Genomic DNA, 57,671 nt, shown 5'->3' with positions numbered 1-57,671 from the left:
GGGAAGGTTTGAGATGTGTAGAGAATTTGGTAGTCATCGGCATTGATCACGTCGCGAGCGAGCATGCGGTTAGATACGGAGTTGGCAATGGCCGCCGCTTCATAGTCTTTATTGATGACGCCTAAGATGGAGTTGTCGTGGGAGCCAGAAAAAGCCGTATCAAAGTCTTTTTCTGGCACCAAGTCAAACTCACTATTGAGCAGGGCAGAGGGCGCTTTAAAACCAGAGTTAGAGGTTGGCGAGGTGAAAGCCATGCTACGACCCGCCAACTCAGCCACCGTCTCAATACCACTGCTTGGGTAAGTTATAATCTCCATCTCGTAGCCAAAACTGCCGTCTGCAGCGGCCATCATGGTGAACGGCACAAAACCGGCGCAGTTTACTGCAATGGGGTTAGAGCCGGTGTTAAAGCCGGCCACATGGAGACGCCCAGCGCGCATTGCCTCTAGTTGGGCGGCATTGGACTGCACTGGGAAAAACTGCACTTTTTTACCGGTGACCGTCTCCATGTGCTTAAGAAAGTCAGACCATACTTCGGCATATACGGCAGGATCTTCTACTGGGGTATAGGAAAAGACCAGAGTGCTAGGGTTGATCCACTGCGACTCATCCGTCGGCAGATCCGCAACTAAATCGCCATTGGCGTCAGTAAAGCGCGAAGATAGATTGGCACTGGCAGTCATGCTAATAGTGGCAAGTGCGCCTGCTATGGTGGCAGCCAGCAAGGTACGAGATAAGGGGGTATTCATCATGGTAACTCCGAAGCTTAATAAAGCTGAATAACGAGTGGGCAACTGCAGTAACCATGACGCTTACTTATGACAATACAGAGTCTGTGCGGTGACAAGCCTGTTAAGGAAAACCCCTTCGGAGTGTTGAGTTGTTAGTGTTGAATGTTGAGTTAAAAACTCGGCTTTGTGACTTTTGTAGGCTATCGCTTTAGCTGCAGGTCCTGCGGAGCAGGATGGTTTTAAATGTCTGCAAAGGACACTGGACCCCCGCCTTCGCGAGGGTGACGATAGCGGGGAAGGCAGCGCTTTAGCTGCAGGGACTGCGGAGCAGGATGGTTTTTAAATGCCTGCAAAGGACACTGGACCCCCGCCTTCGCGAGGGTGACGATAGGGGTAAGCCAGCGCCTTAGCAGCAGGGACTGCGGAGCAGGATGGTTTTTAAATGTCTGCAAAGGACACTGGACCCCCGCCTTCGCGAGGGTGACGATAGCGGGGAAGGCAGCGCTTTAGCTGCAGGGACTGCGGAGCAGGATGGTTTTTAAATGTCTGCAAAGGACACTGGACCCCCGCCTTCGCGAGGGTGACGATAGGGGTAAGCCAGCGCTTTAGCAGCAGGGACTGCGGAGCAGGATGGTTTTTAAATGTCTGCAAAGGACACTGGACCCCCGCCTTCGCGAGGGTGACGATCGGGGTAAGCCAGCGCTTTAGCTGCGTGCTAGGTTGCTCTTACCAATAATACCCTTGGTACTTTTCGACCTTATCTCATGTTAATTTTTCCGCGTCCTTCCGTGGATTCCGTTGCGAAATAGATTTTGACCTTATCTTGTACTCTTCACTCCTCATTAGATTGGCATGCATATTGAATGGTTAGGTTATTACTCTTTTATGTTATGCGTGCTATGCCTGTTGATGTTCAGCCTTCTTTGAGTATGACTGCCTTGGTTAATGCTATGCCCAGTGGCGTGGTGTGGTTGGATGGCCGGGGGCGGGTGGCGTTGGTTAATCCGGTCGCACAAAGTATGTTGGGTGAACCGTTGCAAGGTGTGGCGTGGCCGACGGTGATTGAGCGGGTGTTTGCGCCGCAACCGGATGATGGACTGCAAGTTTCTCTTAAAGATGGTCGGCGTATTCAACTGGCCATTTCTCATATTGAAGGCCAGCCCGGTCAGTTAATTCAGCTCACCGATATGACACCCACTCGTGCTTGGGTAGAGCAGCAAAGCCATGCCCAGCGCTTGGCGGCGTTAGGGCAAATGGCCGCCACATTGGCCCATCAAATTCGTACTCCTTTATCTGCCGCCATGTTGTATGGCGCGAACTTGGCGGCCCCGCACCTTAGTAACCGTCAGCGTGAGTTGTTTCAACAGCGTTTGGTGGCGCGGTTAAACGATATAGAACGTCAAATAAGTGACATCTTACTGTTTGCACGGCCCGATCAAGCGCCGCTGGCGGGTAAACTGGATTTAACGGTGTTGCTGCCTGAGTGTGTTGAGGCCGCGAGCTCTTTGCTGGTGACCAAGGGCGCCAAGTTAACCTTGTCGAACACCATGAGTGGCCCGACTTTAGTGCTGGCCAATGCTCATGCGCTGCAAGGGATCGTGTTGAATTTGCTAGAAAATGCCACCGAAGCGGGGGCGAGCGAGCTTAATGTGCTGCTAGTGGCGGCACCAGATAATGAAGTTGAAATTAGGGTGCAGGATAACGGCAAAGGCATGGATGAATACTTGCTGAATAAGGTATTCACGCCGTTTTTTACCACCCGCAGCCAAGGCACTGGCCTGGGGTTAGCTGCGGTAATGGCAGTTATGCGCGCCCACCAAGGCCGTGTAACAGTGCAGTCGGTATTAGGTGAAGGCAGCTGTTTCAGCCTGTTTTTGCCTCTGGCAAAAGTACCTTAAAGACTAGATATTTTTTGCCACGGAATACACGGAATACACGGAAGAACACGGAAAAATAGTGATCAGATCTGAAAGGTATTTAATTGGTGAGATCTTAACTAAAACAGCGGCGAACACCGTATTTCAGCTGTCATCCTGACGCAAGTCAGGATCTCGTTTGAGGCTTTGGTACTAAATGCGAGGTACCGAGTCCGTTATGCCGATACTGAATCTAGTTCAGCATGACGTAGATTTAGTATCGGTAAGACAGCCTAAAGCGGTAACTTTCTCCAGCTGAGCGTTAAGCTCTAGATTTTGTACTTACCAATAAGATTTTTTCGCTCTTATCTCATCTTAATTTTTCCGTGGGTTCCGTGGATTCCGTGGCAAAGAGATTTTAGGTTTGGTGTTAGACATTAAGGACACTTTCATGAGCAATGATGTAGCGCCTAGTGTGGTTGATATTTTAATTGTTGAAGACGATGCCGGTTTGCAAGAGGCGTTGCAAGATACGCTGTTGTTGGCAGGGTACTCGTGCGCGGCTGCCAGTAGCGCTGAAGATGCTATTGTGTATTTGCAACAACATACAGCCAAGCTAGTGATTACCGATGTACAAATGGCGGGCATGGATGGCTTAGGGTTGTTGGAGTGGATCAACCGCCGAATACCTGGTTTGCCGGTGTTGGTGATTACGGCGTATGCACAGGTGTCGGGGGCAGTGGCGGCGATTCGTGCGGGAGCCGTCGATTATTTGGCGAAGCCGTTTACGCCCGATGCGTTGCTGGCGGTGGTGTCGCGCTATTTAATGCAGCCCGCAAATAATAATGGTGACCCAATAGTGGGCGATGCCAGCAGCGTTCAGCTCTTACAATTGGCCACTCGCGTGGCAGAGTCGGGCGCGAGTGTGATGATCAGTGGCCCCAGTGGCACCGGTAAAGAGGTGTTGGCGCGATTTATTCATAATAAATCGGAACGCGCTAATGCCGCTTTTGTGGCGATTAACTGCGCTGCTATTCCAGAAAACATGTTGGAAGCTACGTTATTTGGTTATGAGAAAGGCGCCTTTACCGGTGCGGTGCAGACGAATCCGGGCAAGTTTGAGCAGGCTAACGGTGGCACCATCTTGTTGGATGAAATTACCGAGATGGACTTAAACCTGCAGGCTAAGTTGCTGCGGGTGTTGCAAGAGCGCGAAGTGGAGCGCTTAGGCGGGCGCAAAACCATTGCGCTTGATGTGCGTGTATTAGCCACTAGTAATCGCGATTTGCGTAAAGCGGTGAGCGAGGGGCGGTTTCGGGAAGACTTATTTTATCGGTTAAATGTGTTTCCGCTGCATTGGCCGGCGTTAGTGGAGCGCCCTGGCGATATTGTGCCATTAGCGGAGTATTTGCTGCAGCGCTATGCCAAAGAATTGGGCCGCGGGCCATTACAATTAAATGAACAAGCCAAGGCCAAATTGCAGGCGTGGCACTGGCCGGGTAACGTGCGCGAGCTGGGTAATGTGATGCAACGGGCGCTTATTTTGGCTCAGGGCCATGATATTGCCGCCGCCGATATTTTGCTGGATGATTTGCATGCGCCGGCAAAAGTGCCGTCAGCTATCATTCACACCCGTGACGATAACGGGAATAGTGAGCGTGGCAGTCATTCTGCTGTGGCCAATGAGCCTCAAGGAACGGATTTAGGCAGTGAGTTGGTGAGCCAAGAACAGCAAATTATTTTGCAAGCCTTGCAGGTTTATGGTGGCAGCCGCCAAGAGGTAGCCGAAAAGTTGGGCATTAGCCCCCGCACCCTGCGCTATAAACTGGCGCGGATGCGCGAGGCCGGGGTGGAGGTTTAAACACAGCGCCAAGCTAAGAGAAAGCCGTACGCTCTACGTCATACGCCTTACGACAAAACCAAACCGTATTTTCTTTAACGTATAGCGTACAGCGTTAAACGTACAGCTTTCACTTAGCTGTGTTTTTGGGGCTGTTGTATATATACTGGCCCGTTGTTTGCATTACCTTGTTATCTTCTTTACCTTCTGTTGTTTTAAATTTAGGGGAGCCTCTGACTATGGATATTAAAGCCTCGGCATTATTATCAGAAATGCAGGCGATGCAAAGCGAGCTGCAACCGTTGGCACCGGCTAATAATATTGCGCCGCAACAAGACTTTTCTGCCGTGCTGTCTCAGGCGGTGAACAGTGTGAACGGGCTACAGAAAAGTACCGACTCGTTGCGAACTCGTTTCGAAATGGGCGACCAAGCGGTTAGCTTAGAAGAAGTGATGATTTCGTCGCAAAAGTCGAGCCTCGCCTTTGATGCCACGGTGCAAGTACGTAACAAGGTCGTAGAAGCGTATAAAACTATTATGAATATGCCGGTATGAGGATGTAATTGGTGGCTGATAATCCGTTGGTTAATGCCGACAAATCTGCACTAGCCACCAGCGAGGGCAATTCACTGGAGGCCGAAGAGCAAAAAAGTACGCCTCTTGCCTTGCTGGGCAATGCCGACATCTTGCGTCAGGTCATTATTGTGCTGGCGCTGGCTATTTGCTTGGCGTTGGCGGTTTTTTTGTTGCTGTGGGGCAAAGAGCCCGAAATGCGCCCGTTGGGCGTGTATAACAATCAAGAATTGATTGAGACTCTCGATTTTTTAGATGCACAAAAAGTTGATTATCAAATAGAAGGCAGCACGGTTCTGGTGCGTGCCGATAAGTTTTCTGACATTCAGTTAAATCTACGCCGCTCGGGGCTGAGTCAAGCGCCGCCTGAAGGCGACTCCATTTTATTATCTGACCCGGGTTTTGGCATTAGCCAACGCTTAGAGCGTGAGCGGCTTAATTTGAGTCGAGAACGCCAGCTGGCACGGGTAATAGAGCAGTATAATAGTGTGGCTCAGGCGCAAGTGCTGCTGGCCATCCCCCGTGAAAACGTCTTTGTGCGCGATAAGCGACAACCCAGTGCTACGGTGTTACTTAACTTGCGCCGGGGCAGTACGCTGCGTCAAGAAGAAGTGGACTCTATTGTAGATACGGTGGCGTCTGCGGTGGCAGAAATGTCGCCAGACAAGGTGACGGTGACCGACCAAAATGGGCGGCTGCTAAATTCTGGCTCACAAGATCCGTTATCGGCCCGTACCCGTCGAGAATTTGAACTGCAGCAAAAGCAAGAACGCGAATACCGACAAAAAATTGACTCTATTTTAAGCCCAGTGTTGGGTTTGGGTAACTACACCGCCGAAGTAGACTTGCGACTCGACTTTACGCGTAAAGAACAAACCGTAAAAACCTATAACCCTGACCAACCTGCAGTGCGATCAGAAATGGTCATGGAAGATAGCACCTCGGGCTTAGGCGCGCTGGGTATTCCGGGGGCATTAACCAACCAGCCTCCGGGGGAGTCGGATATTCCCGAAGATGCCACCGGATTAACGGCTCAAGAACAACGTCGTCATGACCGTTCGCGCAAAGAAGCGACCCGTAACTTTGAACTGGACACCACTATTCGTCACAGCCAAAGCTCGACCGGTGAGATTAGCCGGTTATCGGTGTCGGTGGCGGTGGATCATAAAACCATTATTAATGAAGATGGCACCACAGAGCGAGTAGCGCTTAATCAAGAAGAGTTGGTACGCATCGATCGCTTGCTGCGTGGCGGCTTAGGCTTTGATGTAAGCCGAGGCGATGCTATTGAAGTGGTAGCGGTACCCTTTAATCGCCCGGTAATGGACGATATTTTTGGGGTGCCGTTTTATGAAAAAGCGTGGTTTATGCACCTGTTGCGCATTATTGGCGCGGTGATCGTGCTGGTGGTGCTGCTGCTAACGTTGGTGAGGCCCATGGTACGCCGCTTGTTGGGTAACGAAGAGTTGCCGGATAAAGTTGATTTAGATGGCCAAAACGCCTTGTTGGGTAGTGAAGATCTTACTTTGTTAGCGCAACAAGCCGAACAAGACGAAGGCATGTTTGGTATTCGTGAAGGGCGCTTGCAGTTGCCTGACTTAAATAAAGATGAAGATGTGTTGTTGGCTATTCGAGCGTTAGTGGCCAATGAACCCGACTTGGCAGCACAAGTAATAAGAGACTGGGTGAGAGCTGATGACTGATAAAGAACAGCTAATGGTGACCGATGAGCAGCGAAAGCTACTTGATAATATTACCGGTACCGAAAAAGCCGCTTTGCTGATGCTCAGTTTGCGCGAAGAAGATGCTGCGCAAATATTTCGCCACCTCGACCCCAAACAAGTGCAGCGCCTTGGTATGAAAATGGCGGCTGTAGGTGATTTTGGTCCCGACCGCGTAGGGGCCGTACACCGTTTGTTTATTGAAGATATTCAGCGCTTCACCAAAATTGGAGTGGGCAGCCAAGACTTTGTGCGCAATGCGCTAGTGGCGGCATTGGGTGAAGATAAAGCTGGGCGACTGGTGGATCAAATTTCTGCCGGTGCGGGCTCGCGCGGTCTAGATTCATTAAAGTGGATGGATGCGCGCCAAGTGGCGGGCATTATTTTGAACGAGCACCCACAAATTCAAACCATTGTGTTGTCTTATCTCGATCCTGAACAAGCGGCAGAAATATTACAGCTATTTGCCGAGCCGGTACGACTGGATTTAGTAATGCGTATTGCCGAGCTAGAAGAAGTACAACCGGCAGCACTGCAAGAGCTAAACGATATTATGGAAAAACAGTTTGCCGGCCAAAGTGGTGCCAAGGCCGCCAAAATGGGCGGCCTAAAAGCAGCTGCCAGCATTATGAACTATTTGGATACTTCGGTAGAGGGTGTGCTAATGGAGTCCATTCGTGATGAAGACGAAGAAATGAGCATGAAGATCCAAGACCTAATGTTTGTGTTTGAAAACTTGATCGACGTAGACGATCGTGGTGTACAAATGTTGCTGCGTGAAGTAAATGGTGAGCTGTTGCAACGGGCGCTTAAAGGCGCTGACGATCAGTTAAAAGAGAAGTTTTTACGTAATATGTCTAAGCGCGCTGCTGAGTTGTTGCAAGACGACTTAGAAGCCATGGGGCCGGTGCGGGTGAGTGATGTAGAGCTGGCGCAAAAAGATATTTTGGCGACGGCGCGGCGCTTGGCCGATAACGGTGATCTGATGCTGGCTAAAGGTGGCGGAGACGACTTTATATGAGCCGTCATCCTTACGGCGCTAAGCCTGGGCGCATTCCTGCCGGGCCGGATGCAGGCACTGCGTCTGATTGGCCGTGGCCTGATATGTCATCTGACAAACCACAGGCGACAACACAGCAGGCGCTTAATATTAAGCGCCAGCCTGAGCAGCCGGCCCCCGAGCCTGAACTGTTTGAACCCGAGCCTGCGCCATTAACCGCCGAAGCGCTAGAAGCCATTCGCCAAGCCGCTTATGAAGAAGGCTTCGAGCAAGGCAAGCAAGAGGGAATAACGGCGGGGCAAGAAGAAGGCCGCTTAACCGGTTTGCAGCAAGGCCACGAAGCCGGTCTTGAGCAAGGGATAGAGCAAGGCTTGAATGAGGGCCGAGAAAAGTCTAAACAGCAAAGCCAGCAATGGCAGCAGTTGCTTGAGCAGTTGCAGGCACCTTTGGCACAAATAGATAAAGTGGTAGAACAAAGCCTGGTTACACTTGCACAAGAGCTGGCCCGCAATTTATTGAAAGCCGAAGCGACGACGTCACCTCAGCTATTATTGGCCACAGTACAAGAAGCCATGTCGGCGTTGCCCGACAGCGAGAGCAAAATTACCTTATATTTACATCCCGATGATTTGGCGATTATTGAACAGCACTTTGATGAAAAAAGTCGTGAACAGCGCCATTGGCAGTTAATGAGCGAGCCCAGCCAAGCACGTGGTGATGTGCGGGTAAAAACGGCGCTATCGGAATTAGATGTAAGCTTAGCGCGGCGCATAGACGAGCTAATGAGCAATTTTATGAAAGCCAACTGGGCACGATTCCATGACGCTTCTTAAGCGCCTAAATAATTATAATACCCAAGGTTTAACCCCTGCGATGTCGGCCAGTGGCAAACTCACCCGCGTAGTGGGCTTAACCCTAGAAGCCGTCGGTTGCACCGCAGCCGTGGGCAGCCAGTGCAAAATTCAAACCCAGTTTGGCGATATGGACGCCGAAGTAGTGGGTTTTTCCGATGATAAACTGTTTTTAATGCCCAGCGAATCCCTTAAAGGGGTGATCCCCGGCGCGCGCGTAACGCCCGTTGGCCAGGGCGAGGGTATTCCGGTGGGTATGGAATTGCTGGGGCGCGTTATTGATGGCATTGGTCAGCCGTTAGACGGCCTTGGCCCCATTGTGACCAGCCAAAATGCCGACTTTACGGCGCAGCGCATTAATCCCATGTCTCGCAAACCCATTAGAGAACCCATGGACGTGGGGGTGCGCGCCATTAACGCGCTTATTACCGTTGGCCAAGGGCAACGTATGGGGCTGTTTGCCGGCTCCGGCGTGGGTAAAAGTGTGTTACTAGGCATGATGACTCGTGGCGCAAAAGCCGACGTGGTCATTGTGGGCTTAATTGGTGAGCGGGGCCGAGAAGTAAAAGAGTTTATCGACGAAATATTAGGGGATGAAGGCCGAGCGCGTTCGGTGGTGGTGGCGGCTCCGGCCGACTCGTCGCCATTAATGCGCTTAAAAGGCTGTGAAACTGCGCTAACGCTGGCCGAGTATTTTCGGGATCAAGGCTTGAATGTGTTGCTGCTAATGGACTCATTAACTCGCTATGCCCAGGCGCAGCGCGAAATCGCCTTGGCCGTGGGTGAGCCACCAGCCAGTAAGGGCTATCCGCCTTCGGTGTTCGCCCGTTTACCTGCCTTAGTTGAGCGCGCTGGTAACGGTAATGAAAATGAAGGCCAAGGCGGTATTACGGCGTTTTTTACGGTGTTAACCGAAGGCGACGACTTGCAAGACCCCATTGCCGATGCCTCGCGTGCTATTTTAGATGGCCATATTGTGTTGTCGCGCCAATTGGCCGACAGCGGCCATTATCCGGCCATTGATATTGAAAAGTCGATTAGTCGGGTAATGACTTCGGTCACCACCGAAGCGCATCAACTGCAGGCCCGCGCGGTTAAGCAGTCTTATGCGCTATATCAGCAAAATCATGACTTAATTAATTTAGGTGCTTATCAGTCTGGGGCCGACCCTCGAATCGACATGGCTATTCTTATTCGCCCTCGATTAGATAACTTTTTGACTCAAAGCATGACCGATACGATCTCTATGCCTGCCTGTTTAGCTGAACTTGAAGTGATTAGTAAGCCCCTTCTGCGGGCTAACTAGCAAAAGGGTGAAGGGTAAAGAGTGAAGAGGATAACCACTAATGATCGTGACCACCCTCTAACTTCTTTGCTTTGTTCTTACCAATAAAACCTCTTGGCACTTTCGCTCTTAATCTTATGTTAATTTTTCTGTGGATTTCGTGGATTCCGTTGCAAAAAGGTTTTAGTTTTAGTTTTATTTTTTCTGACAGCGTAAAGCTTACGGCTTACCGCTGTGTTTAAGGGGTAACCAATGAGCAGAGCATTACATTTGTTGCTGGAGCAGCTGGATAATAAAGAGCGTAAGGCGGCGGCAGAGTTAGGTGCGGCCCAGTTGCAGTTGCAGCAGTTAGAGCAACAACAGCAAACATTAAACCAATATCAGCGCAACTACAGCGAAGAGTTTCAAAGCCGTGGGCGCGAAGGGTTAACCTCGCATCAGTTTGGTCATTTTCAAGGTTTTATTAATAAGCTAGAAGCTGCACAAGAACAGCAACAAGGGGTATTGCAGCAAGCGCGCCTGCAGCTTGAACAAACCCGAACCGACTGGATGGCGTTGCGTACTCGCAAGCAAGCCATAGAAACACTGCTAGCGCGCGCCGCCGAACGCAAGCAAGTTGAAAGTAACCGTCAAGAACAAAAAATGATGGATAACATGGCCATTTACCGCTTTTATAACCAGAAGAAGCGTTGAAAGAAAGCTGTCAGCGGTAAGCTTTAAGCGATCAGCTAAAGATAAGATAAAAATCTAAAGATTTTTTGCCACGCTTCTTTGCTACGAGAGTCACAGAATCCACGGAAAAATAGGGATCAGATCTGAAAGGGATCTTGATGGTAAGTTCTGAGATTAGACCCAAGTAAAGGTGACAGGCGATGAATATGCAGGTTGGTTTGGGGGTTGTCCTTTAAGCCGTCATCCTGACGCACGTCAGGATCTGTTTGTGTCTTTTGTAAATACTCTGTTGGGTGTCAAGGTCTCACGTTAGTTTTGTAGGTTGGTCTCTTTTAGGCCGTGCCACCATTATTGTGCGAATGAATTCGCCCCTACAAAAAGTAAGGAGCCATCCTGATCGTAGATACTCTGTTGGGTGTCAAGGTCTCACGTTAGTTTTGTTGGTTGATCTCTTTTAGGCCGTGCCACCATTATTGTGCGAATGAATTCGCCCCTACAAAAAACAAGGAGCCATCCTGATCGTAGGGTCGATTTCAATCGACCAAAAGTTACTGAAAGCGATCAGCCGGAAACTGGAAGTTAAAGAATACACCAAGCCTACAAAAGGCGGTGACTGTTTTTAGCTTATCGCTTACGGATTCCCGTTTTCACTTCTGGTTCAATTCTTGCATTAGCTCTGGTGTAGGTAATATAGGCATTCGGTTGCTACTTTTTTGGGTGACGGCTAGGCCGCGGAATTTATGGGGATCACTTCATCATGACTATGAACATCATGTCGGTACGAACTCAGGCGAGTCAAGAGCCCCGGGGCCAAATACCGGATGCTGCAAACAACACCGGTATGTTTGACGAGGTGTTCACCCAAGAAGCCGTATCGCAACAGGCCGTTGATGAATCTGAACCTCACGAAGCTGAACTAGCTAATGAAGAGTTGTATGCGGCTGTTGCCCCGACTGTAGCGTCTGAGTTTAGGGGAGAGGTGGCAGGGGCGACTTTAGCTGAAACCGGATCTTCAAAGAGTACCAGTAAAACTACAGCCGACACCGACCAGCGGCAAGGCGGCAGCACTTTGCCGTTAGCAAATGCAGCCCATAAGCAGGCTGCTGCTGATCCGTCATTAAATCGCCCCGGTAATGCGCTCGCGATTGAAGGCCAAAGCTCGGCACCTTCTGCGGCTCAAACGGCTCAAACGACTCAAGAGGCTCAGTCCGCTACTGATCTGATTCGTCAAGGAGCTGCGGCAGTCAACCAAGCTGCTAACCAAAACACAACACAAAGTGAGACACCGGCTGATATAAAGGCGACAGTTGCGCGCGATCCTGAATGGTTGGCGCAAATTGAACACAGCCGTCGCTGGGCTCAACCTTTGTCAGCTGCTGAACGCACTCAGCCGGGTAGCGATAGCTCGGCAGACGCAGAACAAGAGCTAAACTTAGCCCCAAATCAGCTGACTTCAGCTATGGCAGCCGACGCCGCCACCAGTAGTCAAACCGCAGCAGTGCCAAGTGATAGCTTGATGATAGCCATGCGCGAAGCGAGCCCGCTGGCAGCGACGCCTGAGCGAGCCACCACGTTAGATAGAGCCCTGACGCTGCAAGGATCGGCCGAGCAAAACGCTAAGCAGCTGGCACAGCAAGCTCAGGTGGTGGTGAGCCAAAATCTGCAAGAGGCCGATATTCTGCTTAATCCTTCTGAGTTAGGGGGGCTGAAAATTCGAGTTAAAATGGAGCAGGGAGAAGTTCAGGTGCAATTTATCGCGGCTCACCCTCAAGCTAAAGAACTTATTGAGCAAGCCATGCCACGGTTAAGAGAAATGTTAAATCAGCAAGGCATGAACTTGAACCAGGGGCAACAACAGGGACAAAACCTGAACCAGTCTGGGCAGCAAGGCCCACCGCAAAGGGAGCAAGAGCGTGGCGTTGCGAACGAAAATGGGCAGAGTAATTTAGACGTAGGGGATGATGGCGACGTTAGATTAAAAGATAATGTACATACGCAGCACTATACATCTGATGCGGGTAGAATAGATTTTTTTGCATAACGTAAGTAAGCAAACTGCTTTTATACTTAAAAGCGCTAAAGGAACAGCATGGCTAATGATTTGACTATGCCGCAGGTGGCATCATGGTACAAGCGTAAAGCGGTAGTAATTTCTGCAATGATAGCCGTCTTAATTATAGTGCTCGGTGGTGTGGCTTGGTTTTTTATGCAGCCTAGCGAGGATGTGGAACCTACGCCTGTAATAGACATTACACCTTTATATATAGGTGCGCGTGAACCATTTATTTTTTCGATAGTTGCAGGTCGACACCCGCGTTTAGTGCAGGTAGAAGTGCAACTATTGGTGCGAGGGGAGAAAAGTAGTATCGAAGCGCAACGCCACTTACCTTTATTAGAAAGTACACTGCTTAGTGTATTTAGTCGCCAAAGCGCGGATAATTATATTACTGCCGACGGTAAACAAGCGTTACGAAAAGAGGCAGTTAATGAGCTAAATGCGGTGCTAACCGAAGAACTGGGCACTCCTTTAATCGAAAAAGTGCTGTTTACCAGTATCGTAATGCAATAGGTGAACTGTGAGCGATCTATTATCTCAGGATGAAATTGATGCCCTGTTACACGGGGTGGATGATGTAGAAGAAGAGATAGGCAATGCCGGTGGCGTTTCCATGTTTGACTTTTCTTCTCAAGATCGCATTGTGCGTGGACGCATGCCGACGCTGGAAATGGTGAATGAGCGTTTTGCTCGTCATATGCGCATTAGCCTGTTCAACATGATGCGCCGTACTGCTGAAGTGTCGGTAAACGGCGTGCAAATGATCAAGTTTGGCGAGTATGTACATTCGTTGTTTTTGCCGACCAGTTTAAATATGGTGCGCTTTCGTCCGCTCAAAGGCATTGGTCTAATTACGATGGAAGCGCGGTTGGTGTTTATTTTGGTCGACAATTTTTTTGGTGGTGACGGTCGCCATGCCAAAATTGAAGGCCGTGAATTTACCCCCACCGAACGACGAGTGATCCAACTGCTGCTCAAGCTGATATTTGAAGATTATAAAGAAGCGTGGGCGCCGGTAATGGATGTGGAGTTTGAATATCTAGACTCCGAGGTAAACCCTGCTATGGCTAACATTGTTAGCCCCACCGAAGTGGTGGTGGTGAGCTCATTTCATATTGAATTAGATGGCGGCGGTGGCGATTTTCATGTGACCCTACCTTATGGCATGCTTGAGCCTATTCGTGAATTGTTGGATGCAGGTGTACAAAGTGATAAAGGTGAAAACGATTTGCGCTGGGGTAAGGCACTGCGCGACGAAATTCTCGATGTAAAGGTAGATCTGTCGGTGCGGCTGCTAGAAAAAGAGCTGACATTACGTAGTTTAATGGACATGAAAGCCGGTGACATTATACCGGTAGATCTGCCTGAGCATTTATTGGTATCGGTAGAAGAATTACCGAGTTTTCGTGGTCAGCTGGGTCGTTCGGGTGAAAAGATGGCAATACGCATTAGCGAAAAGATTAAAAAACCCGAAACGGTTAAAAGCGAACTTAATCAGGTAACCCGACACGGTATACGCATTGACGGTGAAGCCGAGCTGGAAGAATTAGAAAGAACCATTGAGGATGCACAATGAGTGATGAGCAAAACGAGATAGATGATGTTTGGGGCGAGGCTATGGCCGAACAGGTGTCTAAAGAATCACAAACAGATGCCGAAGGCTCGGATCAAGCCAAGAGAGTCGAGCTGGATGACTTTAGCGATAACAGCGACAAGTCGTTATCGGGTGAAGAGCGACGCAAGCTTGATGCCATTCTGGATATTCCTGTCACTATCTCAATGGAAGTAGGGCGTACTCAAATAAGTATTCGTAACCTGTTGCAGTTAAACCAAGGCTCGGTAGTTGAGCTAGACCGGCTGGCGGGGGAACCGCTAGATGTAATGGTGAACGGTACTCTCATTGCGCATGGTGAAGTGGTGGTGGTTAACGATAAGTTTGGTATTCGGTTAACTGATGTGATCAGTCAAACTGAACGAATTAAAAAGTTAAAATAATGCCTCTGTTATTGATGTTGCTGTTATTACCTAACCTTGCATTGGCCCAAGGGCCAGAAGTGCGTTGGGATTCGTGGGCGCTATCATCTCTGTTGGTGATCGGCATTATTCTGGTGCTGGGCTGGTTGCTGCGCCGCCTACGGGGGGCCTCTTTATTGGGGGGCAGCCGCCAACTAAAAGTGGTGTCTTCGCTGGCGTTAGGCCAACGCGAACGACTGGTGGTGGTGCAGGTTGGCGAAGAGCAATATCTGCTGGGCGTGACCGCACAGCAGATCTCGGGCTTGGGTAAGCTAGATATTCCTTTGGCACCAGAGCAGGCGAGCAAATTACTTAGTAAGCGCAGCACGGGGCCTAAACATGAGTCATCTTAATTGCCTTGCTACTCATTTCAGAGAGCATGAAAAGGCTCATGCCAGGGGTAAGGTCATGCAGGCCACGGATGTGACCGTGAGCATAACGCCGGCGTTAAAGTTTTTGCTGCCGTTATTATTGGTTATAGCCGCACTGTTATTGCTGGCACCACCGGCCATGGCTCAGCAAGGCATGTCGGCGGTAACGGTCACCACTAATGCTGATGGCAGCCAAGAATATAGCTTAACGCTGCAAGTGCTGGCCTTAATGACGGCGCTGTCTTTTTTGCCCGCCATCGTCATTATGATGACCTCTTTCACCCGCATTATCATCGTACTGTCAATTTTACGACAGGCGATGGGCCTGCAACAAAGCCCTAATAACCAAGTGTTGATTGGTATTAGCCTGTTTTTATCGTTTTTTATTATGTCACCGGTGCTAGACCGCGTTAATAACGATGCTTTACAGCCCTATTTAGCCGAAGAAATTACCTCGGTAGAAGCGCTGGCGCGCGCCGAGCTGCCGGTTCGCGATTTTATGCTGGCGCAAACCCGAGTTAAAGACTTAGAAACTTTTCTTAATATTGCCGATATACAAGTGGATAGCGAAGCCGAAGTGCCGTTGCGGGTGCTGATCCCGGCGTTTGTAACCAGTGAGCTAAAAACGGCGTTTCAAATTGGCTTTATGCTGTTTTTACCCTTTTTGGTAATCGACTTAGTGGTGGCCAGTATTTTGATGGCCATGGGTATGATGATGCTATCGCCGATGATTATTTCATTGCCGTTTAAGTTAATGCTATTTGTGTTGGTTGATGGTTGGAACCTAATTATGGGGACATTGGCCAACAGCTTTGGTTTGGGAGCAGGATAAATGAGCCCAGAAGTTTTCGTTGATATCTTTCGCAGTGCCTTGTGGCTTGTGACCGTGCTGGTATCGGCGGTTATCTTGCCTAGTTTGACTATCGGTTTAATTGTGGCGGTGTTTCAGGCTGCGACCTCCATTAACGAACAAACCCTGAGCTTTTTACCCCGCCTGCTAGTTACCTTAGGTGCACTGGCGGTTGGGGCCCATTGGGGATTTGGTATGTTAATGGACTTCTTTTATGAACAAGTCGCACAAATCCCTCAAGTGATTGGTTAACTGAAAGCGCCCAGCTCCAAGTACCAAGCTAAACCAAGGGATAGCTTGGTACTGCATGAATATTTGCATACAGCACGAATGTAGTAGCTGCTTTAGCTGCTAAATCCGGCAACGCTGGATCTGATGCACAGGTTCAAACCTGTACGCCGAATGAATATTGGCGTTGAATGCGGTGACGTATGACATATCAGCGTTGGGATGTGGCTACGCCACATTGCACAGCTAAAGCAGTGCCTACATCCGTGCCATATGTTGGTACAACGCCGCAGATGTGTACTATTGTTTTACCTTCCAGCTTTTTCAAGAGGAACTGGGTGACTTATTCCACTGATCAAATATTGCTTTGGATTGCTAGCTATATATGGCCGCTGTGTCGTATTGCTGGGATGATGATGACCATGGTGATGTTTGGTGCCAACCTTACGCCTATGTATAACCGCTTGTTGCTTGCGGTAGCGACCACTATTGCCGTGGCGCCGGTGTTGCCCACCATGCCCGATGTGGCTTTGTTCTCGGTGGGGGGCTTTTTGATAACCGCGCAACAGGTGCTTATTGGTGCGGTGATTGGCCTGCTGTCGCAATTCTTATTACAAACCTTTGTGACCGCCGGTCAAGTGATTGCCATGCAAACCAGTTTGGGATTTGCCTCTATGGTTGACCCGCTTAACGGCCAGTCTACTCCCGTGGTCGGCCAGCTTTATTTAATGTTGGGCACCTTGCTTTTTTTAGCTCTAAACGGCCACTTGATTATGATTGAAGCCATCGTGCTGAGTTTTGACACCTTACCGGTGTCAATGAACGGCATTTCGGTGGCAAGTTGGCAGAACTTAGCCGGATTATTAACCCTGCTGTTTTATGCTGCGGTGGCTATGTCGTTGTCGGCGATAGTGGCGATGTTATTGATTAACTTTACCTTTGGCATTATGACCCGTGCTGCTCCGCAGTTAAATATTTTCAGTATTGGTTTTGCCGTGAGCATGGTATGCGGTCTGTTTATTTTATGGCTGACGCTGGGTGGTTTTTTAGGGCATTTTGAAAGTCAGTGGCAGCGCCTGCAATTGGTGATGTGTGACACCTTGCTGTTGACCTGTGAAGGAGGCTAAATGGCTGAATCAGAAGACGGTCAGGAAAAGTCAGAGCTACCCACAGAACAACGTCTTCGCCAAGCGCGAGAGAAAGGCCAGATAGCCCGATCTAAAGAATTAGGCACGGCGGCAGTACTACTCAGTGGTGCGTTTGGCTTAATTATGGTGGGCGACGCCTTAGGGAGCGCGATGTCGGATGTGTTTGTGCGTAACTTTACCATCGAACGCGCTACCTTATTCGACCCCGAATCTATGATGCCAGCCCTGGGTAGCTCTATGTTGGGATTAGCGTGGCCGCTGCTGGGCTTTTTTATTATCGTGTTGGTGGCCGCATTAGTGGGTAACAGTTTGCTGGGCGGGGTTAACTTTAGTAGCCAAGCCATGATGCCCAAGCTGAATAAAATGAGCCCGGCTAAAGGCTTAAAGCGCATGTTTGGCGTGCAATCTATGGTAGAACTACTGAAGTCTGTCGCTAAAGTAGTATTTATTGCCACCCTATCTATTTCTATATTAATGAGCCAGCTCGATAATATTTTGAGTTTAAGCAATGAAACGCTGCGCTCTGCGATGGTGGAAGCCACAGAGTTGGTGCTGTATATGGGGCTACTATTATGCATGGCATTGCTGCCGATAGTCGCCATTGATGTGCCGTTTCAAATTTGGAATCACACCCGACAGCTGAAAATGACGCTACAAGAAATTAAAGATGAATATAAAAATACCGAAGGTAAGCCTGAGGTAAAAGGGCGTATTCGTCGCATGCAGCAAGAAATGGCTAACCGGCGCATGATGGGTGATGTTCCCGAAGCCGACGTGGTGGTGGTTAACCCTAGCCACTTTTCGGTGGCGCTGCGCTATGACAAATTTACTCCTGGGGCTGCCCCAAAGGTGGTGGCCAAGGGCATGGATGAAGTGGCGCTTAAAATTCGCGAGATTGCCCGTGAATATGAAATACCTGTTATTTCCTCTCCGCCGTTAACCCGAGCGATTTATTTTTCTACCAAAATTGACGGTGAGATCCCCGACGGCCTATTTGTGGCCGTAGCTCAAGTGCTAGCCTATGTATTTCAGTTAAATAGTTGGCGCAAAGGCCAAGGTACACGCCCTGTTCCGCTAAAAGAAGACCTCCCCATACCCGATGAGTTTAAGGTTTAAAGATTTTTTGCCACGGAATACACGGAAGAACACGGAATAACACGGAAAAATAGAGATCAAATCTGAAAGGGATTTTATTGGTAAAGGCTGAGATTAGACCTTAGCAAAAGTTGAATATGCGGGTTGGTTTGGGTGTTATCTCCTATGCCGTCATCCTGATGCACGTCAGGATCTCGATTTAGGTTTTTAGTGACTTAATACGAGATACCGGGGCTAGCCCGGTAAGACGGCGGAAAATACCAGACTAACCCAAGTCGGTATTTATCTTTAGCTTGGTGCTGGGCGCCGGGCGCTGTCAATTAAGTGGCTTGTTTATTGCATGCTTTTAGCCATCAATCTTTGCATAACGTAGCGGTAATGGCATTTAAGGATAATATTCAACGGCTGGGGCCTTGGAACTCATGGTTTAGTAAGGGCTTGGGTACGCCTTTGCTGGTGCTGGCGGCACTGGGCATGGTGGTGTTGCCCATTCCTGCACTGCTGCTCGATATTCTATTCTCCTTTAATATCTCCTTAGCTTTGGTCATCTTAATGGTGGCGGTTTATAGCAAACGGCCACTGGATTTTGCCGCTTTTCCGACCGTGTTATTAGTCGCTACCTTGCTGCGCTTGGCGCTTAACGTAGCCTCAACACGAGTGGTGTTGCTTGAAGGTCACGAAGGCGAGGGGGCGGCCGGTAATGTGATTGAGGCCTTTGGTAATGTGGTTATCGGCGGCAACTACGCGGTGGGTTTAATCGTGTTTTTGATTTTGATGATCATCAACTTTGCCGTGGTTACTAAGGGTGCGGGCCGTATTGCTGAAGTAAGCGCGCGCTTTACCCTAGACGCCATGCCGGGTAAGCAGATGGCGATTGATGCAGACTTAAACGCCGGCTTAATCAACCAAGATGAAGCCAGAATGCGCCGCGCCGACGTGACCCAAGAAGCTGACTTTTATGGCTCTATGGACGGTGCCTCTAAGTTTGTAAAAGGGGATGCCATTGCCGGCATCATGATCCTGTTTATCAATATTGTTGGTGGCTTTATTATCGGCATGGCCCAACATGGGCTGTCGTTTAGTGAAGCGGCAAAAATTTATACCTTGCTCACCATCGGTGACGGCTTGGTGGCGCAAATACCTTCTTTGATGCTGTCGATTGCCGCCGCTATTATCGTAACTCGTCAAAACAACAGCGAAGACATGGGTGAAGCCATGTTGGGCCAGTTGTTTGATAACCCCAAATCTTTGTCGATTGCTGCCGGTATCTTGATCACCATGGGCTTGGTGCCTGGCATGCCGCACTTCGCCTTTCTGTTATTAGGCGGTTTGTCTGCATTTGCCGCTTGGTGGACCACCAAGCGTAACAAACGCGTGGCACAAGAAGTGGTCGAGCAAGCCGATGCCCCCAATTTACCCAGTAATGAAGTGAAAGAGCTGGGCTGGGACGATGTAGTGCAAGTGGATACCATTGGCCTTGAAGTTGGGTACCGGCTGATAAGCTTGGTTGATCAGGCCCAAGGCGGCGAGTTGTTAAGCCGCATTAAAGGGGTGCGCAAAAAACTTTCTCAAGAGTTGGGCTTTTTGATCCCCGCGGTGCATATTCGTGACAATTTAGACCTGGGCCCTAATCAATATCAAATTACCATGATGGGGGTGAGCTCAGGTACCGCCGATATTTATCCCGAACGTGAGCTGGCGATAAACCCAGGCCAAGTATTTGGGCCCGTGCAGGGCATAGACACCCGCGATCCGGCCTTTGATTTAGAAGCGACTTGGATTGCCAAAGACCAAATAGAGCAAGCGCAGAGCTTAGGTTATACGGTGGTAGATGCCGCAACGGTAGTGGCCACTCACCTGAGCCAGTTGCTTACTAACCAAGCCTCGATACTGCTCGGCCATGAAGAAGTACAAAACCTTATTGATCAGATAGGACGTACTCAGCCGAAGTTGGTCGAAGGGCTGGTACCTAGTGTCATGAGTTTGGCGTTGGTGACCAAAGTGCTACAAAGTCTGCTGCACGAAGGGGTGACCATCCGCGATATGCGCACCATTTTACAAACCCTCACCGAGTATTCCACCAAGAGCCAAGATGCCGAAGTGCTGACGGCAGCCTGTCGTATTGCGTTACGCCGTTTTATGGTGCAAGAAATTGCCGGCACCGATCGAGAACTACCGGTTATTACACTGGCGCCAGAGTTGGAACAGATATTGCAGAACTCTTTGCAAGCGGGTGGTGCTCAGGGCAGTGGCATAGAGCCAGGTTTAGCCGAGCGCATGCAACAATCGCTAGCCCAAGCGGCGGCGAATCAAGAAATGGAAGGTCAAGCGGCCATTTTATTAACGTCTGGTATGTTGCGCACCACCTTGGCGCGCTTTGTAAAACACACGATTCCTAGTTTGCGGGTGCTGTCTTATCAAGAGGTGCCTGATGACCGTCAAATCCGCATAGTGGCATCGGTTGGCCAGCAGTAGCAGGGTGGTAGGTAAATGAAGATAAAACGATTTTTTGCTAAAGACATGCGATCTGCCCTAGCCGAAGTGAAAGACGTGCTGGGTGCTGATGCCGTTATTATGTCTAACAAAAAAGTTTCTGGCGGCATTGAAATTGTGGCGGCAGTAGATGATGACGAAGTGCCCGTGCCCCCGATGCAACGGCCTCTGAATGATGACAGTGTCAAGATATCGTCGCAGGCGCGTCAATTTGTTACCCCTTTGGGTGACAAAGAACAGGCAGAAACCTTGCAGTCGCTACTGATGCGCGGGCGCCAGCAATCTTCACCGCAGCTCTCTCCACAGACCTTGGCGGAGCAATCTAGCTGGCCTGAACCTACGTCAGCACCTATGCCAGAGTCTATGCAAGCACCACAAGGCCAACATGGTAGGCGTCAAGAGCCGACCCTGAGTCAGCCTAAGTCGGCGCCGATATTGCCCTTGCACGACACTCGAGAATATAAGCGTAAAGACAGCGCCAAAGAAAAAGAATTAACGGCGATGCGTGAGGAAATTTCCAGTATTCGTCGCTTACTTGAGCATCAAGTATCAGGCTTAATGTGGCAAGAAGTAGAGCGCCGCGAGCCGGTGCGCGCCATGGTGATTAAGCAGCTCAATGAATTAGGGTTTAGTGATGGCTTTGCCGACCAGCTGGCGATGCGTGTTAGCGAGGGTGCAGCACCTCATGAAGCGTGGGCACAAATTGAAGCCGCATTAAACCAGCAGTTGTTAACCGGTGAAGATGAAATATTACGCCAAGGCGGTGCAGTGGCATTGTTAGGCCCTACCGGCGTTGGCAAAACTACCACCATTGCTAAATTAGCCGCACGGTTTTCTGCGCGTTATGGCGCCGACCAAATTGCCCTTATTACCACCGACCACTACCGTATTGGTGCTCACGAGCAGTTGCAAACCTACGGGCGCATTATGGGGGTGGTGGTTAAGCAGGCGCGCACTTATCAAGAATTGGCGCAGGCATTGTATCAGTTACGCCATCGCCGCTTGGTGTTAATAGACACCGCCGGTATGGGGCAGCGCGATCTGCGATTAAATGAACAACTAGATACCTTGGTCGGTGATAAAAAAATTAAGATCCGCAACTACTTAGTGCTACCGGCTACGGCGCAGCGCAGAGTGTTGCAAGAGGCGGTAGATCATTTTCGTCGCATTCCGCTAGCAGGGTGCATTTTAACCAAATTAGATGAAAGTCTGTCGTTGGGCGATGTGCTGGATATTAGTATTCAGAATAGTCTGCCCATAAGCTACATCACCGACGGGCAGCGGGTGCCGGAAGATATACGGCTGGCTGATGGTACTGAGCTGGTCAAACAGGCACTAGGGAACTTAGAGCGTCGAGAAGATCCTTATTACTGGGAATCTTCTGAGTCCGATGAAGAGGATGCGCGTTTTTATGAATAATTGGTTTCAGGACCAGGCAAGTGGGCTGCGACTTATGCAAAAAACCAGCAGAGTACAGGTTATTTCGGTTACCGGCGGTAAGGGTGGTGTGGGTAAAACTAACATCACGCTAAACTTGGCCTCGGCCCTGGCGGCTCAAGGTAAACGCGTAATGGTGTTGGATGCCGACTTGGGGTTGGCTAACGTTGACGTTTTGCTGGGCATTCGAGTAACGCGCAATCTTTCTCATGTGTTGCGTGGCGAGTGCAGCCTAGACGAAGCCTTAGTAGAAGGCCCTCAAGGTATTAAGATTATTCCGGCTACCTCGGGTAACCAGTCGATGACGGAACTGTCGCCCCTTGAGCATGTCAGCTTGATTCGCGCCTTTAGCGAGATGAAAACACCGATTGATATTTTACTGGTGGATACCGCTGCGGGCATTTCAGATATGGTGCTGAGTTTTTCGCGGGCCGCGCAAGAAGTGCTGGTGGTAGTATGCGATGAGCCTACTTCTATTACCGACGCTTATGCTCTGATTAAGATTTTATCTCGCGATTACGGTGTGTTTCGTTTCAAAATTGTGGCAAATATGGTGCGCAGCCAACGCGAAGGGCAAGAACTGTTTGCTAAATTGACCCGTGTCACCGACCGTTTTCTTGACGCTGCTCTTGAGTTGGTGGCTTGTGTGCCGTTCGACGGAAATTTGCGATTAGCGGTACGCCGGCAAACGCTGGTGGTTAATCAATATCCTAAGTCGCCGTCGGCTATGGCCATCAAATTGCTGGCTGATAAAGCGATCAATTGGCCGGCACCTGAACGAGCGGGTGGTCATTTGCAGTTTTTTATTGAAAATTTATTGAATCCGCCGGTGGCAGAGTCTGATGTCTGGAGCGAATAAAGCCCTGGTGTACGCCAGGCAACAAAACAGTCAACTGATTGAACGTCATGCCGGTTTAGTGCGCCGCATTGCTTATCATTTATTGGCGCGGTTGCCGGACAGCGTATTATTAGATGACTTAATTCAATCGGGTATGGTGGGCTTGTTAGAGGCTACGCGTAACTTTGACGCTAGCAAGGGTGCGAGTTTTGAAACCTTTGCCGGTATTCGTATTCGCGGCGCCATGCTTGATGAAATGCGCCGTGGCGACTGGGTGCCTCGCTCGGTACACAAGCACAGCCGCCAAGTGGCTGAGGCTATTGCAATAGTGCAAGCGCGCGAAGGGCGTAACGCGACCGATCGCGAAGTAGCGGAGCAGCTAGATGTAAGCATGGATGCCTATTACGCGATGTTGCACGATACCAGTAATGGTAAAATTCTTGACATGGATGAGTTTGAAACCGGCATTGATGGCCATATAGAAGCCAGTCAGCATAGCGATAACCCATTTGATGGCATGGCAAAACAACGTTTTCAAAGTGCGTTGTCACAACACATTAAAACGTTGCCTGAGCGAGAAGCCCTAGTGTTGTCGTTATATTATGATGAAGAGCTGAATTTAAAAGATATTGGTCAAATTATCGAAGTAAGCGAGTCTCGCGTCAGCCAGATCCATAGCCAAGCAATGCACCGTTTACGAGCCAAATTAAAAGAATGGAATGGTTAAGCCCTGCGGGCAGCGATAAGCCGTAAGCTGGCAGCTGTCAGTAATAAAAATGTGAAGGGTGAAGCGTAAAGGGTGGACAAGATAACCTAGATCCTAAAAACTTTTCTGCCACGGAATACACGGAAGAACACGGAAGAACACGGAAAAATTAAGATGAGATAAGAGCGAAGAGTACCAAGGGATCCTATTGGTAAGAACCGGATCTTTGTAGGGGCGACTTATTTTAATAAAGAGTATTCGACCGTTTTTTGCTGCTTTGGTTAATATTTTAGCAATAAAAGGTCTTTTCAGATTTGATCTCTATTGTTCCGTGCTCTCGTAGCAAAGAGTCGTGGCAAAAATAGCTTTAGATTTTAGTGGTTTGACGTTATGTCGTCCTCTTTACTCATCACCCTTCACAGGGCTTAGAGGTTATTTTGAGCGTTTTTTGTTTGTTAAGTAACCAGTCTAAGGCTGTTGGTCTATTTAATTGTGCTAATCACCCAATATGCGATTTAAGTTAATGTGTTGTGGGTCGATATAGTTAAAATACTTGTCATGTTCAACAGCTATCAATGTGGCTGAGAGGAGAAATTGCTTGGACAAGAATATGAAAATTCTGATTGTGGATGACTTCTCCACGATGCGCAGAATTATTAAAAATTTATTAAGAGATCTTGGGTTTAATAATACTCAGGAAGCTGACGATGGTCTTACTGCGTTACCAATGTTGAAGAACGGTAGTTTTGACTTCGTAGTAACCGATTGGAATATGCCCGGTATGCAGGGCATCGATCTGCTAAAGGCCATTCGTGCCGACGACAAGCTTAAGCACTTACCGGTATTAATGGTAACGGCTGAAGCTAAGCGCGAGCAGATTATCGCGGCGGCTCAGGCTGGTGTAAACGGTTATGTAGTTAAGCCTTTTACCGCTGGTACTTTGAAAGAAAAACTCGAAAAGGTTTTCGAGAGAATCGGATAAGAAGGTACCGTCATGGCATTTCAGAAAGGAACGATCAGCCTAGATCAGGCCCGCATACTGGTCGCGATGCTAGAGCGTGGCGATCAGGATGGGGCGGACCGTTATCTTACCGACGTATGTATGCCCCAAGCGAAAGACTTGGTTGAGCAGGTTGGGCAACTTACTCGTCAATTACATGACTCTTTGCAAGAGTTTCGTAACGACCCTCGTTTACCTGAGCTAACAGAAAGTGAAATTCCTGATGCCCGTGAGCGCTTAAGTTATGTTATCGACATGACGGATAAAGCGGCTAATCGCACCATGGATGCGGTAGAAGCGAGCTTACCGATCGTCGATCGCTTGAATGATAATATTCAGCAGGTAATGCCGGAGTGGCGTGAGTTGATGAGCTGTCAGCTTGGGTTGGGTAAGTTTAAAGAGTTATGTTTTCAGCTAGATGGTTTCTTTCTGAGCTCAGAGCAGGACGCCAATCAATTAAGAGCGCTGCTAACCGAAATATTGATGGCACAAGATTATCAGGATTTAACCGGCCAGATGATCCGTCGGGTTATTAATCTGGTGCAAGAGGTAGAGGCTAAATTAGTCGCTATTTTATCTGTATTTGGCCGATTGCCAGATATGGACGATGCCCAGCCTGAGCCAAAAGTCGCCCCGGCCACGGATATTACCGCCGAAGGCCCAATTATGCATAAAGAACATCGTCAAGATGTGGTTTCAGATCAGGACGGTGTAGATGATCTGCTGTCTAGTCTGGGATTCTAAGGAGAGAACATGGGCTTTGAGGTAGACGAGGATATTCTACAGGATTTTCTGGTTGAAGCATCGGAGATCCTAGAGCAATTGTCGGAGCAGTTGGTCACGCTAGAGCGCGAGCCAGATGACAAAGAGTTGCTGAATGCGATTTTTCGTGGCTTTCACACCATTAAAGGTGGAGCCGGTTTTTTGTCGCTAACAGCACTGGTTGATACCTGCCACAAAGCCGAGAATGTGTTTGATATCTTGCGCAACGGCCAGCGCCAAGTAACGTCTGAATTAATGGATGTGATTTTGCGGGCGCTAGATACGGTTAACGTAATGTTCGTGGAAATTAAAAATCGCGAAGAACCGACGCCTGCCGAACCCGAATTACTAGATGAACTGGAGCGTTACTGTCGTCCAGAAGCGGCTGGTGAAAAGCTGGCCGATGTTGATGTCGCTCCTGCGCCAGTAGAAGCGGGTATTGCGGGGCTGGGCGAAGAGCAATATCAGCAGATGCTGAACGAGCTAGGGCTAGACACTAACGCTGGTGCGAACGGTACTCCTGCTAGTGAAGATGCCACCTCTGCTGCCGCCGTTTCTGTTGCTAGTGATAATGGTAGTGATGATATTACCGACGATGAGTTTGAAGCATTGCTAGATCAACTGCACGGTGCGGGTAAGCACAGCGGTGCACCAGAAGTTGATAGTGAGCCAGTGGTCTCATCGGTGGATCAAGATTTTATTGACGATCTTGAATTTGAAAGCTTGCTTGATCAGCTGCATGGCTCAGGCAAAGGGCCGACCGACACTGGAAGCGAACCGCCAGCAGTTGCCAGCCCAGTAGAGCTTGAACCGGCCCCAATACCCGCGATTGCTGTCAGTAAGCCATTGGCGGAAAAAAAAACAACCAAAGCGGCGGCACACAGTGCCCCACCGGATACTACGGTGCGGGTAGATACCAAAATACTCGATAAAATCATGAATATGGTGGGCGAGTTGGTACTGGTGCGTAATCGTCTGATAAGCCTTGATGCCAATCATGAAAATGAAGAGATTTCAAAAACTGTTGCCAATCTAGACGCCGTAACCGGCGATTTGCAAGGTGCTGTGATGAAAACGCGCATGCAGCCGATCAAAAAAGTGTTTGGCCGTTTTCCTCGAGTAGTGCGTGATATTGCCCGTACTATGAAAAAAGAAATTAACTTGGAAATGGTTGGCGAAGACACGGATTTGGATAAAAACCTGGTTGAGGCACTGGCGGATCCGTTAGTTCACTTGGTGCGTAATTCATGCGACCACGGTATAGAAATGCCAGCAGAACGGGAAGCGGCAGGTAAACCCAGAGTGGGCACCATAAGGCTGACCGCCTCTCAAGAAGGCGACCATATTCTGCTGGGGATTGAAGATGACGGCGCGGGTATGGATCCTGAGAAGTTAAAAAGTATCGCTATAAAACGCGGTATTTTGGATGCCGATGGTGCCGCGCGAATGACCGATAGCGAAGCCTATAACCTGATTTTTGCACCTGGTTTTTCAACCAAGGTAGAAATTACCGATGTGTCGGGCCGGGGTGTCGGGATGGACGTGGTTAAAACCGGTATTACCTCGGTTAACGGCTCCATTCATATTGACTCAGAAAAAGGTAAAGGCACGAAGCTGAGAATTAAAGTGCCGTTAACGTTGGCGATTTTGCCGACCTTGATGGTGCTGGTTGGCAAGCAAACCTTTGCTTTACCACTGACTAACGTTGATGAAATATTCCACCTAGATCTAACGCGTACCAGTAAGGTGGATGGGCAGCTAACGGTCGTGGTGCGCAATCATGTAATCCCATTATTTTATCTACAAGATTGGTTACTTAAAGGCGAACAACGTGCCCGCAAGCAACATGGGCATGTGGTGATTGTTGCCGTTGGTAATCAACAAGTTGGCTTTGTGGTTGATGGATTAATTGGCCAAGAAGAAGTGGTGATTAAACCGCTGGACCAACTTTTGCATGGTACGCCGGGTATGGCGGGAGCGACGATTACCAGTGATGGAGGCATTGCCTTAATCTTGGATCTTGCAGGCTTAATTAACGCTTATGCGCGACGTTACGCCTAAAAATAACCAAAAGCGCGAGGATATTAATGTCGATTCGGGTGTTAGTTGTTGATGATTCAAGTTTTTTCAGGCGTCGAGTGAGTGAGATCCTTAATCAAGATCCCATGCTCACTGTGGTTGATACGGCAGTTAATGGCCAAGATGCTATTGAAAAAACGCGGCTATTGCGTCCCGACGTGATCACCATGGATATTGAAATGCCCGTGATGGATGGTATTTCTGCGGTGCGCGCGATTATGAAAGCGACGCCTACCCCGGTGTTGATGTTTTCTTCGCTTACTCATGATGGTGCTCAGGCTACGTTAGATGCGCTAGACGCAGGCGCGGTGGACTTTTTACCGAAGAAGTTTGAAGACATTGCGCGTAGCAGAGAAGAAGCTATTTTACAGCTGCAGCAACGCGTGAAAGTGATTGCTCGCCGTCGTCGTTTTATGGCGCCAAGCATTCCTGCGGTGAGCACTCCCACGACGAGTATTCCGGCGGCTAATCGCGCGACAGTGCGCAGTGGGTTGTCTAGCAGTACACCGCCGCGACCTCGTTTGGGAGCGATGTCAGTTGCTGCCACATCGACTGCAGCATCCACTATCGGCGCTCACACAGCAGCTCCTATTGCCACACCTGAACGCCGTGGTTTGCCCAGACGCTCCGGCAAGAGTTATCAGCTGTTGGCTATTGGTACCTCGACCGGTGGGCCGGTGGCGTTGCAGGATGTGTTAACTAAGTTACCGGCTAATTTCCCTCATCCTATTGTGCTTATTCAGCATATGCCGGGCACGTTTACTCCCGCCTTTGCGGCTCGGCTTAACAGTTTGTGTAAGATCACAGTGAAAGAAGCACAAGACGGTGATCAGGTGCGTCCAGGTCACGCTTATTTGGCGCCGGGTGGCAAGCAAATGCTCTTTGAAGGGCGCGCCGGTGCCACGAGACTGCGCATTATGGATGGTAACGACAGAGTGAATTATAAACCCTGTGTTGATATTACCTTTGCCTCGGCGGCCAAGATCTATGGCGGTAAAGTTCTGGCAGTGGTGCTCACCGGCATGGGAGCCGATGGGCGAGAAGGGGCACGCTTATTAAAAGATCAGGGGGCCAGCATTTGGGCTCAAGACGAAGAAAGCTGTGTGGTCTATGGCATGCCTCAGGCCGTAGCTAAAGCGGGCATCGCTAGCGAGTCGTTACCTTTGTCGATTATTGGCGATGCGATTGTCAATGAGATGAGTAGCTAACATGGCGTTAAGTGGGCTAATACTCGCGTTAACGTGCATTGTGTTAGCACAATGGTGGCACGGCGGCAGTTTATGGGGCTTGCTAGATGGGCCCGCACTCTTGATTGTATTAGGCGGTACCTTAGGCGCGGTGTTACTGCAAACGCCTTGGTTACAGTGCAAAGCGGCACTAAAAGCGTTGACGACCTTATTTGGCCGACAGCAATGGCCTTTTAAAGAGCAAGCTTCTCGTTTGTTGCATTGGTCGCATCAGGCGCGCCAAGAAGGTTTTTTAGTACTGGAGTCTAAAGTAGAGCATTCATCGTTAGACGGTTTTACTCGATTGGGTTTGCAATGGTTGGTAGACGGTACCGACGTCTTGGCGCTAGAGCAATTACTGGATAACGAGCTTAATCGGTTTGAAGAACAAAAAGAGCTAGAAGCTCAGGTGTATGAGGCGATGGGCGGCTACAGCCCTACCATTGGTATTATTGGTGCGGTGTTGGGGCTTATTCAAGCCATGTCTAACTTGGACGATCCAGCCCAATTAGGGACGGGGATTGCGGTGGCCTTTGTGGCGACGCTATATGGAGTTGGGCTCGCTAACCTATTGTTATTACCCTTAGCAAACCGACTTAGGGCGATGTATCGCCTTGAGCTGCGTTATCGAGAGCTCACCGCCATTGGGCTGTTGGCTATTGCCCGTGGCGACAGTAGTTTGTCGGTGAGTCGACAATTGGCCCAATATCAGGGGCAGCGTCAATGAAACGCCGTTCGCTAGCGACTCACTCTCACGGTGCGAGTGGCACCTCGGGGACTGAACGCTGGCTGGTGTCTTATGCTGATTATATGACGCTGGTGTTTGCTCTGTTTGTGGTGTTGTACTCGATGCATGCCAGCAAAACTGAGCTGCAACAGCCGTTAATGGACGGTATGGAACAGGCATTAGTGCGTTTGAGTGGTGAGGCGCAACCGGCCAAGGCCACAGGCTCTATGGTGGCGAAGGCGGATGACCAAGAAGTAACAGGCACTGGCACACCGCTAAGCGAAGCAGACCTCAGTTTAGCGGCTATTCGGGCACAGTTAGAATTGGCGCTACCGTCGCTGTTACGACAACAGAAGGTGGCGTTAGAGCAAGAGGGGGATTGGCTAACCCTGAGTTTTGATGGCGCGTTATTATTTGCCAGTGGCAGCGCCTTGTTAGGTGGCAATGCTAAGCCGGTGTTAAGCCGCTTGATGCCGGCATTAACCAGCGGTAACCATTTTATTCGGGTGCGCGGTTATGCAGACACTTTGCCGGTAAGTAACGAGCTGTATGCCTCTAATTGGCAGTTGTCTGCCGAACGGGCTCGGGGTGTACTGGAATGGTTGCTGAATAAAGGTATTAGTGCGCCGCGCCTGGCTTTAGAAGCTTATGGCGATGCTCGGCCTTTGCATTCGCAGCGGGGTGAACCTGGCAGAGCAGATAGCCGACGGGTGGAAATTGCAATATCGAAACAGCAGTGGCAGGCGCCTTTGGCACTGCCATCTCGGCCTTTGGCCACAGAAAAAAGCCCGGATTTACGTGTGTATGAGCTGCCCAGTGGCGGCATTCGTATCGGCACAACACAGGATTAAGCATTGATAGTCTGGACGGTAGCAAATCAAAAGGGTGGGGTGGGTAAAACCACCACAGTGGTGGCGTTGGCCGGCCTATTGTCGCAGCGCAATAAGCGGGTGTTGCTTATTGATACCGATCCTCATGGCTCGCTTACTTCCTATTTCGATTACGATATGGACAGCTTACCCCATAACTTATTCGATTTATTTCAGGCGCCGCTGCCGACTCGAGCCTTATTTGAAAAGGTGTCTTTAAAGACCCGCTTTAGTGGCATTACCTTGCTACCAGCATCCATCTCGTTAGCCACATTAGAGCGTACTTCTAGTAGCCGGGAGGGCATGGGGCTGGTATTAAAGCGATTATTGGCCGAGATACAGAATGATTTTGATGTGGTGATAATCGACTGCCCGCCAGTACTGGGTGTGATGATGGTGAATGCGTTAGCGGCATGCGATCGCATTGTGGTGCCGGTGCAAACTGAGTTTTTGGCTATAAAAGGGCTAGAGCGGATGGTCAGTACCTTTAAGTTAATGCACCGAGCCAAAAAAGATGGCTTTAAGTATACGGTAGTCCCGACCATGTTTGATCAGCGCACTCGTGCATCGCTACATAGTCTAAACAGCCTAGAGCAAGAATATAAAGGCAACTTATGGCCGTCGGTGATTCCGGTAGATACTAAGTTTCGTGATGCCAGTTTGCGCCATGAGCCACCCTCTTACTTTGCCAAAGGCAGCCGAGGGGTATTTGCTTACCAAGCCTTGCTACGGTACTTATGGCAGCTTGATGGTGTGGAGGCGGCATTATGAATCAGCAACACAGTGACGCGCTAGATGATTATTTTGGTGCCTTGTTAGAAGAGGGGCCCGCCCCTCAAGCGGTCGCTAAAGCGCAAACTCAAGCGGTGGCTGAGCCGACACACATAGTGCCTATGCCCTTTGCTGAGCCCAATGAGCAAGAACGTCGCTTGGCATTAGAAACCTTGTTGGCGCGGGTGGCTGAGCTTAAAGAAGAAGACATGCCCCCCACGGCTCCATTCGCTGAACCAGAGCCAGTGATTGAGACGATGCCAGCAGTTGAGCCTATGCCTGTCGTGGTGGCGCCGTTAACACCGGTATCGCAGCCGGTGAAGGTTGAACCTGAGCCTGAAATAATTACTCAAATTGAAGTGTCTCCTGCCATCGACGGTGCGGCCCAAGCCGCTGAATGGCGCAATATGAACACTGAAAATAGTTTTCAGGTGTTATATTTTGAAGTGGCAGGCATGACGTTTGCGGTGCCATTAACCCATTTGGGTGGCATTTATCAAATGTCGAAATTAACCAGTCTTTTTGGCAAGCCTGCTTGGTTTGCCGGTATGCTTACTGAGCGTGAGCGCCAGTTATATGTGGTGGATACGGCGCGCTGGGCGATGCCTGGCCATCTGGCAGAAGAACAATATCAATATCTGGTGACGCTAGGCGGAAGTAATTGGGGCTTGGGTTGTCATCAGTTAAAAGGCACGGCCCTGCTAACGCGGGAACAGGTAAAATGGCGCGTTACGCCGGGCGCTCGGCCTTGGCTTGCGGGCATGGTAAAAGAAAAAATGTGCGCCTTACTTCATGTAGATGCCTTGATAGGACTGCTGGAGCAAGGTAAGAATATAGACGGACAGCAAGTCTGAGCAGGTATAAGGGTAATCTATGAACAGTCATCGAAATGTAGCTGAAAATCTTGCCGAGGGTGAGGTACTGCAGTGGGTCACCTTCTGCTTAGATAATGAAACTTACGGCATTAATGTGATGCAGGTACAGGAAGTGTTGCGCTATAGCGATATTGCACCAGTACCGGGAGCGCCAGATTATGTGCTGGGTATCGTTAATTTGCGTGGCAACGTGGTGACCGTGCTCGACACACGGTTACGCTTTGGCTTAGAAACCACGGAAGTCACCGACAGCACGCGTATTGTGATCATCGAGGCAGAAAAACAGGTTATCGGTATTATGGTCGATAGCGTTGCCGAGGTGGTGTACTTAAAGTCGTCTGAAATTGAAATGGCACCTAACGTGGGTACTAGCGAGAGCGCTAAGTTTATTCAGGGCGTCTGCAACCGAGATGATCAACTGCTGATCTTGGTCGATCTTGATAAGCTATTATCGGATGATGAGTGGGATGAGTTGGGTCAATTGTAATGTGGTTTGAGCCTGCTTTTATTTTAGCCTCGGTGGCGCTGTTATTGGGTTTGGTCGCATTATTTGTGGCTTGGTCTTTATGGCGTCAAAGTCAGCGTAAGCTGGAGGCGATGAGCCGGCTAATGAGAGAGCTCACCCGTACCCGAGATAGCTATCGCAAGCAAATAAACGAGTTGCAGGCGGCTAACATTGGCATGGGTAACAAGGTGGGTGAGCTTTATCGCCAACACGATAGGCTGACCGAGCAACATCAAGAGTTGGCGTTAAAAGATCCCCAAGGCAAGCTTTATAGCCGTGCTATGCGCATGGTGCAATTGGGTGCCGACATTGATGAGATCATGTCTGAGTGCGAAATGCCCAGAGCCGAAGCCGAGTTGCTGATCTCTTTGCACCGCAAATAGGTTTAATACAGCTGTCAGTGATAAGCTTTCAGCTGTCAGTTAAAAACCAGGTTTTCCCTTAACTTCTCACCCACCCTTCCTTTATTGCGCCCCAGCGATTTGTCAGTCTGCCAATAGCATTATCCCAACCATTCTATTTTTTAGAATGAATGGGTGGTTATTTAACCTCTTGTCGCCTAAATTATGAGCAGGATCTAAATGGTATTTACACCTAGCCTTATAAGTAATTAGAGGCAAAAGGGATGATCTCATGGAAACCACTCGAATCGATACCGCCTTGCAGGTTGCTCACTTGCAAGGCCGCGCCTTTACTCTTGGTCAAGATGGAACAGCAGTCCCCGTTACCATTGGGCAAATACTGATGCCTGGCACGGTATTGCTGACCGACAGTAATACTCAGATTGTTTATACAGAGGCGTCATTAGCTGCGGTGCCTGTTAATAACGACGTGGTGTCGGCCGATATCGAAGAGATTCAAGCAGCAATTCTAGCAGGCCTTGATCCCAGTGAACTATTTGAAGCACCAGCCGCTGGTAATCCGACGCCAGAAGGTGCTTTTACTGGCAGTAGCGGTAATGCCGGTTTTGTGGTGGTAGATCGTGTTGGTGATGCCACACTGGCCGCTGCCGGTTTTGATACTGCGTTTGCCGATGGTCTTGGGCCTTTTGTTCTTGAAGAGCTAGATCCGTTGTTGCCTGTCGATGGTGATACCGCTATAGACAGTGCTAATTCTATTCCCATATTAACCATAGACATCGATCCTCCTTTAACGCCCACTAATAACTTCCCTCTGGCGGGTAATAACATTGCCTATGTGGCAGAAAGTGCGTTACCAGATGGCAGCAATGCCAGTAGTCATAATGAACGTGTTACCGGCCAGTTTAATATTGATACCGGCAATGACGAGTTAGACAAGCTAGAAATTCAGCAAGCCGATGGCAGTTGGGTAGATGTTACCCAAGGCGGCCAAGTTAATGGTGTCTATGGCACCGTGACTGTCGCGGTGGTGGATGGGGAATATCAGTGGGAATATGTGCTCAATGGGGCCATTGTTCATCCTAATAAGGGCCAAATTGGAGCCGAAGATACCTTGCCAGATAGCTTTGCCGTGCGCGTCACCGATGATGATGGTGACTTGGCGAGTGCAACGCTCACCGTGGGTATCTTGGACGATGGCCCTGTGGCTAAGGTTGATACTAATAGCGTGAACGAAGGCGGTAGCGTTGACGGTAATGTGCTGCTCAATGATGTATTTGGTGCCGACGGCGCTGCGGCTGGCGGTGGGGTAGTGGCCGTGAGTGTTGGTAATACGAGCGGCGAGCTAGGCACGCCGCTGAATGGCACCTACGGCAGCTTACTGCTGAATGCCGACGGCAGTTATAGCTACACCAGTGCGGCCAACGGTACGCCTCCGGCTGGGGCAACCGAGGTGTTTACCTACACCATTAAAGATGGCGATGGTGATTTGAGCTCCAATACCTTGACCATCACGCTGTCCGACAGTGGGTTGCTCATTGAGACGACGCCGGTGCTGACGGTGTATGAAAAAGCGCTCGATCTTGACCAAGACGGTGCAGACTTAGCGGCGGGCACGGTGGTGGGCAGTGCGCCGACCGAGACTGGTGAAACGGCTCAAGGGCAGCTGCAGACGACCGGCGGCGTAGGCGCGTTATCGTACAGCCTAACGGGCAGCGGCCAAGGTAGTTATGGGCAAATTGTACTGAATGCGAACGGCAGTTATACCTACACCTTAACGTCCCCGGTCACGTCCAGCGGTGCCAATGACGGTAACAACCTGGAGGTCGGTAAAGAGAGCTTTAATTACACGGTTCAAGACGCCAATGGGAATACCCAGCAGGGCACCATCAGCATTAACATCGAAGATGATGTGCCGCGGGCCGTTGCCGATACGAATGAGGTAGATGAAGGTGGCCGTGCCAGCGGTAACGTACTGCTCAATGATGTATTTGGTGCCGACGGCGCCGCGGCCGACGGTGGGGTAGTGGCCGTGAGTGTTGGTAATACGAGCGGCGAGCTAGGCACGCCGCTGAGTGGCACCTACGGCAGCTTACTGCTGAATGCCGACGGCAGTTATAGCTACACCAGTGCGGCCAACGGTACGCCTCCGGCTGGGGCAACCGAGGTGTTTACCTACACCATTAAAGATGGCGATGGTGATTTGAGCTCCAATACCTTGACCATCACGCTGTCCGACAGTGGGTTGCTCATTGAGACGACGCCGGTGCTGACGGTGTATGAAAAAGCGCTCGATCTTGACCAAGACGGTGCTGACTTAGCGGCGGGCACGGTGGTGGGCAGTGCGCCGACCGAGACCGGTGAAACGGCTCAAGGGCAGCTGCAGACGACCGGCGGCGTTGGCGCGTTATCGTACAGCCTAACGGGCAGCGGCCAAGGTAGTTATGGGCAAATTATACTGAATGCGAACGGCAGTTATACCTACACCTTAACGTCCCCAGTCACGTCCAGCGGTGCCAATGACGGTAACAACCTGGAGGTCGGTAAAGAGAGCTTTAATTACACGGTTCAAGACGCCAATGGGAATACCCAGCAGGGCACCATCAGCATTAACATCGAGGATGATGTGCCGCGGGCCGTTGCCGATACGAATGAGGTAGATGAAGGTGGCCGTGCCAGCGGTAACGTACTGCTCAATGATGTATTTGGTGCCGACGGCGCCGCGGCCGACGGTGGGGTAGTGGGCGTGAGTGTCGGTAATACGAGCGGCGAGCTAGGCACGCCGCTGAGTGGCACCTACGGCAGCTTACTGCTGAATGCCGACGGCAGTTATAGCTACACCAGTGATGCCAACGGTACGCCTCCGGCTGGGGCAACCGAGGTGTTTACCTACACCATTAAAGATGGCGATGGCGATCTGAGCTCCAATACCTTGACCATCACGCTGTCCGACAGTGGGTTGCTCATTGAGACGACGCCGGTGCTGACGGTGTATGAAAAAGCGCTCGATCTTGACCAAGACGGTGATGACTTAGCGGCGGGCACGGTGGTGGGCAGTACGCCGACCGAGACCGGTGAAACGGCTCAAGGGCAGCTGCAGACGACCGGCGGCGTTGGCGCGTTATCGTACAGCCTAACGGGCAGCGGCCAAGGTAGTTATGGGCAAATTGTACTGAATGCGAACGGCAGTTATACCTACACCTTAACGTCCCCAGTCACGTCCAGCGGTGCCAATGACGGTAACAACCTGGAGGTCGGTAAAGAGAGCTTTAATTACACGGTTCAAGACGCCAATGGGAATACCCAGCAGGGCACCATCAGCATTAACATCGAAGATGATGTGCCGCGGGCCGTTGCCGATACGAATGAGGTAGATGAAGGTGGCCGTGCCAGCGGTAACGTGCTGCTCAATGATGTATTTGGTGCCGACGGCGCCGCGGCCGACGGTGGGGTAGTGGGCGTGAGTGTTGGTAATACGAGCGGCGAGCTAGGCACGCCGCTGAGTGGCACCTACGGCAGCTTACTGCTGAATGCCGACGGCAGTTATAGCTACACCAGTGATGCCAACGGTACGCCCCCGGCTGGGGCAACCGATGTGTTTACCTACACCATTAAAGATGGCGATGGCGATTTGAGTTCAACCACGTTAACGATTTTAGTACCTGGCAACACGGGTCCTGAGCCCGCAGAATCAGTACTTGTTGTTGGCTCTAACGCCGATGATATTGCTGATCAGCAAACTCCCCATACTGTGCCATCCAGCGGTGGCCCGAACAGTGGCGAAATTCACGGTGGCAAGGGTAACGATATTTTAGTGGGAGATACAGGGTCTAGTAAGCTACAAGTAGGTGAGACGGCTAACTTGATTCTGGTATTAGATAGCTCTGGGAGTATGTCAGAAAAAATTCAGTTTAATGGCGCGACGATTAGTCGTATGGATGCGCTAAAACTTGCCACCTTGTCGTTATTAGACTCTCTTTATGAATCAGGCGCTGAAAATGTACGCATCAATTTGGTCGATTTTTCTAAAACAGCCAGTAGCTTAGGTGTGTTTGATTTGGTAGTCGATGGCGTTAAAAATACTAACGGTCTCTTGGCTGCGCAAAAGGCCATCAACGACATGAGCGCTGGCGGTGGTACCAACTATGAGGCGGGATTACAAACCGCAACTGATTGGATTAATTCAACCGATAATGATGCACCGCATGACAATGCAAACTTAAATCAGGTGCTGTTTATTTCTGACGGTGAACCTAATGCTTGGAATATAGATGGTGGCGGAGCTGTGGGTGGTTTTCTTGGCTATAGCAGTACCACTCAAGCGCTTGGTGAAGTGCTGGGTAGCGATGGTAGCAATGAAATACAACAAATACTTAATACGGGTTGGAATATAGAAGCTATTGGTATTGGTTTAAATAGCAGTTCGACCGAGATGAACGGCGCTAAGTTGAAGTCAACAGATGTAAACAGTGGCAGCGATAATGACCGAGGCTATTTTATACAAGATACTAATAACGTTGATCTTGCACTGGTGTCCGCTTGGTCATCGGATGGCGAGCTTATTAATACTACTTATAAAGGTCTTAATGCAGGTGTTGCTAGTGATTATATTGGCGCCACTGCAAATAAAAGTGGTAGCAGTGGGCCGATAGCAAAAGGCTTAAGTGATGGTGAAATGCTGCGCTTTGACTTTAGCGGCGGCACCGATTACGACGGTAACGGCATATATAGTGCCCAAGGGTTTAATGGACCTTTGGCCAACGAAGCGAAGTTTGAATTTTCAAATTTCAATTCCGATACCAGTCTTAGTTATCAGGTGTTTTATACCGATGGCACTGTTAGCGACTTCCTCTCTGTTAGCGGTTCTCAGTCAGACGTTAGCATAGCGGCGCCAATCGGTAAAATTATCGATTATGTGGAATTTAAAGCGGTGGGCGCTACATCTAACGGTTATATTCGGCTACATTCAATTACGGCCATTAGTGCCTTAGCCATATTAGACCAAATAGAGGGTGAAAATGGACAGGCGGTGAATGTTAATAGTGCAGAAGAGTTGAATAATGTAGTAGGAGATTTAGGCGGATCGTTTGGCTTGATTGCTGCAGGCGACGATACCATTATTGGTGGGGATGGTGACGACCTTATCTTTGGTGATGTATTGTTTACTGACGCTTTAGCTGTTGCTGCAGGGTTAAGCACAGAGCCCGGAGATGGCTGGCTGGTGTTTCAGCAGCTTGAGAATAATCAAGGGCAAAACGGCTACCAAAACTGGACCCGCAGCGACACACTAAACTACATTAATGACCCCGCCAACCATAATGAATTAGCGAAAGAAAGTGGTAGAGATGGTGGTCATGACATATTGCGAGGCGGAGCTGGCGACGATATTATTTTTGGTCAAGAGGGTAATGATTTAATAGAGGGCGGCGAAGGTAACGACGCGTTGTTTGGTGGTTCTGGTAACGATACCATTTATGGTCAGGAAGGGGACGACTTAATTAATGGTGGTATGGGTAATAATATATTAAGTGGTGGTGGCGGTATTGACACCTTTCAATTTACTGAGGTAGATGCAGACTCAATCAACGTTATTACTGACTTCTTGGATGGTCAAAATATTTTGGATTTAAGTGCATTGCTAAGCGGAGAGGAAGGTGGCGACTTGTCTGATTATTTAAACTTCACTCTGGATGGTGACGACACCTTGCTGACTGTTTCACCAAGCGGTGTAGGGGGAGATTTACAAGAGATTCGATTTGAAAACACCGACTTGCTTAATGCTTACAGCGTAACAGATAGTAATGACTTAATTAATGCCATGTTTGCTGCTCAGACATTAATAGTCGATCAGTAATACTAACTAACACTTATGCATAGTGAAGCTGAGGTAAATATGGCCAAAGTATCAGGGGTAGTATTGCAAGGTGTTAATTATCACTGGGATGGTCAAGACATTCTGGTTGACGATGGAGTCGGTATGCCTTGGCCATTAAATGGCAGCTTATTAGATCAAGTTGAGCTTTTCGATGAGGAAGGTGAACCTATGGCCACTTTTTCTATCGACTTTTTGGCGCAGCAGTGGTCATTAGTGGGCGAAAATCAACCACAAGACGTTACGTTGTTAGATGATAACGGCTGCCTGCTCCCCCTGTCTGAGCAAGGTGAAACGAGCCAAGGCAGCCAGATGCTAGTTAGTGTATTTTTGCCCCCTATTGGACTCACTCCACCAGCCCAAGAGGGAGAAACTCAAGAAGCGCTGAGCCTGACTGATATTTTGCAAGACGCCGACCGTTTATTAGAAGTACCGCCAGCGACTTCAACTGACATAGCAAACTTGAGCAGTGAATCAATCAACGATGTGATCAGCTGGCTTGCGGTGTATCATCATCATTAACGACATAAGCTCAGCCTCACGAGTGTTGGGTATTTTTGATGATGAGGTTTTAATTTATGCTTACTACAGCACAATTTATGCGTACCACGGCTCTCTCTATACGTAGCTCGGCTTTAGGCACACTGGCCCTAGTGCCATTACTGGCTAGCTCTAGCGCGTTTGCCATTGCGGTGCCCGACAAGCCGCATTTAGTCACGCAAGGACACGCCGAAATTACTGCCGCTCCCGATATGGCGACGTTGTCGGTCAAGGTAACGGCACTTAAGCCTGAAAGCCGAGCCGCTAAAGAAGAGGTTGATACTAAAGTAGCGGCCTTGTTTAGTAGCCTTGCCAGCTTAGGAGTGAGTAAGAAAGACATCGATAGCGGTAACGTGATTACGCGGCCCGATTATCAATATTCAAAGAATGGCGATAAACCTAAGCTAGTGGGATATCAGGCTGAACGTCAGATCAGCGTACGCTTGTATGACCTTGATTTGCTCAGTCAGACGTTGAACAAAATTTTAGAGCAGGGCGTACAACATATTCAGCAGGTGAGCTACGATAGACGCAATGCCGATGAGCTGCGCCAAAAAGCGCGATTGGCAGCGGTCGCTAATGCCCGAGAAATAGCCGAAGAGCTTAGTCAAGCGGCGGGCCGTAAATTGGGCGATGTGTATGCCATCGAATATCAGCCGACTTACTCTGGTAATCCCCCTCGGCACTACGGCATGATGAACAGTAAAGTGGCGTCAGAAGAAGCGCAAAATGCCAGCTATGTTCAAAATGACATTGAGTTTACCGATCAGGTGCAAATGGTATTTACCCTGAACTAAGCCATAATGCAGCGCCCAACTAGCAGAGAGCAGACCGCGCTCTTTCCCTTAGTGTTGGGCGCTCGGCGCTGTTTAATAACTATAAAGCACAAAAAAGTGTGACTTCAGCTACATAAATTCCCTAAAGCCAATGTTTTTGATACTTTATGGAAATACCCCCACGCAGCAGTTATAAAGGATCAGTAATGGCGCACCACTCTTTAGATAAAGAAAAAATTAAAATATTGCTACTTGAAGGCGTACACCCAGGCTCAGTTGAGATGTTTAAAAGCGCAGGCTATAGCAACATCGACTACTTGAAGACCTCGTTGTCTGAGGACGAATTAAAAGAGCGCATTAAAGACGTTCATTTCGTAGGCTTACGTTCACGTACCCAGCTGACCGAGTCGGTACTGGACGTTGCCGAAAAGCTAGTCGCTATTGGCTGCTTCTGCATTGGTACCAACCAAGTGGATTTAAACGCTGCTGAAATCCGCGGTATTCCGGTATTTAACGCGCCTTTCTCGAATACCCGAAGTGTGGCAGAGCTGGTACTGGGTGAGCTGTTATTACTGTTTCGCGGTATTCCTGAGCGTAACGCCAAGGCACACCGTGGCGAATGGCAAAAAACGGCAAGTCATTCGTTTGAAGCTCGCGGCAAGCGCTTGGGTATTATCGGTTATGGCCACATTGGTACTCAGCTCAGTATTATTGCCGAAGGCATTGGCATGCAAGTATTTTACTATGACATTGAAACCAAGCTATCACTGGGCAACGCCACTCAGGTGTATAGCCTAGAAGAGCTGCTGGGCCAGTCTGACGTCATCTCTTTGCATGTTCCTGAAACCGCCCAAACTCAAAATATGTTTGGCGCCAAAGAAATGGCGATGATGAAGCCAGGCTCGATTCTAATTAACGCCTCTCGCGGTACTGTGGTTGATATTGATGCATTGGCGTCGGCTTTAACCAGCAAACACATTGCCGGTGCCGCTATTGACGTATTTCCTGTTGAGCCTAAGTCTAATGATGAAGAGTTTATATCGCCGTTGCGTAATTTCGACAACGTGATCCTGACTCCACACATTGGTGGTTCAACTCAAGAAGCACAGGAAAATATCGGTTATGAAGTGGCCGGTAAACTGATTAAGTATTCTGACAATGGTTCAACGTTGTCAGCTGTTAACTTCCCTGAAGTTTCTTTGCCTGAACATCCAGCTACTAGTCGTTTGTTGCATATTCACCACAACAAGCCGGGTATTTTGAGCCAAATAGTGCAGATATTTTCTGCTGAGGGCATCAATATTGCCTCTCAATATCTGCAAACGACGCCTAATATCGGTTATGTAGTTATTGAAGTAGAAAGTACGCAAAGCGATCAGGCTTTGGCCAAGCTGAAGAGTATTGAAGGCACTATCCGTACTCGTATCGTGCACTAATAGCAGTCAGACAGACAGTTAAAAGGGGCCTGAGGGCCCCTTTTTTGATCTTAATTGAGCGGAAGAGAGTGCGAAGGGTGATGGGGTAAGAGTTAAGAGGGCAAGATAGACCTTAAAACATTAAATCCTTTTGCCACGGAATACACGGAACCCACGGAAAAATAGAGATCAAATCTGAATAATGCCAATCACACTAAACAAATGGTCTGATTTTATTTCATGTAAAGGTCGAACAAAGGGGCTATTCCACCGACACGCTGCAGATTAATGACACTCACCGTTTCAGCCTACTGCAAATATTCACTGAATATTTGGCCAGTCTGAAACTCACTAACGGCTTTGTTTTGCTCTTACCAATAGAATCCCTTGGACCTTTTCGCTCTTATCTCATGCTAATTTTTCCGTGGGTTCTGTGGATTCCGTGGCGAAGGCATCTCTGGTCTTTAGGCTCTTGTGTTTATGCAATCTGACGTTAAAACGTCTGTGGATGTATGTCTAGCTCATCTACGAAGCGCTCTACGCTAATCTCGGCCTGCTTAACTGCATCAAAGCTTGCAATGTGGCATACCGCATCACCTTCATTGACTAATGGCATAGTCAGACAGCCAATAACGATGCCGTTTTTAGGGGCGATTACTTCACAGGTTTCTGCGCCTAACGGGGCCGAAATAAAGCCCAAACATTGCCCTTTGCTCACCCGATCACCCAAGCGAGCGGTAAGGTGTAATAAACCGTCTTGTTCGGCGCGGATCCAAGCGCTGGATTTGGCAATCATGGGGTTCATTTTAACTTTAGTGGCGCTGGGCTTGATCATCTCTAAAGTACGCATCACATTCAAGATGCCACGAGTACCGGCTTTTATGGCTACCGGGTCAAAGCGCAGCGCTTCACCTGCTTCATACAAAATAACCGGAATATCGCGGCTTTCTGCCACCCCACGCAACGAGCCATCACGAATGCTCGCATCTAAAATAACCGGTGCGCCAAAGCTTTCTGCCATCGAAAACGTCGTTTCACACTCTAGCTTGGCGCGAATTTGCGGCAAGTTAGAGCGATGAATCGCGCCGGTGTGCAGGTCGATAATATGGGTACAGCTGTTAACGATATTATTAACAAAAAAGTGCGCCACGCGCGCGCCCAAAGAGCCTTTTTCCGAACCCGGAAAGCAGCGGTTTAAGTCGCGTCTGTCGGGTAAATAGCGCGATTTGTTAATAAAACCAAACACATTAACCACGGGCACCGCAATGAGCGTGCCCTTTAAGCGCGCCGGATTAACGCGGGCCAATACCTGATTGACGATCTCGATGCCATTCAGCTCATCACCGTGAATGGCGGCACAAATTAATAATACTGGGCCTGGGTACTTACCATGTATTACCTCTAGCGGCATCATTAGCGGTGTCTGGGTATAAAGCTGAGCCAATGCCAATTGCAGTATTTTGCGTTGCCCAGGCTCTACCTGATTACCTGCCAGTTGAAAAGGAGCGACCATTAACCGCGCTCTCGGGTTTTAAGCTTTTTATGATGGTTGTTTTCTATGTACTGGATCATTAGATCGGCCATGTCTTTTCCGGTTGCGACTTCAATGCCCTGCAAACCGGGCGATGAGTTAACTTCCATCACCAGCGGCCCGCGTTTAGAGCGCAACAAGTCGACGCCTGCTACGTTTAAACCCATGGCTTTTGCCGAGGCAATAGCGGTTTTTCGCTCCTCGGGAGTAATTTTAATTAATTCGGCAGCTCCGCCACGATGCAGGTTAGAGCGAAATTCGCCTTCTTTTGCCTGACGCTTCATGGCGGCAATCACTTTATCGCCCAATACAAAACAGCGAATATCGGCACCGCCGGCTTCTTCAATAAATTCTTGTACCATAATATTGGCTTTTAGACCCATAAAGGCCTCTAACACGCTTTCTGCTGCCTTGCGTGTTTCTGCCAATACCACGCCGATACCTTGAGTGCCTTCTAGCAATTTGATCACCAATGGCGCGCCGCCTACCATATCAATTAAGTCGGGCACATCATCGGGTTTACAGGCAAATCCTGTTACTGGCATGCCCACACCTTGACCCGACAATAGTTGTAGCGAGCGTAATTTATCGCGAGAGCGGCTAATGGCGGCGGAATGATTTAGTGAATAGCCGTTCATCATCTCAAACTGGCGCAATACGGCGCAGCCATAAAAAGTGACGCTGGCACCAATGCGCGGAATAATGGCGTCAAAGTGCTCTAACTCGGCCCCGTGATAATGAATAGAGGGCTTGTTGTCATTAATATTCATGTAGCATTTTAGTGCATCAATAATACGCACTTCGTGGCCGCGGGCTTCAGCAGCTTCACGTAAGCGACGAGTAGAGTACAAAGCAGCATTGCGAGAAAGAATCGCTATTTTCATTATTGGTAAGGTTCTCTTTTCTTGATGTATTAAAGGCGAGTATTAATAGGCACTATGTACGCTAACTTGGCGATAAGCACCAACAAAAAAAATACTGCCCAAGCGCAAAAAAAATTGGATTAGTTCTTAACGTAGTCGCCACCGTCGGTTTTTGCATTAATACTGATGATAATGATGTCTTTTTGGGTTGGGCTTTCTTTGTTGCTCAGTCTATGACTAAATAGGGTATAGCTGTGCTGGTTCTGTTTGTGCCAGCCGTTTCCATCGTTTAGGGGGAAATGATGTCTACTAATAATGCATCTTATACTGAGACTCTTACACTGGGTCAGAAGTCATATCTCTATTACAGCCTGCAAAAGCTGTCACAGGGTAAAGAGCTTGCTCGTTTACCTAAATCCTTGAAGGTTCTTACCGAAAACCTATTGCGCAACCTCGACGGCGATACCGTTAGCGAAGAGGGTATTGCGGCCATGGCCGCGTGGCTAAAGCAGGGTGAGTCTAACCGAGAAATTGCCTTTCGCCCAGTTCGGGTGCTCATGCAAGACTTTACCGGTGTACCTGCGGTGGTGGACTTAGCCGCGATGCGCGATGCGGTACAGCGCCTCGGTGGCAAGGCCGAACAGGTTAACCCCTTATCGGCGGTCGATTTGGTTATCGACCACTCGGTAATGGTGGATGCCTTTGCCAGTGAGCAGGCTTTTGCTACTAACGTTGATATGGAAATGGCCCGTAATGGTGAGCGCTATGCCTTTTTGCGCTGGGGCCAACAAACCTTTAATAATTTTCGCGTCGTGCCGCCGGGTACGGGTATTTGTCACCAGGTTAACCTCGAGTATTTAGGGCAAACCGTGTGGCAGCAGCAACAAGACAATCAAACCGTCATCTGCCCAGACACCTTAGTAGGTACCGACTCCCACACCACCATGATTAATGCGCTGGGCATTCTGGGCTGGGGCGTGGGTGGCATTGAGGCAGAAGCGGCCATGTTGGGCCAGCCTATCTCTATGCTGATCCCCAAAGTGGTTGGTTTTAAGCTCACCGGCAAGTTGCGCGAGGGCATTACCGCAACCGACTTAGTGTTAACTGTGGTGCAAATGCTGCGTAAAAAAGGCGTAGTGGGTCAATTTGTAGAATTTTACGGTGATGGTTTGGCGACGCTACCTTTGGCAGACCGAGCGACCATTGCCAACATGGCGCCAGAATATGGTGCTACCTGCGGCTTTTTCCCTGTAGATGAAGAGACCCTGCGTTATCTCACTCTAACTGGGCGCAGTGAAGAGCAGGTTGAGCTGGTTGAGGCCTACAGTAAAGCACAGGGACTATGGCGACATGCGGGTGATGAGCCGGTGTTTACTGATACGCTAAGTTTGGACATGAGCGAAGTGGTTGCCTGTTTGGCGGGCCCTAAACGACCGCAAGACCGAGTTGAACTGTCTAATGTTCCCCAAGCATTTAGTTTAAGCCATGAGCAAAAAATTGAGCAAAAAGTTGAGAAAAAACAAAAGCATCGTCTAGAGAATGAAGGTGGTCAAACGGCGGTTGCATTAGATGAGTCGCTGCAAAGCACCGAATTTTCACTCAATGGTAGCTCTTATCAGTTAGACGATGGCGCCGTGGTGATTGCCGCCATTACCTCTTGTACCAATACCTCGAATCCGAGTGTATTAATGGCGGCCGGTTTGCTGGCCAAGGCGGCGGCTGAGAAAGGCTTAACACGCGCCCCTTGGGTTAAAAGTTCACTGGCACCCGGCTCTAAGGTGGTTACCGACTACCTGATTAAAGCCGGACTAATGCCTTATTTAGAGCAGTTGGGCTTTTACTTAGTTGGTTATGGTTGTACTACGTGTATTGGTAACTCTGGGCCCTTGGCCGAGCCCATTGAAGAGGCCATTAAAAAGCAAGATATGACGGTGGCGGCGGTATTATCGGGCAACCGTAACTTTGAAGGGCGTATTCATCCGCTGGTTAAGTCCAACTGGTTAGCCTCACCACCGTTAGTGGTGGCGTATGCGCTGGCGGGCAATATGCATATCGACTTAACCAAAGAGGCGTTAGGCACCGATAAAGACGGTAAACCGGTTTATCTTAAAGATATTTGGCCATCACAGCATGCCATTGCCGAGGCCGTAGAGCTGGTTAACAGCGAGATGTTCCATAAAGAATATGCCGCAGTGTTTGATGGTGACGAGCACTGGCGTGCCATTGAAGTAGAAAACACCAGTACCTTTAACTGGCAGTCCAATTCTAGCTATATACAACATCCGCCATTTTTCCAAACCATGGAAAAAGAGCCAGCGCCGATTAGCGATATTAGCCAAGCACGTTTGTTGGCGGTATTAGGCGACTCGGTGACGACCGACCATATTTCTCCGGCGGGTAGCATTAGTGCCGATAGTCCGGCTGGGCGTTATTTACAATCGCTTGGGGTAGAACGTAAAGACTTTAACTCGTACGGCTCACGCCGTGGTAATCACGAAGTGATGATGCGCGGTACCTTTGCCAATATCCGTATTCGTAACCTGATGCTCGAGAATGTGGAAGGGGGCGAAACGCGTCATTATCCAAGTGGTGAGCAGCTATCCATTTATGATGCCGCCATGCGTTATGAGCAAGAGCAAGTGCCATTAGTGGTGGTTGCAGGTAAAGAATACGGTACCGGCTCTAGTCGTGACTGGGCGGCGAAAGGCACCTTATTGCTTGGTGTGCGAGCCGTTATTGCCGAATCGTATGAGCGTATTCACCGCTCTAATCTTATTGGCATGGGCGTGGTACCGCTGGAGTTTATCAACGACAGCGCAAGTAGCTTAGGCCTGAAAGGGGACGAGCTGATCAGCATTAAGGGGCTGAGCGAGCTCACCCCCGGTAAAGAGCTGTTAGTGGTGATTGAAGCGAGCGATGGTACTAAGCAAGAGGCCAATGTGCGCTGTCGTATCGACACCAGCAACGAGATGAAGTATTACCAGCACGGCGGCATTTTACACTATGTAATTCGCGGTATGTTGGCTTAAAGAAAGCTTTAAGCGGTAAGCTGTAAGTTAAAACAAAAAGCACCTAACCTGTTGGTTCGGTGCTTTTTTGTAGGTTAGGTGTTTTAGGTAAGTGTGCTCTCGCATTACGCGGCTTAAACCTATCCTGCTCCGCAGGGCCCGCAGCTAAAGCGCGGGACTACAAAGTGAGGCTCGCATCCATGATCTGCGTGGATGTATAAAGAGTCGCTGATCGCGTATGGCGTGCTTTATCCCAGCGTGGCCAAAATAACTTGGGAGGGGGCGAAGCGGGCTTGGGCTCGGTCGCCTATTTGCATGTTCAGCTGCTGGCTTTGAGTCTTGCTTAATAGAGCACACAGTGACTCGCCTTGATCTAGCCGTAGATGATATTCATCAAACTCATCTCCTGGCACTATCTCGCTAATGCGACCCGTTAGCCTATTGTCGTCGTTATTTAGTTCAGTGCTTAGCAGGCCTTCTTCTGGCTCCAACATGACCCAAGGAGCTTTAATCAGCGCTAACACTTCCTTACCTACAACCAGCCCCAAACGCTGGCAGCTGCGTTCGGTAATATCGGCATAAAGCTGAGCTCCCCCTTGTAGGGTCAAACATACTTTTCGACTGAGATCACTTGGGTCAAGGGACACAACGTGCGCAAAAAACTGATTGCGGGCGCTGGTTTGTAATGAAAAACGCGCCACCACCGACAATAAACTATCAAGTGAAGTCGTCTCATCTTGCAGCGCATCTACCGCCATGCATTCTATCTGATTCAATAAGCCATAAATTTTAAGTAAGCGATCACCATAAGGAGTGAGTAGGGCGCCCCCGCCCCCCTTACCACCGGTTTCGCTTACCACAACGGGGCTATCTGCCAGCGCGTTAATGTCTTTTATCGCATCCCACGCAGATTTGTAGCTAATGCCAGCTGTCTTAGCCCCGCGGCTAATAGATCCCTGCTCGCGAATTTGTTCCAACAAACGGATGCGGCGAGGGTTAATAAACAGTGTGTTCTGACTGTGCAGGCTAAGCAGTAATTTCAGATCCATAAAAAAGTCCTTGAGGTCGACGCGATCCATTGTGGCCAAGCTTACGGCTAGCTTCAAATGATAATCCTGACTTTAAGATTTAATGGTTACCGTTGTGTTTTTATTTATATAGCGATAAAGTGCACTCGTTATGTATTATATTATATAGCCAGAGGGTGGGATAAAAATGAATAATAAATTTCGCATATCGTTACTAGTAGCCGCACTTGGCTGCAGCACCCCAGTATTTTCTGATGACATTCAGGTGGCTGTTGCGGCAAACTTCATTGATGTAATGAAGCAATTAGGTGAGTCATTTGGTGAAATAAGCGGCCATAAAGTGTTAGTTTCTTCCGGTGCCACAGGCAAACTGTATGCACAAATAAAAAATGGTGCGCCTTATGATATCTTTTTAGCAGCAGACGATGCGCGGCCTATTTTATTAGATGAAGAAGGGATAGCGATTGCCGACACGCGCTTTACCTATGCGCTAGGAACACTAGTGTTGTGGAGCCCACAACATGAATTGATTGATAAAAATCTCACAGTGCTTAAAGAGCAAAAATTCAGTTACATCTCGATTGCTAACCCCAAAACAGCCCCTTATGGGCGTGCGGCACAGCAAACACTGACTGAACTTGGCTATTGGGATGCAGTGCAGCCTAAAATGGTGCGTGGCGAAAATATCGGCCAAGCTTATCAGTATGTATACAGTGAAAATGCTCAGTTAGGGTTTGTTGCTAAGTCTCAAATCTTTAAAAATGGTGAGTTTAAAGGCGGTTCGCACTGGGAAGTCCCTGCCGATATGTATGACCCTATTGTACAACAAGCGGTATTGTTAAAAGACCATCAAGCTGCTCGTGACCTACTGGACTACATTCGCTCGCCAGAAGCAGTTAAGGTTATTGAGTCATACGGTTACAGCGTTAGCCCTTAGGCATACGGTGAATAGGACGAGATAAACCTTAACTTAAACCCTTTTGCAACGACTCTTTACTACGGCAAGCACAGAGTCCACGGAAAAATTAAGCTGGGATAAGAGCAGGCCCTTAGGACAGCAGTTTTGTAGGGTAGAGTTCATTCGACCGATTTTAGGCCGTGCTACGGTTTTGGTCGATTGAAATCGACCCTACGATCAGGATGGCTCCTGGTTTTTTGTAGGGGCGAATTCATTCGCACAATAGTGGTGGCACGGCCTAAAAGAGACCAACCTACAAAACTCACGTGAGACCTTGACACCCAACAGAGTATCTACGATCAGGATGGCTCCTGGTTTTTTGTAGGGGCGAATTTATTCGCACAATAATGGTGGCACGGCCTAAAAGAGACCAACCTACAAAACTCACGTGAGGCATTGACACCCAACAGAGTCTCTACAATATACCGAGTTCTGTAGTCCGGCCCTTATTTTATAAAGTAAGTTCGGCGGCCCTGCGAAGCAGGATAGTCTGGTCATTGAACTTACTTATGGCTTACAGCTGACCGCTTAAAGCTTTGTTTCTGACTTGATTACTATTTTTCGTGGATTCCGTTGCGATAAAATCTCTAATTTAGGTCTTCAAAGCTATGTTTAATCAGCTTAATTAAGAAAAAGGAACATGCATGGGGTTATCTGCGGACGATCTTACGGCGTTATTTCTTACGTTGCGTTTAGCCGGTATTACGGTCGTTGTATTATTGATTATTGGCATGCCACTGGCGTGGTGGTTAAGTCAAACTCGTTGTCGTTTTAAAGCGGTGATTGAGGCCATGGTGGCGCTGCCGTTGGTATTACCTCCGGTGGTGCTGGGCTTTTATATGTTGCTGGCGCTGGGGCCTAACGGTATTTTTGGTAAGGTTTCTCATGCGCTGGGGGGCGGCACGCTCGCTTTTAGCTTTACAGGGCTGGTGATTGGTTCTGCCTTTTATTCTTTGCCATTTGTAGTGCAACCGTTGCAAGGGGCATTTGCTAATTTAGGTCAGCGCCCTTTAGAGGTGGCGGCCACCTTGCGGGCGTCGCCATTGGACCGATTCTTTACGGTAGTGCTGCCATTAGCGCGCAATGGATTTTTAACGGCAGTAGTGTTGGGCTTTGCCCATACCTTGGGTGAGTTTGGCGTAGTGTTGATGATTGGCGGCAATATTCCTGGTGTGACCCAGGTGGTATCTATCGCCATTTATGATCACGTAGAAACGCTACAATATGGTCAAGCGCATTTATTATCCGCAATACTGCTGGCGCTATCATTTAGTATTTTGCTGGCAGTGTATGCCTTGAATCGACGGTTTTCGGTGGTACGAGTATGACAATTAAAGCCGCCTTTCATGTGCAGCGAAAACAATTCCAACTGGATGTCGATTTTGAATTACCCGCCCGCGGTGTAACCGCACTGTTTGGCCCTTCTGGCTGTGGTAAAACGACCTTGCTGCGGGCGATGGCAGGGTTAGAGCGCTGCCGCGGCCGTTTTTGGTTGGGCCAACAATGCTGGCAAGACGAGCAAATATTTGTACCAACTTATAAACGGCGCTTAGGTTATGTGTTTCAAGAAGCGAGTTTGTTTCCTCATTTGTCGGTGCAAAAAAACCTAGAGTACGGCTGGCGACGTTTACCTGCAGCGCTGCAAAGAGACGATAAAGAGCAACTGATTGAGTGGTTAGGGCTAACAGCTTTGCTGCAACAAGGGGCTGCACAGCTGTCGGGCGGGCAACGCCAGCGTGTGGCTATTGGCCGTGCCTTGTTAACCAGCCCCGAACTATTGCTATTAGATGAACCTTTATCAGCACTGGATAACCGAGCCAAGCAAGAAATTATGCCGCTATTGGAGCATTTATCCGAACATGCCAAGGTGCCGATTTTTTATGTGACCCATGCACCAGTAGAAGTGGAGCGCTTGGCGAATCGGGTATTGCTGATGGACCAAGGCCGCATTACTCATAACGATAGCCTGCAGCAAGCCTTGGCGCGGCCAGATACACCTTTGTATCGTTATGAGGAAGTGGCCGGCATTATAGAAGGGCGCATTGCCGACTCACTTCCCGACGGGCGCCTACCTTTTGATAGCGATGCTGGGCGATTATGGCTGGCGGGCAATAACCCCGCAGGAGCAGGGCCTGCCCGAGTAAGAATATTAGCCAGTGATGTGAGCCTTGCGCTGGCACCTGTGCACAATATCTCTATTGTTAATCAACTGCCGGCGACGGTGTTAAGCATTACGCCAGCGGCTGCAGGAATAGTCTTGTTGCGCTTAAAATTAAGCGGCGGCCAGCAGATCCCCGCCCAGCTTTCGGCATATTCGGTCACCCAACTGAACTTAGCGGTTGGCAGCGAATGCTACGCCCTAATCAAAGCCGCCGCCTTGCTTCATTAGTGTTGAGTGTTGAGTTGTAAATGTTGAGTGTTAAGTTAAAACTCAACATTCAACATTCAACATTCAACATTTACGGGTCTTAACCCCGTCTGGGGTGCCAATTAGCAGAACGTCGGCACCGCGCTCGGCAAACAGCCCGTTGGTGACCACGCCTACAATGGCGTTAATCTGGGTTTCAAGCTTTTTTGGGGCGATAATCGACAGCTCATGAACATCTAAAATATGATTGCCGTTATCGGTTACTACGCCTTCGCGATACACCGGCTTGCCGCCGAGCTTGGTTAGCTCACGGGCTACATATTCCCGAGCCATGGGGATTACTTCTACTGGCAACGGAAATTGGCCCATCACCTCCACAGTTTTAGTACCGTCTACAATACACACAAAACGCTGGGCTACGGCTGCCACAATTTTTTCTCGGGTTAATGCCGCGCCGCCGCCTTTGATCATCGCCATGCTAGGGTCGATTTCATCGGCACCATCCACATAAACTGCAAAGTCTTCAATCTCATTAAGATCAAACAGTGGAATTCCCAGCTCTTTTAGACGAGCGCTGGAGGCTTCCGAGCTAGACACTGCTCCTTTAATTTGATCTTTAATGGTCGCCAGTGCATCAATAAAATGATTGACGGTAGAGCCGGTGCCCACGCCAATGATACTGCCTGCAGGTACGTATTCGAGCGCGGCCCAACCGGCGGCTTTTTTCATTTCATCTTGTGTCATGGAGTAGTGTCTTCTCTGTGTTAGGTGCCTATGGCGGCTAAATAAGGTGGCGGTGATTGGCCGTTGCAAAGGCTGGCATTATAGCAACTTGGCTTTACCTTGCATAAACGGATTAGATACCAATTATAAAACTAACCACAAAGACTTTTTCGCAACGGAACCCACGGAACCCACGGAAAAATAGAGATAAAATCTGAATAAAAGCCTGTTAAGGGTGAAGCGTAAAGAGTGAAGAGGACAAAATAAACCTAGGACCTAAAGATATTTCTGCCACGGAAAAATAGAGATTAGATCTGAAAAACATTTAATTGGTAAGATCTAGAAAAACAGCAGGAAGCGATAAGCAAGATCAGATGCCAAACTTACAGGTTCTGTGCCTATCTTCCAGCTCTCTGCTTCAAGCTGCGCTATGTTTTGTTCTTACCCATAATATCCTTGGGCTCTTTTCGAGCTTATCTCAGCTTAATTTTTCCGTGGGTTCTGTGGATTTCGTTGCAGATATTTTTAGCTAAAGTGCCAATGCTGATCTGGTGTGAGCAGCTCGGGTAGGGGAATGTCCCAGTGGTCCGTTGGAATAGCAGGCAGTTGCTGACAATTATGAGCCAACCCCACGGGCCGTGGGCCCAGTCCGTGTCGCCAAGGGCTTAAGGTGCGGTCATAAAAGCCGCCGCCCATACCAATACGATTGCCATTGGCATCAAAAGCCACCAAAGGAGTATAAATAATATCGAGTTCGCTTTTGGACTCCAGTAGGCGGATATCGAGCTTGGGTTCGCTAATGCCAAAGCAGTTTTCAACCATAGTGGTGTTTGGCGTATAGCGTAAAAACAGCAAGTTCCCCGAGCTAAAAGGGTGTAGCACCGGTAAGTAGACCTGTGTGCCGTTGGCCCAGTACCAGTCTATAAGTGGTTGCGGATTGAGCTCACCGTCGTTGGCCAGATATAAAGCCACCTTGCTAGCGCTTGCCAAATGGGCGGCGTCAGCTACCCGCTGCACTATGTTATCCGACGCTGCCTGCTGCTGAGTTTGACTCAACTGGCGACGCGCTTCTCGTATTTGCTGACGTACTCGTCGTCTCTCGTCCACAACACTCTCCAAAGGATGAAATCTATACATTAGATCCTGCTGCACAGGATTTAGCAGCTAAAGCAGCTACTACAAAAGGCGGTGTTTATTTTTTAGCTTGGCCCCAGTCGCTTGTACTCGGCGCTTTATTTTCCCCAAGGCCCTTCAAGAAGCTCTAGATAGACGGCTTCAACTTGGGCGCGAGCCCAAGGCGTGCGACGCAAAAAAGTCAGGCTCGATTTAATGCTGGGGTCACTTTTAAAGCAGTTAATATTCACACGAAGTGCCAGCTCTTCCCAACCGAGGCGGTCAACCAGCTCAGTCAGCAATGCCTTAAGGGTAATGCCATGCAAAGGGTTATTGAGTTGTTCTGTCATTAAAAAGATTACCTATTACGTCGGGGACACAATAATTGTAACAGGATTTATAGAGGGAGAGAGCAGGAGAGTTGTCGAATTGCCGCTGATGCGACGAACTGTCGAGTTAAAAAGAGTCAACAGTGAAAGGGGATCCCCAAGGTGCCGTTGCGGGTGTGAGTCCTTGAACCGTACGGTTCAAGGCGGAAATCCGGTATCTACCGCAGGCTTCTCGGTCGGGCCGAGCATGCACAATAGTAAACAACACGGCTTTCCTGTTGGTATTAATATCGGCTCAGGGACGTCACCCTACTGACGAACACCCCAGGGAAAGCTAAACTTGTTTTTAACGTTATTTTTTAACGCTTTTTCTCAATGTACTTGTTAACTAGTATACCTCATTACTAACCTAATTTGTTAGCAAGAGCTTCTTCAATGGTTTGTTGCAGCAACTTAATGCGTCTATCCATTGATTCAGCATATTGGTAGTTTTTATCTTTTTCAAGCTCAAGATCATGGCACACATTTAGTGCCAGCATAATGGCTACTTGCTCATTAGAGCCCGCCTTACCGCTTTGCTTAAAGCTACGAATACGCTCATTAAGCGTATCTGCCGCCCGCTGCAACGCAACTTCCTGCCCCGCAGGGCAAGCAACCTTGTAAGGTCGGCCGAGAATAACAATGTCGATTGCCGCTGTGGTCATGCTGGTCCTCAGATGGCTGATTGCAGTAAGCTGGGAAATTCTGGCGACTATATAGCGCAACACCATAAGTTTCAAGGGGTGGCTAGCCTGAGAGAGGTCACAATGCTAGGATCTGCCCTATATTCACCCTTTTTTATCTATCGAGTAGCTGATGAACGACAAGGCCCGTCCTAATTATGACGCTTTTACTACCTTACTAGAGCACCATAACATGGTGGTGACCACCGCCGAAGTCCACGGTGTTATCTGCGGTCTTATTTGTGGCGGCATGGCACAAAACGATCCTCGCTGGCAGCAGCACTTTAATGCTTTATTAAACGATGATTTTGAGTTGCCTAGCGATCTAAAGAAAGCGGTTAATCTCTTGTTCTCTAGAGTATATGAAGAGCTGATTAGCCAAAGCAGATTCGAATTATTAATGCCAGATGATGACGAGCCACTCGACGATCGCCTAGAAGCGATGATGGAGTGGTCAGCAGCCTTTCTCGCCGGTTTTGGTGTGGTGCAGCAAGAGTTGAATAAAGCCTCGGCTGAGCTTCAAGAAATGATCCAAGACATTAGCAGCATTACTCAAGTGTCGGGTGATTTTGATCAAGAAGACGAAGAAAGTGAAACCGCTTTCGTGGTGTTATACGAGCACCTAAAATTAGGCGCTACCTTGGCGTTTGAAGAATTTGGTAAAGGCCAGACTCAGCCTCAGCGACCCACTTTGCATTAACAGCGACAGTTCAGCCCCATGACCCATTATGATGTGGTAATTAACGGCGGCGGCATGGCCGGTGCCATGCTGGCCCTAGGCTTAAGTCAGCTTAGCCAAGCCGACGGTTCGGCCTTGCGTATAGCGCTGATAGAAAAGTCACTTCCCGAGCAAAACCTGCATCCAGGTTTTGATGCCCGCAGCATTGCCCTTGCTAGTCATAGCCAAGATTTACTGCAGCAACTGGGGCTGTGGCCTTTGCTGAGAGAGCTGGCCACCCCCATAACGGCCATTCAAGTGTCTGACCAAGGGCATATTGGGCAGGTAAACCTGCAGGCGCAGGACTATTCGGTGCCTGCGTTGGGTTATGTGGTTGAACTTAATCCGGTAGGGCAGCTGTTGTATCAACAATTGCAGCAGCATCCTGCCATTGATTTGCTATGCCCAGCGCAGATACAAGCGTGGCAGCAAGCACCAGATAAGGTGACGGTGACATTGGATGGCGATGATCAGTTAAGCGATCGCCAATTCACCACCAGCTTGTTGGTGGCCGCCGATGGCAATCACTCGCAAATTGGCCGCCAGCTTAACCTGCCTCGTCGGCAGTTTGATTATCAACAAAGCGCCATTATCGCCAATGTGCAAACCGCCATGCCTCATCAAAACCGTGCTTTCGAGCGATTTACGCCCGAGGGTCCCATCGCGCTATTGCCGATGAGTGGCGGGCGTTGTTCGCTGGTATGGTGTGTGTCTAACGGCCGAGCTAACCAGCTGATGGACCTTGATGAAACCGCTTTTTTATGCGAGTTACAGCAGGCCTTTGGCTATCGATTAGGGCGGATCACCCGCACGGGGACGCGGCATTGCTACCCCTTGGTGCTGGATGAAGTGACTCGTCCTTGGCATCACAGGGTAGTGCTAGTGGGTAATGCCGCTCATTTGTTGCATCCTATTGCCGGGCAAGGCTTTAATTTAGGATTGCGCGATGTGGCCGCTTTGGTTGAACAAGTGCGACAGGTTTTGTCCTCTGTTGGCGCAAGCTCAGAAAACCCTACAAATTTGGCAACCCCTATAAGCGTTGCAAACCATGACGATATTGGCGGTTATCAGATGCTCAGCCGTTACTGGCAATCTCGACAGGCCGATCAAGCTGAGTTGGTGGGCATGACTTCGGCACTGGCGTTATTGTTTTCAAATGATCATCCTGTGCTAGCGGCGGGTCGCAATCTGGGGCTGATGACCATGGCAGCCTGCAGCTCTTTGAAACACATGTTGGCCTGGCAGGCCATGGGCAAAAGGTAATTTGATGCAAGCAACAGATGTGATCATTATTGGCGGCGGCATGGTGGGGCTCACCTTAGCCCTAGCGCTTGAAGACAGCGGATTAAAAGTGGCGGTGATTGAAGGTCAGCTCCCCAGTTGTGAGTTACCCGCTATCCCCGAAAATCGAGTGAGTGCGATTAACCTCGCCTCACAAACCTTGCTCGAGCGTCTTCATGCTTGGCCTACCCGGCAACAACGACTCGGGCCTTATACCAGCATGGCGGTATGGGAAGCTGACAGCGGAGCCCACATCGACTTTTCTGCCGCTCTAATGCACCAGCCCCATTTAGGGCACATAGTAGAAAACCGACTGTTGCAGCTTAGTCTGCTTGAGCAAGCCAGAGCTCGCCCGCATATCGATTTATATTTACCGACTCGCGCCCACACCGTATCGGTGAGTGAGCAGGGCGCGTTTGTATTACTAGATAACGGTATTCCCATTACCGGCCGTCTATTGGTAGGGGCAGACGGTGCCCGATCTTGGCTACGCGAGCAATTACAGCCGGGCATGGTGGAATGGGATTATGATCACAGCGCGCTAGTGGCCACGGTAGCGACGGTTGAGCCCCACCAGCAAACCGCTCGCCAAATTTTTCGTGGTAATGACATTCTGGCGTTTCTGCCCTTGGCTGATCCGCATCAATGTTCGATAGTGTGGTCTTGTGCGCCAGACGATGCCGCAGAGCGGCTGGCGCTATCGGAAGCTGACTTTAATAAAGCGTTAGCTTTGGCCTTTGATATGCGACTTGGGCAATGTGAGGTGTTAAGCCCCCGCATGGCCATTCCATTAAAGGCGCGTTTTAGCCAGCAGTTTTGTGGTCCGCGCTGGGCCTTAATTGGTGACGCGGCACATACCATTCATCCCTTGGCGGGGCAGGGTGTTAACTTGGGGCTGCAAGATGCCGCCGCCTTGGCCGAAACCCTCACCCGACTGCACCAAGAGGGCCGAGATATTGGCGCTTTGGCTGAGTTAAAGTCGTTTGAACGTTGGCGTAAAGCCGAAGCGGCTACCATGCTGGCCGCCATGGAAGGGCTAAAACGGCTGTTTGGGCAATCCAACCCGTTGTTAAAAGGCCTACGCGGTATGGGATTAAACCTCACCAACCGCCTCACCCCACTTAAGCGCAAGCTAGCCGCCCATGCCCTAGGCACCACCGGCCTGCAAGCTGAGCTGTCTAAGAAAAAGCCGTAAGCTTTAAGTGAAACAGTGTAGAGGGTGAAGAGGACGACAAATGCCGCCCTTTGCCCTCCATACCGATCGGGTCTGGAGTCTAAGTCTTAAAGATTAAATCTGGAAGATATTGCCCCCTTCAGGTAGCTGTACGGCTTGGTCTTACCCATAGCATCACTTAGCACTTTTCGCTTTATATCCCATCTTAATTTTTCCGTGTTCTTCCGTGGGTTCCGTGGCAAAAAAATCTGTAACTATTCAGCTTAGAAATCGAAGTTGAGAAAATTATCCCTTTTCTCAACTATTTCTCAGGATC

At 49.4% G+C, this 57,671-nt stretch carries 50 protein-coding genes and 1 other RNA gene (1 of these 51 running past the window's edge); 42 read left to right on the top strand and 9 right to left on the bottom strand.

Going from position 1 to position 57,671, the window contains the following annotated elements; all coding sequences use genetic code 11:
- Window positions 1-752, bottom strand: the 5' portion of a protein-coding gene (gene phnD / locus ACFQ1C_RS01615; protein WP_379556786.1) for a phosphate/phosphite/phosphonate ABC transporter substrate-binding protein. It extends 214 nt beyond the left edge of the window; the window shows 752 of its 966 coding nt (coding positions 1-752); the start codon lies at window positions 750-752; the stop codon falls past the left edge of the window.
- A gap of 878 nt (window positions 753-1,630) precedes the next feature.
- Here phnD and ACFQ1C_RS01610 point away from each other — a divergent pair.
- The 35 genes from ACFQ1C_RS01610 to serA all read left to right on the top strand — a co-directional run bounded on the left by ACFQ1C_RS01610 (window position 1,631) and on the right by serA (window position 41,560).
- The gene (locus tag ACFQ1C_RS01610; protein WP_379556785.1) at window positions 1,631-2,629 is read left to right on the top strand and encodes a sensor histidine kinase; all 999 of its coding nucleotides are present in this window, start codon (window positions 1,631-1,633) and stop codon (window positions 2,627-2,629) included.
- Window positions 2,630-3,038: 409 nt separating this feature from the next.
- Entirely contained in the window at window positions 3,039-4,448 is a 1,410-nt protein-coding gene (locus ACFQ1C_RS01605) for a sigma-54-dependent transcriptional regulator (RefSeq protein WP_379556784.1), read from the top strand.
- 218 nt (window positions 4,449-4,666) lie between these two features.
- Entirely contained in the window at window positions 4,667-4,981 is a 315-nt protein-coding gene (fliE, locus tag ACFQ1C_RS01600; RefSeq protein ID WP_379556783.1) for a flagellar hook-basal body complex protein FliE, read from the top strand.
- Window positions 4,982-4,992: 11 nt separating this feature from the next.
- The gene (gene fliF, locus ACFQ1C_RS01595; RefSeq protein ID WP_379556782.1) at window positions 4,993-6,702 is read left to right on the top strand and encodes a flagellar basal-body MS-ring/collar protein FliF; all 1,710 of its coding nucleotides are present in this window, start codon (window positions 4,993-4,995) and stop codon (window positions 6,700-6,702) included.
- On the top strand, window positions 6,695-7,741 hold the full coding sequence (gene fliG / locus ACFQ1C_RS01590) for a flagellar motor switch protein FliG (RefSeq protein WP_379556781.1): 1,047 nt from the start codon (window positions 6,695-6,697) through the stop codon (window positions 7,739-7,741). Before fliF ends, fliG begins: the two co-directional genes overlap by 8 nt.
- A complete protein-coding gene (fliH, locus tag ACFQ1C_RS01585) occupies window positions 7,738-8,553 on the top strand; it encodes a flagellar assembly protein FliH (RefSeq protein WP_379556780.1) in 816 nt (271 codons plus the stop codon). The genes fliG and fliH overlap by 4 nt, the downstream gene beginning before the upstream one ends.
- Window positions 8,540-9,877, top strand: coding sequence for a flagellar protein export ATPase FliI (fliI, locus tag ACFQ1C_RS01580; protein WP_379556779.1), 1,338 nt, complete (start codon window positions 8,540-8,542; stop codon window positions 9,875-9,877). Before fliH ends, fliI begins: the two co-directional genes overlap by 14 nt.
- Window positions 9,878-10,108: 231 nt before the next feature.
- Window positions 10,109-10,549: a flagellar export protein FliJ gene (fliJ, locus tag ACFQ1C_RS01575; RefSeq protein ID WP_379556778.1), complete on the top strand. Its 441-nt coding sequence runs from the start codon at window positions 10,109-10,111 to the stop codon at window positions 10,547-10,549.
- A gap of 736 nt (window positions 10,550-11,285) precedes the next feature.
- Window positions 11,286-12,569, top strand: coding sequence for a flagellar hook-length control protein FliK (locus ACFQ1C_RS01570; RefSeq protein WP_379556777.1), 1,284 nt, complete (start codon window positions 11,286-11,288; stop codon window positions 12,567-12,569).
- Window positions 12,570-12,617: 48 nt separating this feature from the next.
- Window positions 12,618-13,097, top strand: a complete 480-nt coding sequence (locus tag ACFQ1C_RS01565) for a flagellar basal body-associated FliL family protein (protein ID WP_379556776.1) — start codon at window positions 12,618-12,620, stop codon at window positions 13,095-13,097.
- Window positions 13,098-13,104: 7 nt separating this feature from the next.
- A complete protein-coding gene (fliM, locus tag ACFQ1C_RS01560; RefSeq protein ID WP_379556775.1) occupies window positions 13,105-14,160 on the top strand; it encodes a flagellar motor switch protein FliM in 1,056 nt (351 codons plus the stop codon).
- A complete protein-coding gene (fliN, locus tag ACFQ1C_RS01555; protein WP_379556774.1) occupies window positions 14,157-14,579 on the top strand; it encodes a flagellar motor switch protein FliN in 423 nt (140 codons plus the stop codon). The genes fliM and fliN overlap by 4 nt, the downstream gene beginning before the upstream one ends.
- Window positions 14,579-14,950, top strand: a complete 372-nt coding sequence (gene fliO / locus ACFQ1C_RS01550) for a flagellar biosynthetic protein FliO (RefSeq protein WP_379556773.1) — start codon at window positions 14,579-14,581, stop codon at window positions 14,948-14,950. The genes fliN and fliO overlap by 1 nt, the downstream gene beginning before the upstream one ends.
- A 157-nt stretch (window positions 14,951-15,107) precedes the next feature.
- Window positions 15,108-15,800, top strand: coding sequence for a flagellar type III secretion system pore protein FliP (gene fliP, locus ACFQ1C_RS01545; RefSeq protein WP_379556801.1), 693 nt, complete (start codon window positions 15,108-15,110; stop codon window positions 15,798-15,800).
- Window positions 15,801-16,070: a flagellar biosynthetic protein FliQ gene (locus ACFQ1C_RS01540; RefSeq protein ID WP_379556772.1), complete on the top strand. Its 270-nt coding sequence runs from the start codon at window positions 15,801-15,803 to the stop codon at window positions 16,068-16,070.
- Between the two features lie 314 nt (window positions 16,071-16,384).
- The gene (gene fliR, locus ACFQ1C_RS01535) at window positions 16,385-17,173 is read left to right on the top strand and encodes a flagellar biosynthetic protein FliR (RefSeq protein ID WP_379556771.1); all 789 of its coding nucleotides are present in this window, start codon (window positions 16,385-16,387) and stop codon (window positions 17,171-17,173) included.
- The gene (gene flhB / locus ACFQ1C_RS01530; RefSeq protein WP_379556770.1) at window positions 17,174-18,310 is read left to right on the top strand and encodes a flagellar biosynthesis protein FlhB; all 1,137 of its coding nucleotides are present in this window, start codon (window positions 17,174-17,176) and stop codon (window positions 18,308-18,310) included. It begins immediately after the preceding gene.
- A gap of 357 nt (window positions 18,311-18,667) precedes the next feature.
- Window positions 18,668-20,764, top strand: a complete 2,097-nt coding sequence (flhA, locus tag ACFQ1C_RS01525) for a flagellar biosynthesis protein FlhA (protein ID WP_379556769.1) — start codon at window positions 18,668-18,670, stop codon at window positions 20,762-20,764.
- 15 nt (window positions 20,765-20,779) lie between these two features.
- Window positions 20,780-22,201, top strand: coding sequence for a flagellar biosynthesis protein FlhF (gene flhF / locus ACFQ1C_RS01520; RefSeq protein WP_379556768.1), 1,422 nt, complete (start codon window positions 20,780-20,782; stop codon window positions 22,199-22,201).
- On the top strand, window positions 22,194-23,078 hold the full coding sequence (locus ACFQ1C_RS01515; protein ID WP_379556767.1) for a MinD/ParA family ATP-binding protein: 885 nt from the start codon (window positions 22,194-22,196) through the stop codon (window positions 23,076-23,078). Before flhF ends, ACFQ1C_RS01515 begins: the two co-directional genes overlap by 8 nt.
- Window positions 23,062-23,784 (top strand): RNA polymerase sigma factor FliA, encoded by a 723-nt coding sequence (locus ACFQ1C_RS01510; RefSeq protein ID WP_379556766.1) that lies wholly within the window; start codon window positions 23,062-23,064, stop codon window positions 23,782-23,784. Before ACFQ1C_RS01515 ends, ACFQ1C_RS01510 begins: the two co-directional genes overlap by 17 nt.
- Window positions 23,785-24,373: 589 nt before the next feature.
- On the top strand, window positions 24,374-24,745 hold the full coding sequence (cheY, locus tag ACFQ1C_RS01505; RefSeq protein WP_449290056.1) for a chemotaxis response regulator CheY: 372 nt from the start codon (window positions 24,374-24,376) through the stop codon (window positions 24,743-24,745).
- A gap of 12 nt (window positions 24,746-24,757) precedes the next feature.
- Window positions 24,758-25,507 (top strand): protein phosphatase CheZ, encoded by a 750-nt coding sequence (locus ACFQ1C_RS01500; RefSeq protein WP_379556764.1) that lies wholly within the window; start codon window positions 24,758-24,760, stop codon window positions 25,505-25,507.
- A gap of 9 nt (window positions 25,508-25,516) precedes the next feature.
- Window positions 25,517-27,586 (top strand): chemotaxis protein CheA, encoded by a 2,070-nt coding sequence (locus ACFQ1C_RS01495; RefSeq protein ID WP_379556763.1) that lies wholly within the window; start codon window positions 25,517-25,519, stop codon window positions 27,584-27,586.
- Window positions 27,587-27,612: 26 nt separating this feature from the next.
- Entirely contained in the window at window positions 27,613-28,812 is a 1,200-nt protein-coding gene (locus ACFQ1C_RS01490; protein WP_379556762.1) for a protein-glutamate methylesterase/protein-glutamine glutaminase, read from the top strand.
- Between the two features lies 1 nt (window position 28,813).
- On the top strand, window positions 28,814-29,557 hold the full coding sequence (locus ACFQ1C_RS01485) for a flagellar motor protein (RefSeq protein WP_379556761.1): 744 nt from the start codon (window positions 28,814-28,816) through the stop codon (window positions 29,555-29,557).
- A complete protein-coding gene (locus ACFQ1C_RS01480; protein ID WP_379556760.1) occupies window positions 29,554-30,408 on the top strand; it encodes an OmpA family protein in 855 nt (284 codons plus the stop codon). Before ACFQ1C_RS01485 ends, ACFQ1C_RS01480 begins: the two co-directional genes overlap by 4 nt.
- A 3-nt stretch (window positions 30,409-30,411) precedes the next feature.
- The gene (locus ACFQ1C_RS01475; RefSeq protein ID WP_379556759.1) at window positions 30,412-31,197 is read left to right on the top strand and encodes a ParA family protein; all 786 of its coding nucleotides are present in this window, start codon (window positions 30,412-30,414) and stop codon (window positions 31,195-31,197) included.
- Entirely contained in the window at window positions 31,194-32,051 is an 858-nt protein-coding gene (locus ACFQ1C_RS01470) for a chemotaxis protein CheW (protein ID WP_379556758.1), read from the top strand. Before ACFQ1C_RS01475 ends, ACFQ1C_RS01470 begins: the two co-directional genes overlap by 4 nt.
- A gap of 19 nt (window positions 32,052-32,070) precedes the next feature.
- Entirely contained in the window at window positions 32,071-32,559 is a 489-nt protein-coding gene (locus ACFQ1C_RS01465) for a chemotaxis protein CheW (RefSeq protein ID WP_379556757.1), read from the top strand.
- Window positions 32,559-32,960 (top strand): DUF2802 domain-containing protein, encoded by a 402-nt coding sequence (locus tag ACFQ1C_RS01460; RefSeq protein ID WP_379556756.1) that lies wholly within the window; start codon window positions 32,559-32,561, stop codon window positions 32,958-32,960. Before ACFQ1C_RS01465 ends, ACFQ1C_RS01460 begins: the two co-directional genes overlap by 1 nt.
- A gap of 250 nt (window positions 32,961-33,210) precedes the next feature.
- On the top strand, window positions 33,211-38,790 hold the full coding sequence (locus tag ACFQ1C_RS01455) for a retention module-containing protein (RefSeq protein ID WP_379556755.1): 5,580 nt from the start codon (window positions 33,211-33,213) through the stop codon (window positions 38,788-38,790).
- Window positions 38,791-38,829: 39 nt separating this feature from the next.
- Window positions 38,830-39,330, top strand: coding sequence for a hypothetical protein (locus tag ACFQ1C_RS01450; RefSeq protein WP_379556754.1), 501 nt, complete (start codon window positions 38,830-38,832; stop codon window positions 39,328-39,330).
- 56 nt (window positions 39,331-39,386) lie between these two features.
- A complete protein-coding gene (locus ACFQ1C_RS01445; protein ID WP_379556753.1) occupies window positions 39,387-40,145 on the top strand; it encodes an SIMPL domain-containing protein in 759 nt (252 codons plus the stop codon).
- Between the two features lie 185 nt (window positions 40,146-40,330).
- A complete protein-coding gene (gene serA, locus ACFQ1C_RS01440; protein WP_379556752.1) occupies window positions 40,331-41,560 on the top strand; it encodes a phosphoglycerate dehydrogenase in 1,230 nt (409 codons plus the stop codon).
- A 472-nt stretch (window positions 41,561-42,032) separates the two neighbouring features.
- On the opposite strand, the gene ACFQ1C_RS01435 is transcribed toward serA, so the two are convergent.
- Both ACFQ1C_RS01435 and rimK read right to left on the bottom strand, forming a co-directional pair.
- Entirely contained in the window at window positions 42,033-43,052 is a 1,020-nt protein-coding gene (locus ACFQ1C_RS01435; protein WP_379556751.1) for a succinylglutamate desuccinylase/aspartoacylase family protein, read from the bottom strand.
- Window positions 43,052-43,954, bottom strand: coding sequence for a 30S ribosomal protein S6--L-glutamate ligase (gene rimK, locus ACFQ1C_RS01430; RefSeq protein WP_379556750.1), 903 nt, complete (start codon window positions 43,952-43,954; stop codon window positions 43,052-43,054). The genes ACFQ1C_RS01435 and rimK overlap by 1 nt, the downstream gene beginning before the upstream one ends.
- 281 nt (window positions 43,955-44,235) lie before the next feature.
- Between rimK and acnA the strand changes: the two genes are divergently transcribed.
- The gene (gene acnA, locus ACFQ1C_RS01425) at window positions 44,236-46,962 is read left to right on the top strand and encodes an aconitate hydratase AcnA (RefSeq protein WP_379556749.1); all 2,727 of its coding nucleotides are present in this window, start codon (window positions 44,236-44,238) and stop codon (window positions 46,960-46,962) included.
- Window positions 46,963-47,189: 227 nt separating this feature from the next.
- Here the strand turns inward: acnA and ACFQ1C_RS01420 are convergent, their stop codons facing one another.
- Window positions 47,190-47,990, bottom strand: coding sequence for a TOBE domain-containing protein (locus ACFQ1C_RS01420; RefSeq protein ID WP_379556748.1), 801 nt, complete (start codon window positions 47,988-47,990; stop codon window positions 47,190-47,192).
- Window positions 47,991-48,156: 166 nt separating this feature from the next.
- On the opposite strand from ACFQ1C_RS01420, the gene modA reads away from it, so the two are divergent.
- The 3 genes from modA (at window position 48,157) to modC (ending at window position 51,316) form a co-directional block, all read left to right on the top strand.
- Entirely contained in the window at window positions 48,157-48,906 is a 750-nt protein-coding gene (gene modA / locus ACFQ1C_RS01415; RefSeq protein ID WP_379556747.1) for a molybdate ABC transporter substrate-binding protein, read from the top strand.
- A 665-nt stretch (window positions 48,907-49,571) separates the two neighbouring features.
- On the top strand, window positions 49,572-50,255 hold the full coding sequence (modB, locus tag ACFQ1C_RS01410; RefSeq protein ID WP_379556746.1) for a molybdate ABC transporter permease subunit: 684 nt from the start codon (window positions 49,572-49,574) through the stop codon (window positions 50,253-50,255).
- Window positions 50,252-51,316: a molybdenum ABC transporter ATP-binding protein gene (modC, locus tag ACFQ1C_RS01405; RefSeq protein ID WP_379556745.1), complete on the top strand. Its 1,065-nt coding sequence runs from the start codon at window positions 50,252-50,254 to the stop codon at window positions 51,314-51,316. Before modB ends, modC begins: the two co-directional genes overlap by 4 nt.
- A gap of 63 nt (window positions 51,317-51,379) precedes the next feature.
- Here modC and rpiA read toward each other — a convergent pair whose 3' ends face one another.
- The 5 genes from rpiA to ACFQ1C_RS01380 form a co-directional block, all read right to left on the bottom strand.
- Window positions 51,380-52,039, bottom strand: a complete 660-nt coding sequence (rpiA, locus tag ACFQ1C_RS01400) for a ribose-5-phosphate isomerase RpiA (RefSeq protein WP_379556744.1) — start codon at window positions 52,037-52,039, stop codon at window positions 51,380-51,382.
- A 504-nt stretch (window positions 52,040-52,543) separates the two neighbouring features.
- Window positions 52,544-53,155 carry a 5-formyltetrahydrofolate cyclo-ligase gene (locus tag ACFQ1C_RS01395; protein ID WP_379556743.1) on the bottom strand — a complete coding sequence of 204 codons (612 nt, stop codon included), beginning with the start codon at window positions 53,153-53,155 and terminating at the stop codon, window positions 52,544-52,546.
- Window positions 53,156-53,250: 95 nt separating this feature from the next.
- Window positions 53,251-53,481, bottom strand: coding sequence for a VF530 family protein (locus ACFQ1C_RS01390; RefSeq protein WP_379556742.1), 231 nt, complete (start codon window positions 53,479-53,481; stop codon window positions 53,251-53,253).
- 129 nt (window positions 53,482-53,610) lie between these two features.
- A non-coding RNA gene (gene ssrS, locus ACFQ1C_RS01385) (6S RNA) lies at window positions 53,611-53,794 on the bottom strand.
- A 70-nt stretch (window positions 53,795-53,864) separates the two neighbouring features.
- A complete protein-coding gene (locus ACFQ1C_RS01380) occupies window positions 53,865-54,164 on the bottom strand; it encodes a cell division protein ZapA (RefSeq protein WP_379556741.1) in 300 nt (99 codons plus the stop codon).
- A gap of 151 nt (window positions 54,165-54,315) precedes the next feature.
- Here ACFQ1C_RS01380 and ACFQ1C_RS01375 point away from each other — a divergent pair, with 151 nt between their 5' ends.
- Genes ACFQ1C_RS01375 through ACFQ1C_RS01365 form a run of 3 tightly spaced genes read left to right on the top strand, consistent with a single transcriptional unit; the run spans window position 54,316 to window position 57,376 of the window.
- Complete coding sequence (locus tag ACFQ1C_RS01375; protein ID WP_379556740.1) at window positions 54,316-54,882, top strand: UPF0149 family protein; 567 nt, start codon at window positions 54,316-54,318, stop codon at window positions 54,880-54,882.
- Between the two features lie 18 nt (window positions 54,883-54,900).
- Window positions 54,901-56,163 carry a 2-octaprenyl-6-methoxyphenyl hydroxylase gene (ubiH, locus tag ACFQ1C_RS01370; protein WP_379556739.1) on the top strand — a complete coding sequence of 421 codons (1,263 nt, stop codon included), beginning with the start codon at window positions 54,901-54,903 and terminating at the stop codon, window positions 56,161-56,163.
- A gap of 4 nt (window positions 56,164-56,167) precedes the next feature.
- Window positions 56,168-57,376 (top strand): FAD-dependent oxidoreductase, encoded by a 1,209-nt coding sequence (locus tag ACFQ1C_RS01365; RefSeq protein WP_379556738.1) that lies wholly within the window; start codon window positions 56,168-56,170, stop codon window positions 57,374-57,376.
- The last annotated feature ends 295 nt before the right edge of the window (window positions 57,377-57,671 follow it).

The sequence above is a fragment of the Oceanisphaera ostreae genome, from assembly GCF_042676125.1.
GTDB classification, from domain to species: Bacteria; Pseudomonadota; Gammaproteobacteria; order Enterobacterales; family Aeromonadaceae; genus Oceanimonas; species Oceanimonas ostreae.
Note: the sequence above shows the minus strand (reverse complement) of the source record. Positions and strands in the feature narration are given on the sequence as shown.

Bases quoted from the DNA above. Each gene is read 5' to 3' on its own strand.
- ACFQ1C_RS01610 (WP_379556785.1), top strand. From the start codon at position 1,631: ATGCCTGTTGATGTTCAGCCTTCTTTGAGTATGACTGCCTTGGTTAAT.
- ACFQ1C_RS01605 (WP_379556784.1), top strand. From the start codon at position 3,039: ATGAGCAATGATGTAGCGCCTAGTGTGGTTGATATTTTAATTGTTGAA.
- fliE (WP_379556783.1), top strand. From the start codon at position 4,667: ATGGATATTAAAGCCTCGGCATTATTATCAGAAATGCAGGCGATGCAA.
- fliG (WP_379556781.1), top strand. From the start codon at position 6,695: ATGACTGATAAAGAACAGCTAATGGTGACCGATGAGCAGCGAAAGCTA.
- fliH (WP_379556780.1), top strand. From the start codon at position 7,738: ATGAGCCGTCATCCTTACGGCGCTAAGCCTGGGCGCATTCCTGCCGGG.
- fliI (WP_379556779.1), top strand. From the start codon at position 8,540: ATGACGCTTCTTAAGCGCCTAAATAATTATAATACCCAAGGTTTAACC.
- fliJ (WP_379556778.1), top strand. From the start codon at position 10,109: ATGAGCAGAGCATTACATTTGTTGCTGGAGCAGCTGGATAATAAAGAG.
- ACFQ1C_RS01570 (WP_379556777.1), top strand. From the start codon at position 11,286: ATGACTATGAACATCATGTCGGTACGAACTCAGGCGAGTCAAGAGCCC.
- ACFQ1C_RS01565 (WP_379556776.1), top strand. From the start codon at position 12,618: ATGGCTAATGATTTGACTATGCCGCAGGTGGCATCATGGTACAAGCGT.
- fliN (WP_379556774.1), top strand. From the start codon at position 14,157: ATGAGTGATGAGCAAAACGAGATAGATGATGTTTGGGGCGAGGCTATG.
- fliO (WP_379556773.1), top strand. From the start codon at position 14,579: ATGCCTCTGTTATTGATGTTGCTGTTATTACCTAACCTTGCATTGGCC.
- fliP (WP_379556801.1), top strand. From the start codon at position 15,108: ATGGCTCAGCAAGGCATGTCGGCGGTAACGGTCACCACTAATGCTGAT.
- ACFQ1C_RS01540 (WP_379556772.1), top strand. From the start codon at position 15,801: ATGAGCCCAGAAGTTTTCGTTGATATCTTTCGCAGTGCCTTGTGGCTT.
- flhB (WP_379556770.1), top strand. From the start codon at position 17,174: ATGGCTGAATCAGAAGACGGTCAGGAAAAGTCAGAGCTACCCACAGAA.
- flhA (WP_379556769.1), top strand. From the start codon at position 18,668: ATGGCATTTAAGGATAATATTCAACGGCTGGGGCCTTGGAACTCATGG.
- flhF (WP_379556768.1), top strand. From the start codon at position 20,780: ATGAAGATAAAACGATTTTTTGCTAAAGACATGCGATCTGCCCTAGCC.
- ACFQ1C_RS01515 (WP_379556767.1), top strand. From the start codon at position 22,194: ATGAATAATTGGTTTCAGGACCAGGCAAGTGGGCTGCGACTTATGCAA.
- ACFQ1C_RS01510 (WP_379556766.1), top strand. From the start codon at position 23,062: ATGTCTGGAGCGAATAAAGCCCTGGTGTACGCCAGGCAACAAAACAGT.
- cheY (WP_449290056.1), top strand. From the start codon at position 24,374: ATGAAAATTCTGATTGTGGATGACTTCTCCACGATGCGCAGAATTATT.
- ACFQ1C_RS01500 (WP_379556764.1), top strand. From the start codon at position 24,758: ATGGCATTTCAGAAAGGAACGATCAGCCTAGATCAGGCCCGCATACTG.
- ACFQ1C_RS01495 (WP_379556763.1), top strand. From the start codon at position 25,517: ATGGGCTTTGAGGTAGACGAGGATATTCTACAGGATTTTCTGGTTGAA.
- ACFQ1C_RS01490 (WP_379556762.1), top strand. From the start codon at position 27,613: ATGTCGATTCGGGTGTTAGTTGTTGATGATTCAAGTTTTTTCAGGCGT.
- ACFQ1C_RS01485 (WP_379556761.1), top strand. From the start codon at position 28,814: ATGGCGTTAAGTGGGCTAATACTCGCGTTAACGTGCATTGTGTTAGCA.
- ACFQ1C_RS01480 (WP_379556760.1), top strand. From the start codon at position 29,554: ATGAAACGCCGTTCGCTAGCGACTCACTCTCACGGTGCGAGTGGCACC.
- ACFQ1C_RS01470 (WP_379556758.1), top strand. From the start codon at position 31,194: ATGAATCAGCAACACAGTGACGCGCTAGATGATTATTTTGGTGCCTTG.
- ACFQ1C_RS01465 (WP_379556757.1), top strand. From the start codon at position 32,071: ATGAACAGTCATCGAAATGTAGCTGAAAATCTTGCCGAGGGTGAGGTA.
- ACFQ1C_RS01460 (WP_379556756.1), top strand. From the start codon at position 32,559: ATGTGGTTTGAGCCTGCTTTTATTTTAGCCTCGGTGGCGCTGTTATTG.
- ACFQ1C_RS01455 (WP_379556755.1), top strand. From the start codon at position 33,211: ATGGAAACCACTCGAATCGATACCGCCTTGCAGGTTGCTCACTTGCAA.
- ACFQ1C_RS01450 (WP_379556754.1), top strand. From the start codon at position 38,830: ATGGCCAAAGTATCAGGGGTAGTATTGCAAGGTGTTAATTATCACTGG.
- ACFQ1C_RS01445 (WP_379556753.1), top strand. From the start codon at position 39,387: ATGCTTACTACAGCACAATTTATGCGTACCACGGCTCTCTCTATACGT.
- serA (WP_379556752.1), top strand. From the start codon at position 40,331: ATGGCGCACCACTCTTTAGATAAAGAAAAAATTAAAATATTGCTACTT.
- ACFQ1C_RS01435 (WP_379556751.1), bottom strand. From the start codon at position 43,052: ATGGTCGCTCCTTTTCAACTGGCAGGTAATCAGGTAGAGCCTGGGCAA.
- rimK (WP_379556750.1), bottom strand. From the start codon at position 43,954: ATGAAAATAGCGATTCTTTCTCGCAATGCTGCTTTGTACTCTACTCGT.
- acnA (WP_379556749.1), top strand. From the start codon at position 44,236: ATGTCTACTAATAATGCATCTTATACTGAGACTCTTACACTGGGTCAG.
- ACFQ1C_RS01420 (WP_379556748.1), bottom strand. From the start codon at position 47,990: ATGGATCTGAAATTACTGCTTAGCCTGCACAGTCAGAACACACTGTTT.
- modA (WP_379556747.1), top strand. From the start codon at position 48,157: ATGAATAATAAATTTCGCATATCGTTACTAGTAGCCGCACTTGGCTGC.
- modB (WP_379556746.1), top strand. From the start codon at position 49,572: ATGGGGTTATCTGCGGACGATCTTACGGCGTTATTTCTTACGTTGCGT.
- modC (WP_379556745.1), top strand. From the start codon at position 50,252: ATGACAATTAAAGCCGCCTTTCATGTGCAGCGAAAACAATTCCAACTG.
- rpiA (WP_379556744.1), bottom strand. From the start codon at position 52,039: ATGACACAAGATGAAATGAAAAAAGCCGCCGGTTGGGCCGCGCTCGAA.
- ACFQ1C_RS01395 (WP_379556743.1), bottom strand. From the start codon at position 53,155: ATGTATAGATTTCATCCTTTGGAGAGTGTTGTGGACGAGAGACGACGA.
- ACFQ1C_RS01390 (WP_379556742.1), bottom strand. From the start codon at position 53,481: ATGACAGAACAACTCAATAACCCTTTGCATGGCATTACCCTTAAGGCA.
- ACFQ1C_RS01380 (WP_379556741.1), bottom strand. From the start codon at position 54,164: ATGACCACAGCGGCAATCGACATTGTTATTCTCGGCCGACCTTACAAG.
- ACFQ1C_RS01375 (WP_379556740.1), top strand. From the start codon at position 54,316: ATGAACGACAAGGCCCGTCCTAATTATGACGCTTTTACTACCTTACTA.
- ubiH (WP_379556739.1), top strand. From the start codon at position 54,901: ATGACCCATTATGATGTGGTAATTAACGGCGGCGGCATGGCCGGTGCC.
- ACFQ1C_RS01365 (WP_379556738.1), top strand. From the start codon at position 56,168: ATGCAAGCAACAGATGTGATCATTATTGGCGGCGGCATGGTGGGGCTC.